The 55,772-nt window shown below is 57.0% G+C and carries 51 protein-coding genes and 3 tRNA genes (1 of these 54 only partly in view); 33 read left to right on the top strand and 21 right to left on the bottom strand.

Annotation, left to right across the window (positions count from 1 at the left end; translation table 11 throughout):
• The first annotated feature begins 13 nt into the window (after window positions 1–13).
• The 6 genes from ACR0FG_RS06615 (at window position 14) to ACR0FG_RS06590 (ending at window position 6,953) form a co-directional block, all read left to right on the top strand.
• The gene (locus ACR0FG_RS06615) at window positions 14–1,747 is read left to right on the top strand and encodes a sensor histidine kinase (protein WP_480891270.1); all 1,734 of its coding nucleotides are present in this window, start codon (window positions 14–16) and stop codon (window positions 1,745–1,747) included.
• Window positions 1,744–2,973 carry a sigma-54-dependent transcriptional regulator gene (locus tag ACR0FG_RS06610; protein WP_480891268.1) on the top strand — a complete coding sequence of 410 codons (1,230 nt, stop codon included), beginning with the start codon at window positions 1,744–1,746 and terminating at the stop codon, window positions 2,971–2,973. The genes ACR0FG_RS06615 and ACR0FG_RS06610 overlap by 4 nt, the downstream gene beginning before the upstream one ends.
• 342 nt (window positions 2,974–3,315) lie before the next feature.
• The gene (locus tag ACR0FG_RS06605; protein WP_170711389.1) at window positions 3,316–4,317 is read left to right on the top strand and encodes a DctP family TRAP transporter solute-binding subunit; all 1,002 of its coding nucleotides are present in this window, start codon (window positions 3,316–3,318) and stop codon (window positions 4,315–4,317) included.
• A 114-nt stretch (window positions 4,318–4,431) separates the two neighbouring features.
• Entirely contained in the window at window positions 4,432–5,109 is a 678-nt protein-coding gene (locus ACR0FG_RS06600) for a TRAP transporter small permease (RefSeq protein ID WP_170711390.1), read from the top strand.
• Window positions 5,109–6,485: a TRAP transporter large permease gene (locus ACR0FG_RS06595; protein WP_480891266.1), complete on the top strand. Its 1,377-nt coding sequence runs from the start codon at window positions 5,109–5,111 to the stop codon at window positions 6,483–6,485. Before ACR0FG_RS06600 ends, ACR0FG_RS06595 begins: the two co-directional genes overlap by 1 nt.
• Window positions 6,486–6,641: 156 nt before the next feature.
• A complete protein-coding gene (locus tag ACR0FG_RS06590; RefSeq protein ID WP_170711392.1) occupies window positions 6,642–6,953 on the top strand; it encodes a DMT family transporter in 312 nt (103 codons plus the stop codon).
• A gap of 7 nt (window positions 6,954–6,960) precedes the next feature.
• Here ACR0FG_RS06590 and tpiA read toward each other — a convergent pair whose 3' ends face one another.
• Both tpiA and ACR0FG_RS06580 read right to left on the bottom strand, forming a co-directional pair.
• Entirely contained in the window at window positions 6,961–7,710 is a 750-nt protein-coding gene (gene tpiA / locus ACR0FG_RS06585) for a triose-phosphate isomerase (RefSeq protein ID WP_480891263.1), read from the bottom strand.
• A gap of 226 nt (window positions 7,711–7,936) precedes the next feature.
• Window positions 7,937–8,296, bottom strand: coding sequence for a HesB/IscA family protein (locus ACR0FG_RS06580; RefSeq protein WP_170711394.1), 360 nt, complete (start codon window positions 8,294–8,296; stop codon window positions 7,937–7,939).
• 178 nt (window positions 8,297–8,474) lie between these two features.
• On the opposite strand from ACR0FG_RS06580, the gene ACR0FG_RS06575 reads away from it, so the two are divergent.
• Complete coding sequence (locus ACR0FG_RS06575) at window positions 8,475–8,810, top strand: hypothetical protein (RefSeq protein WP_480891260.1); 336 nt, start codon at window positions 8,475–8,477, stop codon at window positions 8,808–8,810.
• A 210-nt stretch (window positions 8,811–9,020) separates the two neighbouring features.
• On the opposite strand, the gene ACR0FG_RS06570 is transcribed toward ACR0FG_RS06575, so the two are convergent.
• The 3 genes from ACR0FG_RS06570 to ACR0FG_RS06560 all read right to left on the bottom strand — a co-directional run bounded on the left by ACR0FG_RS06570 (window position 9,021) and on the right by ACR0FG_RS06560 (window position 10,647).
• Window positions 9,021–9,383 (bottom strand): SUF system Fe-S cluster assembly protein, encoded by a 363-nt coding sequence (locus tag ACR0FG_RS06570; RefSeq protein WP_170711395.1) that lies wholly within the window; start codon window positions 9,381–9,383, stop codon window positions 9,021–9,023.
• Between the two features lie 95 nt (window positions 9,384–9,478).
• Window positions 9,479–9,757, bottom strand: coding sequence for an NfeD family protein (locus ACR0FG_RS06565; protein WP_170711396.1), 279 nt, complete (start codon window positions 9,755–9,757; stop codon window positions 9,479–9,481).
• Window positions 9,757–10,647, bottom strand: coding sequence for an SPFH domain-containing protein (locus ACR0FG_RS06560; RefSeq protein ID WP_170711397.1), 891 nt, complete (start codon window positions 10,645–10,647; stop codon window positions 9,757–9,759). The genes ACR0FG_RS06565 and ACR0FG_RS06560 overlap by 1 nt, the downstream gene beginning before the upstream one ends.
• A gap of 175 nt (window positions 10,648–10,822) precedes the next feature.
• Between ACR0FG_RS06560 and ACR0FG_RS06555 the strand changes: the two genes are divergently transcribed.
• From ACR0FG_RS06555 to lon, 3 genes are all read left to right on the top strand, one after another.
• Complete coding sequence (locus tag ACR0FG_RS06555; protein WP_480891256.1) at window positions 10,823–11,734, top strand: nucleoside hydrolase; 912 nt, start codon at window positions 10,823–10,825, stop codon at window positions 11,732–11,734.
• Window positions 11,735–11,799: 65 nt separating this feature from the next.
• Window positions 11,800–12,933, top strand: coding sequence for a tRNA guanosine(34) transglycosylase Tgt (tgt, locus tag ACR0FG_RS06550; protein WP_480891253.1), 1,134 nt, complete (start codon window positions 11,800–11,802; stop codon window positions 12,931–12,933).
• Window positions 12,934–13,133: 200 nt separating this feature from the next.
• Window positions 13,134–15,545: an endopeptidase La gene (gene lon, locus ACR0FG_RS06545; RefSeq protein WP_480891250.1), complete on the top strand. Its 2,412-nt coding sequence runs from the start codon at window positions 13,134–13,136 to the stop codon at window positions 15,543–15,545.
• 46 nt (window positions 15,546–15,591) lie between these two features.
• On the opposite strand, the gene ACR0FG_RS06540 is transcribed toward lon, so the two are convergent.
• Complete coding sequence (locus ACR0FG_RS06540; protein ID WP_480891249.1) at window positions 15,592–17,178, bottom strand: APC family permease; 1,587 nt, start codon at window positions 17,176–17,178, stop codon at window positions 15,592–15,594.
• 115 nt (window positions 17,179–17,293) lie between these two features.
• Window positions 17,294–17,368: transfer RNA gene (locus tag ACR0FG_RS06535), tRNA-Val, on the bottom strand.
• A gap of 204 nt (window positions 17,369–17,572) precedes the next feature.
• On the opposite strand from ACR0FG_RS06535, the gene ACR0FG_RS06530 reads away from it, so the two are divergent.
• From ACR0FG_RS06530 to uvrA, 3 genes are all read left to right on the top strand, one after another.
• A tRNA-Asp gene (locus ACR0FG_RS06530) sits at window positions 17,573–17,649 on the top strand.
• Between the two features lie 52 nt (window positions 17,650–17,701).
• A tRNA-Asp gene (locus ACR0FG_RS06525) sits at window positions 17,702–17,778 on the top strand.
• Between the two features lie 165 nt (window positions 17,779–17,943).
• On the top strand, window positions 17,944–20,802 hold the full coding sequence (gene uvrA, locus ACR0FG_RS06520) for an excinuclease ABC subunit UvrA (protein ID WP_480891248.1): 2,859 nt from the start codon (window positions 17,944–17,946) through the stop codon (window positions 20,800–20,802).
• A 110-nt stretch (window positions 20,803–20,912) separates the two neighbouring features.
• Here the strand turns inward: uvrA and mmsB are convergent, their stop codons facing one another.
• The 4 genes from mmsB to ACR0FG_RS06500 form a co-directional block, all read right to left on the bottom strand.
• Window positions 20,913–21,785, bottom strand: a complete 873-nt coding sequence (gene mmsB, locus ACR0FG_RS06515; protein WP_480891245.1) for a 3-hydroxyisobutyrate dehydrogenase — start codon at window positions 21,783–21,785, stop codon at window positions 20,913–20,915.
• A gap of 3 nt (window positions 21,786–21,788) precedes the next feature.
• Complete coding sequence (locus ACR0FG_RS06510) at window positions 21,789–22,829, bottom strand: enoyl-CoA hydratase/isomerase family protein (protein WP_480891244.1); 1,041 nt, start codon at window positions 22,827–22,829, stop codon at window positions 21,789–21,791.
• 7 nt (window positions 22,830–22,836) lie between these two features.
• On the bottom strand, window positions 22,837–23,979 hold the full coding sequence (locus tag ACR0FG_RS06505) for an acyl-CoA dehydrogenase family protein (RefSeq protein WP_480891242.1): 1,143 nt from the start codon (window positions 23,977–23,979) through the stop codon (window positions 22,837–22,839).
• Window positions 23,980–24,071: 92 nt separating this feature from the next.
• Window positions 24,072–25,187 carry a carboxylate-amine ligase gene (locus tag ACR0FG_RS06500; RefSeq protein ID WP_480891240.1) on the bottom strand — a complete coding sequence of 372 codons (1,116 nt, stop codon included), beginning with the start codon at window positions 25,185–25,187 and terminating at the stop codon, window positions 24,072–24,074.
• A 137-nt stretch (window positions 25,188–25,324) separates the two neighbouring features.
• Here ACR0FG_RS06500 and ACR0FG_RS06495 point away from each other — a divergent pair, with 137 nt between their 5' ends.
• Window positions 25,325–26,176 carry a class I SAM-dependent methyltransferase gene (locus tag ACR0FG_RS06495; protein ID WP_480891238.1) on the top strand — a complete coding sequence of 284 codons (852 nt, stop codon included), beginning with the start codon at window positions 25,325–25,327 and terminating at the stop codon, window positions 26,174–26,176.
• A gap of 71 nt (window positions 26,177–26,247) precedes the next feature.
• Entirely contained in the window at window positions 26,248–26,724 is a 477-nt protein-coding gene (locus ACR0FG_RS06490; RefSeq protein ID WP_480891236.1) for a fasciclin domain-containing protein, read from the top strand.
• 69 nt (window positions 26,725–26,793) lie between these two features.
• On the opposite strand, the gene ACR0FG_RS06485 is transcribed toward ACR0FG_RS06490, so the two are convergent.
• Window positions 26,794–27,393, bottom strand: coding sequence for a L,D-transpeptidase (locus tag ACR0FG_RS06485; protein WP_480891234.1), 600 nt, complete (start codon window positions 27,391–27,393; stop codon window positions 26,794–26,796).
• 189 nt (window positions 27,394–27,582) lie between these two features.
• Window positions 27,583–29,082: a CoA-acylating methylmalonate-semialdehyde dehydrogenase gene (locus ACR0FG_RS06480; RefSeq protein WP_170711409.1), complete on the bottom strand. Its 1,500-nt coding sequence runs from the start codon at window positions 29,080–29,082 to the stop codon at window positions 27,583–27,585.
• Window positions 29,083–29,185: 103 nt separating this feature from the next.
• Between ACR0FG_RS06480 and ACR0FG_RS06475 the strand changes: the two genes are divergently transcribed.
• The 3 genes from ACR0FG_RS06475 to coaD all read left to right on the top strand — a co-directional run bounded on the left by ACR0FG_RS06475 (window position 29,186) and on the right by coaD (window position 31,162).
• Window positions 29,186–30,088, top strand: coding sequence for a LysR family transcriptional regulator (locus ACR0FG_RS06475; RefSeq protein WP_170711410.1), 903 nt, complete (start codon window positions 29,186–29,188; stop codon window positions 30,086–30,088).
• Window positions 30,089–30,147: 59 nt separating this feature from the next.
• Window positions 30,148–30,585 (top strand): CBS domain-containing protein, encoded by a 438-nt coding sequence (locus ACR0FG_RS06470; RefSeq protein WP_480891231.1) that lies wholly within the window; start codon window positions 30,148–30,150, stop codon window positions 30,583–30,585.
• Window positions 30,586–30,670: 85 nt separating this feature from the next.
• The gene (gene coaD / locus ACR0FG_RS06465) at window positions 30,671–31,162 is read left to right on the top strand and encodes a pantetheine-phosphate adenylyltransferase (RefSeq protein ID WP_170711412.1); all 492 of its coding nucleotides are present in this window, start codon (window positions 30,671–30,673) and stop codon (window positions 31,160–31,162) included.
• Between the two features lie 4 nt (window positions 31,163–31,166).
• Here coaD and ACR0FG_RS06460 read toward each other — a convergent pair whose 3' ends face one another.
• Window positions 31,167–31,310, bottom strand: a complete 144-nt coding sequence (locus tag ACR0FG_RS06460) for a hypothetical protein (RefSeq protein ID WP_480891228.1) — start codon at window positions 31,308–31,310, stop codon at window positions 31,167–31,169.
• Between the two features lie 72 nt (window positions 31,311–31,382).
• On the bottom strand, window positions 31,383–32,384 hold the full coding sequence (gap, locus tag ACR0FG_RS06455) for a type I glyceraldehyde-3-phosphate dehydrogenase (protein ID WP_480891226.1): 1,002 nt from the start codon (window positions 32,382–32,384) through the stop codon (window positions 31,383–31,385).
• A 181-nt stretch (window positions 32,385–32,565) separates the two neighbouring features.
• Between gap and ACR0FG_RS06450 the strand changes: the two genes are divergently transcribed.
• Both ACR0FG_RS06450 and ACR0FG_RS06445 read left to right on the top strand, forming a co-directional pair.
• Window positions 32,566–33,525 carry a DUF808 domain-containing protein gene (locus ACR0FG_RS06450; RefSeq protein ID WP_170711414.1) on the top strand — a complete coding sequence of 320 codons (960 nt, stop codon included), beginning with the start codon at window positions 32,566–32,568 and terminating at the stop codon, window positions 33,523–33,525.
• 1 nt (window position 33,526) lies between these two features.
• Window positions 33,527–33,925: a hypothetical protein gene (locus ACR0FG_RS06445; RefSeq protein ID WP_480891224.1), complete on the top strand. Its 399-nt coding sequence runs from the start codon at window positions 33,527–33,529 to the stop codon at window positions 33,923–33,925.
• Window positions 33,926–33,970: 45 nt separating this feature from the next.
• Here ACR0FG_RS06445 and tkt read toward each other — a convergent pair whose 3' ends face one another.
• A complete protein-coding gene (tkt, locus tag ACR0FG_RS06440; protein ID WP_480891221.1) occupies window positions 33,971–35,995 on the bottom strand; it encodes a transketolase in 2,025 nt (674 codons plus the stop codon).
• Window positions 35,996–36,230: 235 nt separating this feature from the next.
• Between tkt and ACR0FG_RS06435 the strand changes: the two genes are divergently transcribed.
• Genes ACR0FG_RS06435 through ACR0FG_RS06425 form a run of 3 tightly spaced genes read left to right on the top strand, consistent with a single transcriptional unit; the run spans window position 36,231 to window position 37,830 of the window.
• On the top strand, window positions 36,231–37,088 hold the full coding sequence (locus tag ACR0FG_RS06435; protein ID WP_480891220.1) for a hypothetical protein: 858 nt from the start codon (window positions 36,231–36,233) through the stop codon (window positions 37,086–37,088).
• Window positions 37,088–37,483 (top strand): cell division protein ZapA, encoded by a 396-nt coding sequence (locus ACR0FG_RS06430; RefSeq protein ID WP_170711418.1) that lies wholly within the window; start codon window positions 37,088–37,090, stop codon window positions 37,481–37,483. The genes ACR0FG_RS06435 and ACR0FG_RS06430 overlap by 1 nt, the downstream gene beginning before the upstream one ends.
• Window positions 37,480–37,830 (top strand): MliC family protein, encoded by a 351-nt coding sequence (locus ACR0FG_RS06425; protein ID WP_170711419.1) that lies wholly within the window; start codon window positions 37,480–37,482, stop codon window positions 37,828–37,830. The genes ACR0FG_RS06430 and ACR0FG_RS06425 overlap by 4 nt, the downstream gene beginning before the upstream one ends.
• Before the next feature lie 10 nt (window positions 37,831–37,840).
• Here the strand turns inward: ACR0FG_RS06425 and grxD are convergent, their stop codons facing one another.
• The 5 genes from grxD to ACR0FG_RS06400 all read right to left on the bottom strand — a co-directional run bounded on the left by grxD (window position 37,841) and on the right by ACR0FG_RS06400 (window position 44,533).
• Window positions 37,841–38,203 carry a Grx4 family monothiol glutaredoxin gene (gene grxD / locus ACR0FG_RS06420; RefSeq protein WP_170711420.1) on the bottom strand — a complete coding sequence of 121 codons (363 nt, stop codon included), beginning with the start codon at window positions 38,201–38,203 and terminating at the stop codon, window positions 37,841–37,843.
• 182 nt (window positions 38,204–38,385) lie between these two features.
• The gene (locus ACR0FG_RS06415; RefSeq protein ID WP_170711422.1) at window positions 38,386–38,622 is read right to left on the bottom strand and encodes a BolA/IbaG family iron-sulfur metabolism protein; all 237 of its coding nucleotides are present in this window, start codon (window positions 38,620–38,622) and stop codon (window positions 38,386–38,388) included.
• 150 nt (window positions 38,623–38,772) lie between these two features.
• On the bottom strand, window positions 38,773–40,932 hold the full coding sequence (gene purL / locus ACR0FG_RS06410) for a phosphoribosylformylglycinamidine synthase subunit PurL (RefSeq protein ID WP_480891216.1): 2,160 nt from the start codon (window positions 40,930–40,932) through the stop codon (window positions 38,773–38,775).
• A gap of 154 nt (window positions 40,933–41,086) precedes the next feature.
• Entirely contained in the window at window positions 41,087–43,345 is a 2,259-nt protein-coding gene (locus tag ACR0FG_RS06405; RefSeq protein WP_480891214.1) for a mechanosensitive ion channel family protein, read from the bottom strand.
• A 279-nt stretch (window positions 43,346–43,624) separates the two neighbouring features.
• Window positions 43,625–44,533, bottom strand: a complete 909-nt coding sequence (locus ACR0FG_RS06400) for a LysR family transcriptional regulator (protein ID WP_170711425.1) — start codon at window positions 44,531–44,533, stop codon at window positions 43,625–43,627.
• Window positions 44,534–44,702: 169 nt separating this feature from the next.
• Between ACR0FG_RS06400 and ACR0FG_RS06395 the strand changes: the two genes are divergently transcribed.
• The 10 genes from ACR0FG_RS06395 to ACR0FG_RS06350 form a co-directional block, all read left to right on the top strand.
• Window positions 44,703–48,122 (top strand): indolepyruvate ferredoxin oxidoreductase family protein, encoded by a 3,420-nt coding sequence (locus ACR0FG_RS06395; protein WP_480891212.1) that lies wholly within the window; start codon window positions 44,703–44,705, stop codon window positions 48,120–48,122.
• 79 nt (window positions 48,123–48,201) lie between these two features.
• Complete coding sequence (locus tag ACR0FG_RS06390; protein WP_480891210.1) at window positions 48,202–49,080, top strand: lysophospholipid acyltransferase family protein; 879 nt, start codon at window positions 48,202–48,204, stop codon at window positions 49,078–49,080.
• 8 nt (window positions 49,081–49,088) lie between these two features.
• Window positions 49,089–49,898, top strand: a complete 810-nt coding sequence (locus ACR0FG_RS06385) for an aspartate/glutamate racemase family protein (protein WP_170711428.1) — start codon at window positions 49,089–49,091, stop codon at window positions 49,896–49,898.
• A 94-nt stretch (window positions 49,899–49,992) separates the two neighbouring features.
• Window positions 49,993–51,021, top strand: a complete 1,029-nt coding sequence (argC, locus tag ACR0FG_RS06380) for an N-acetyl-gamma-glutamyl-phosphate reductase (RefSeq protein WP_480891207.1) — start codon at window positions 49,993–49,995, stop codon at window positions 51,019–51,021.
• A 7-nt stretch (window positions 51,022–51,028) separates the two neighbouring features.
• A complete protein-coding gene (gene ccmE, locus ACR0FG_RS06375; RefSeq protein WP_170711430.1) occupies window positions 51,029–51,475 on the top strand; it encodes a cytochrome c maturation protein CcmE in 447 nt (148 codons plus the stop codon).
• A 149-nt stretch (window positions 51,476–51,624) separates the two neighbouring features.
• On the top strand, window positions 51,625–52,236 hold the full coding sequence (locus tag ACR0FG_RS06370; RefSeq protein WP_480891204.1) for a holin-associated N-acetylmuramidase: 612 nt from the start codon (window positions 51,625–51,627) through the stop codon (window positions 52,234–52,236).
• Window positions 52,227–52,799, top strand: a complete 573-nt coding sequence (locus tag ACR0FG_RS06365) for a holin family protein (RefSeq protein ID WP_480891203.1) — start codon at window positions 52,227–52,229, stop codon at window positions 52,797–52,799. Before ACR0FG_RS06370 ends, ACR0FG_RS06365 begins: the two co-directional genes overlap by 10 nt.
• A 74-nt stretch (window positions 52,800–52,873) precedes the next feature.
• Window positions 52,874–54,838 (top strand): heme lyase CcmF/NrfE family subunit, encoded by a 1,965-nt coding sequence (locus ACR0FG_RS06360; protein WP_480891201.1) that lies wholly within the window; start codon window positions 52,874–52,876, stop codon window positions 54,836–54,838.
• Entirely contained in the window at window positions 54,835–55,284 is a 450-nt protein-coding gene (locus ACR0FG_RS06355) for a cytochrome c-type biogenesis protein (RefSeq protein WP_170711434.1), read from the top strand. Before ACR0FG_RS06360 ends, ACR0FG_RS06355 begins: the two co-directional genes overlap by 4 nt.
• A 73-nt stretch (window positions 55,285–55,357) precedes the next feature.
• Window positions 55,358–55,772, top strand: the 5' portion of a protein-coding gene (locus ACR0FG_RS06350) for an enoyl-CoA hydratase-related protein (protein ID WP_480891198.1). It continues 362 nt past the right edge of the window; 415 of the gene's 777 nt are visible here — the first part of the coding sequence; the start codon lies at window positions 55,358–55,360; its stop codon lies off the right edge, out of view.

The following is a 55,772-nucleotide window of genomic DNA, read 5'->3' as shown; positions in this document are numbered from 1 at the left end:
AAGACCCTAGGATATGCAACGGATATTGGTCATCGTTGGTTTTCTCTGCGCGGTCGCGCTGTTGTCGGTCGGGGTCTGGACCTATGGATACCGACAGGCCCTGTCACCGCTTAGCGAAAAGGCCGAGGCTGATCTTGAACTGGCCGCTGACCGGTTGACCACGCAAATGCAGGTGTATCAGGAACTGGCGGTGCTGATGGCCGACCACCCGGTTTTGCAATCGCTTGATACCAGCGCGCAACGGCAGGCTGCGCAGTCGATGCTGCTGGACGTGGCGGATAAAACCGCTGCGGTCAACATAGTGTATCTGGATGCCAGCGGCCGCGTTCTGACCTCGGCGCAACCCACCGCACAGCAAAGCATGGCGGCACATCCCGCGTTTCGCCGGGCGATGCAGGGCGCTCTGGGCAGCGCGCGGGGCGTTGTAACAGACGGCGGCGACCGGACCTATTCCTACGCCGCTCCGGCCTTTGGCCCCACAGGCGAAATCCGGGGTGCGCTGATGGTGATTGCCGATGTGCAGGATGTGGAACAGACTTGGCGGGGCAGTACCGAGGCAGTATTCTTTGTCGATGCAGACGGGGTGGTCTTTATCTCGAACCGGTCCGACTTGCTGTTCTGGCACCGCGCGGACGGACAACTGGGCCTTACGCCTCCGTCAGGCGAGCCTGTAGATTTCGCGTCGGTCCGGGTCGGCGAACATGAGCTGTGGCAGTTGAACTGGGGGCGATATTTGCCGCGCCGCGCGCTGCATTTGACGCTTGACCTGCCAGTGATCGAAATGGTGGCCGAGGTTCTGGTGGATGTCGCCCCAGCCCGGCGTTTGGCGACTTTGCAGGCCGCCGCAGTAGCCGCGATCTGCCTGGCATTTGGCGCGTTTCTGTTTCTGGCGACCGAACGTCGACGGACTTTGGCTCAGGCCAACACGGTACTGGAAAGCCGCGTTGCACAACGTACGCGCGCTCTGACAGCGGCGAACTCGGCCCTGCGCCGCGAAGTGGCCGAGCGGCAAGAGGCCGAGGCTGCGCTGCGGCAAGCGCAAGCAGAGTTGGTTCAAGCGGGTAAGCTGAGCGCACTTGGGAAGATGTCTGCCGGCATCAGCCACGAACTGAATCAGCCACTGATGGCGATACGCCAGTTCGCCGATAACGGATCTGCGTTTCTGGAACGCGGAAATGGGGACAAGGCGGGGGAAAATCTGGGCCGGATTTCAGATATGGCGGCACGTATGGCCCGGATTATCAAGAACCTGCGCGCCTTTGCGCGAAACGAAAGTGAGCCCATGGGACGCGTGGACCTTGTTCAGGTGCTCAACACTGCGGCAGAACTCACGCAGACCCGCCTGAGTTCTGGGGGGGTAGCGCTGGACTGGACGCCGCCTGATACTGCGGTTTGGGTTTGGGGCGGTGAAGTTCGTCTGGTTCAGGTATTTGTCAATCTGATCAGCAATGCGGCGGATGCGATGGCGGGGCAACCTGATGCGCGCGTGACGATCCTGCTGGACGCCGAGGGGCGGCCCAAGGTGACAGTCCGCGACACAGGCCCGGGTATTGAAGATCCGGAAAAAGTGTTCGAGCCGTTCTACACCACGAAGACCGTCGGCAGCTCCGAAGGGATGGGGCTGGGCCTGTCAATTTCATATGGGCTGGTGCAAAGCTTTGGGGGTGATATTCGCGGGACAAACACGCCAGATGGTGCCGAGTTCACTGTCGAACTTGATCCCTATTCCAAGGAAAAGGCCGCATGATCTGCAAAGTGCTTTTGGTTGATGACGACGCGGCGGTTCGCGAGGCGTTGGCTCAGACGCTTGAACTTGCCGATTATGAACCCGTGACCGCTGGATCGTTTGTTGCGGCCAAGGATCACATCCGCCGCGATTTTGATGGTGTCGTCGTATCAGACATTCGGATGCCGGGCCGCGACGGATTTCACCTGTTGAACTACGCCTGCGAGATTGACCCTGAATTGCCCGTGATTTTGCTGACAGGTGAGGGTGACGTTCCAATGGCCGTTCAGGCAATGGGGCAGGGCGCTTTTGACTTTCTGGAAAAGCCCTGCGCGGCCGAAGATCTTTTGTTGGTCCTCGAAGCTGCTCAGACCGCGCGTGCCGAAGTACTGGCCACTCGCCGACAAAAGCGCGAGTTGGAGCGCGGGGATCCGGCGGCGCGATTGCTGTTTGGTCTGTCTCAAAAAGCGGATGATCTGCGCAATCGCGTACGCTCGGTCGCGCCCACCCGGGCCGAGGTTCTGGTGACTGGACCGGTTGGCAGCGGGATTTCCAAAGTGGCCGAGGTGGTTCACCTGATGTCGCCCGATGCGCAGGGGCCGTTTGTGAAGCGGCCTGCTGCAAGCCTATCGACAGATGACTTGGTTCAAAGTTGTGAAGACGCGTCAGGCGGATCGTTGTTTCTTGACGAGGTTTCAGCGATGCCCGATGCCACGCAATACGCGGCCTTGGATGTAATCGAAAAAGGGGCGCCGGCGCGAATCATTGCCGGTTCAACCGCAGATTTGGCGGCATTATCCCAAAGCGGGGCATTTAATGCTGATCTATTCTATCGGCTCGACGTCATGCGGGTACACATCCCGTCTCTGGCGGAGCGGCCCGAGGATATACCCGTGATCTTTCGTCACTATGTCGCGCAGGCCGCAGAACAGGCAGGGATCGCGACTCCTGAGATTACCCCGGACCATCTGGCTGCGCTGATGGCGCAGGACTGGCCGGGCAATGCCCGCTCTTTGATGTCGGCCGCAATGCGCTTTGTTCTTGGAATGCCCGAAGAGGCTGCAGCAACTGCCGAGCTTGGCCTGAGCGAGCAGATGGCCAGCGTTGAGCGAGCTTTGCTTATCGCGGCGCTGGGTCGGTATAGCGGCAAAGCGTCAGAAGCTGCCAAGGCTCTGAAACTGCCGCGAAAGACTTTCTACGACAAGCTGGCGCGCTATCATATCCGCCCAGAGGACTACCGGCGGTAAGCGCCTCTGCCAGCTCCATCGCATAGATATGCAGTGTGCCGTTGGGCCCTGCAGCCGGCCAAGGTGGGCGGAGGTTGCGATTCGGATTAGTGATTCGGCAAGTGTGCGGAATTTCGCACAAGAGCAAAACTTGCTGTGCGGATTTTCGCACGGGATATGCAAAGTCAGCGCCGGATTTCCCGCGAACGAAGTGTAACTATATATTTATAAAAAGGAAAATGCGGAACGAATTGTCCGGAAACAAATCGTTGAGCCGCGAGCGCCGATTCGGTTCACTGCGCTCAATGTTCGCTGCAACAGCGTTCTATTGCGAATTCACAGAAGTCTGGGAGGAGAAGACAAATGAAATTCCTGACAACAGCCGCTACTGCGTTGGCTCTGTCCGTCACGGCAACCGCAGGGTTTGCCGCGTGCGATGATGGCGAGATCGTCGTCAAGTTCGCGCATGTGACCAACACCGACAAACACCCCAAAGGCATCGCCGCCTCGCTGCTGGAACAGCGCGTCAATGACGAGATGCAGGGCGTGATGTGTGTCGAGGTCTATCCGAACTCAACGCTTTATAACGACGACAAAGTTCTTGAGGCGATGCTGCAAGGCGACGTGCAACTGGCCGCCCCATCGCTTTCGAAGTTCGAGAAGTTCACCAAGCAGTTCCGCCTGTTTGACCTGCCATTCATGTTCAAGAACATCGAAGCTGTGGATGCGTTCCAGGCCTCGGACGCTGGTCAGGCGATGAAAGACAGCATGCAGCGCCGCGGCCTTCAAGGTCTGGCTTTCTGGCACAACGGTATGAAGCAGATGTCGGCGAACAAACCTCTTGTCGATCCTTCCGATGCGGATGGTCTGAAGTTCCGTGTACAGTCCTCGGACGTGCTGGTTGCGCAGATGGAGGCCATTGGTGGCAGCCCACAGAAGATGGCGTTCTCGGAAGTCTACGGCGCGCTGCAGCAGGGTGTTGTGGACGGGCAGGAGAACACCTGGTCGAACATCTATGGCAAGAAGTTCTTTGAGGTGCAGGATGGTATCACCGAAACCAACCACGGCATCATCGACTATCTGGTCGTGACTTCCGTAGACTGGCTGGACAGCCTTGATCCGGAAGTGCGCGATCAGTTCCTGACGATCCTGTCCGAGGTAACCGAGACCCGGAACAAAGAAGCCTTTGCAGTGAACGAAGCGGCCAAAGCCTCGATCACCGATGCGGGCGGGATCATTCGTGACCTGAACCCTGAACAGCGTCAGGCTTGGGTTGATGCGATGAAACCCGTCTGGGACAAATTCGCCGACGACGTAGGTCAGGACAAGATCGACGCCGCACAGGCCATCAACGCCGGGTTCTGATTCCGGTCCAGGCCGCGCGTCGCGGGACTGGGGAGTTATCGACGCGCAGGCCGGCGGGCCGCTCTAAGGCCCGCCAACCCTTTACTCTCATCACAAAAATGCGGGGACAGAGAGATGTCTGGTGCGAAATCCGGCCAGGGCGGGCTGGTTGATCATATCGAAGAGACGATGATCGCGCTGCTGTTGGGGGTGATGACAGTTGTCACCTTTGCCAACGTGATTGCGCGGTTTGTCTTTAATTCCAACATCCTGTGGGCGCTAGAGTTGACGGTATTCACCTTTGGCTGGCTGGTGCTTCTGGGGGCCTCTTATGCGGTGAAGAAACACGCGCATCTGGGTGTGGATGCAATCCTGAATATGCTTGCCCCGGCACCGCGTCGTATTCTGGCGCTGATTGCTGTGGCGTGCTGTCTGGTATTCTCGTTGCTTCTGCTGAAAGGGTCCTATGACTATTGGGCCGTGTTTGCGGATCTGCCGCCCACCTCGGGTCGCTGGTTCCCAACCGGGTTCGATACCGGTGCGCGCAGCCAGAGTTTCTATGAGGTCGACGACATTCCCATGGTCGCGCCGCTGCGCTTTCTGGAAGACATGATCAACTATGGCGAGGGGTACGAAAAGTTGCCCAAAGTGGTGCCCTATCTAGTGCTGCCGGTGTCGATGGTGCTGCTGGTGATCCGCTTTTCGCAAGTTGCCGTTCAAATCTGGCGCGGCGAAACCGACCGCCTTGTCGCCAGCCACGAAGTCGAGGACGAGATCGAAGAAGTCCGCGCTCAGCAAGGGATGCATGACTGATGGACGTTGTACTTCTATTCTCGATGGTCATTGGCCTGCTGCTGATCGGTGTTCCGATTGCTGTAGCACTCGGCCTTAGCTCGACCCTGTTCCTGCTGATCTATTCCGACAGCTCTTTGGCCTCAGTCGCTGGCACCCTGTTCGAAGCGTTCGAGGGGCACTTTACCCTGCTGGCGATCCCGTTCTTCATTCTGGCCTCGTCCTTCATGACGACGGGCGGGGTGGCACGTCGGATCATCCGGTTCTCGATTGCCTGCGTGGGGCATCTGCCCGGCGGTCTGGCGATTGCGGGTGTGTTTGCCTGTATGCTGTTTGCCGCGCTGTCGGGGTCGTCTCCGGCCACTGTGGTTGCCATCGGTTCGATCGTCATCGCCGGGATGCGCCAGGTGGGCTACTCCAAGGAATTCGCCGCAGGTGTGATCTGTAACGCGGGTACGCTGGGCATCCTGATCCCGCCATCCATCGTGATGGTCGTCTACGCCGCCGCCGTTGAGGTCTCGGTCGGGCGTATGTTCCTTGCTGGGGTCATTCCCGGCCTGATGGCCGGTCTGATGCTGATGATAACGATCTACGTCATGGCCAAGGTCAAAAACCTGCCCAAAGGCGACTGGAAGGGTTGGGGCGAAATCTTCACCTCGGCGCGCGAAGCCGGTTGGGGTCTGTTCCTGATCGTCATCATTCTTGGTGGTATCTACGGAGGTATCTTCACCCCGACCGAGGCCGCCGCTGTGGCTGCCGTCTACGCCTTCCTGATCGCAAGCTTTGTCTACAAGGACATGGGGCCGCTCAGCACCGAAGAGGGTACACCGAACCTGCCGCTGATGAAGAAACCCTATGCGCTGGTCACGGCCTTCTTCCACCCGGACACCAAGCACACGCTGTTCGAGGCAGGCAAGCTGACCGTCACACTGCTGTTCGTGATCGCCAACGCGCTGATCCTGAAACACGTCCTTACGGACGAGCAGGTACCCCAGCACATCGCCAGCGCCATGCTCTCGGCGGGTCTGGGGCCGGTGACCTTCCTGATCGTGGTCAACGTGATCCTGCTGATCGGCGGTCAGTTCATGGAGCCCTCGGGCCTGCTGGTCATCGTTGCGCCGCTGGTGTTCCCGATTGCCATCGAGCTGGGCATCGATCCGATCCATCTGGGTATCATCATGGTGGTCAACATGGAGATCGGGATGATCACGCCTCCGGTCGGCCTGAACCTGTTCGTGACCTCGGGCGTTGCCGGTATGCCGATGATGGGCGTTGTTCGTGCAGCCCTGCCTTTCCTGGCCGTGCTGTTCGTCTTCCTGATCATGGTGACGTACATTCCATGGATTTCGACCTTCTTGCCCAATACGTTTATGGGGCCAGAGATCATAACCAACTAGAACAACTTATCGAGCATCAGGACCGGGCGGCGCAATCCGCCCGGTTTTTCTGTTTAGGCTTGTAATGCGCTAGATAGCGCTTACCTCAAGACCAGAGGACGACCTCGCCATCATGGTTGATCATTCGGGACGGCCCGACAGGTATGAGGGTCCTCAATGGCTTGGATTTTCCTTCTTTTTGCCGGTCTTCTTGAAATCATCTGGGCGGTCGCCATGAAACAATCCGCGGGGTTCACGCGTCTGTGGCCGACGGCGGTGATGGGTATTTCGATGGTCGGTTCTTTCGCGTTGCTTGCGCTGGCAATGCGGGATCTGCCCCTTGGCACCGCCTATGTCATCTGGACAGGTATCGGCGCGGTGGGGGCGTTTCTGGTCGGTATCACCTTTCTGGGCGAGGCCATGACTGCCACACGCGTCTTTGCGGCAGCCCTGATCGTTGCCGGACTGGTCACCATGAAACTGGCGTGATAACCGTTCAGGCGTTTTCGAGCGCCTGAACAATCCCCGAAAAATCAGCCGCCTTCAGGCTGGCACCGCCAACCAACGCGCCGTCTACGTTCGAAACAGCAAAGATTTCAGCCGCGTTGCTCGGTTTCACCGAACCCCCATACAGCAACCGGACCGAGCGGCCCACACCTTCGCCAAAGCGGCGTTCCAGACGGGCACGCATGAAATCGTGAACCTCTCCGATCTGGTCCAGCGTCGGTACCTTGCCGGTTCCGATGGCCCAGATCGGCTCGTAAGCCACCACAAGGTTTTCTCCGGTCGACTGATCGGGAATGGACCCGGACATCTGCCCGCCGATAATATCCAGCGTATTCGCGGCTTCGCGCTGTTCAAGGCTTTCACCAACACAGATGATCGCGGTCAAACCGGTATCCATTGCCGCACGAGCCTTGGCCCTGACATCTTCATCAAGCTCGCCATGATCCTGACGCCGCTCGGAATGCCCGAGGATAACGTATTCGGCCCCGGCATCTTTGAGCATTTCGGCACTCACGTCACCGGTATGCGCGCCCGTTGCCTGAGCGTGACAATCCTGGCCCCCGATGGAAAGGTCGGTGGCGTTGACCGTTTCGGCGGCCCTGTGTAGCAGCGTGGCTGGGGGGCAGATCAGCAGATCTATAGAAGGGTTGGGATGCGTGGCGGACAGTGCGCTCAATTCGCTCAGAGCAGCCCCGGTGCCGTTCATCTTCCAGTTGCCCGCTGCAAGTTTACGCCGCATCAAATATCCCTCCGCATTCCGTACTGTCTGAGGGTTCAGTTATCACCCCATTTGGATGCTTACAATTCCGCTTGCGCATATAAGAAAGACCGACAGATACAGGTCATAAGAAACGGCCGCCGCCGAGTGTGTGCATTAGCCTTTCGAAACCGTCCGGCGCCTACAAGGGTAAGGCCGGATTGCTGACGGTCAATTATAAGGGCCGGGCATACCTACGGCACTTGCCCTAGTGAGGGAGATTTTCGTCGAATTTGATCGACTCTCCGCAACCGCAGGCGTCAACCACGTTGGGATTGCGGAATTTGAAACCTGATTCCAGCAGCGACACTTCGTAGTCGATTTCCGTGCCGAACAGGAACATCTGCGCCATCGGAGCGATAATGACCCGCGCACCGTCCTGTTCAACCACCTCATCATTCGGTTCAGGTTGGTCGACATAATCCATTGTGTATTCCATGCCTGCGCAACCGCCCTTCTTGACGCCGATGCGCAGCCCTGCATGGCCGCCCGATTGCATCAAGCGAACGATCTGTTCGGCAGCTTTGGGTGTCATGGTCACGGCCTGTTTGCCGGGAATGCCAAACATAAACGACTCCGGATTTTTCACGCGTTGACTCTAATTTAGGGCCGATAGGGGGCAGGCTCAAGACGCAGCAGACACGCAGATATGACAAACGGGGCGTTTGGTCCGGCTTGCGTAAGCTCTGCATATGGATTTAGCTGCTCTCAGACCTGAAAAACTTTGAACGGAAAGGCGTCGCGAAATGAGCACATCTAGAGTTTCGAGCCCGGTCAAACTGTCATTGGCGTTGGTGATCGGATTGGCGTGTTTGGGTCAGGCACGGCCCACAGCGGCCGAGACCGAACGCCATCCCGTCAATTGCGCCACGGCCGAGGGTGATCTTCGCGCCATCGCTGCCGAGAAAAAACATGCGCAGGATCAACAGGTTGAAAGTGTTGTTTCAATCTTGCCTGCTGGTGCTCTTTTGGGATTGGTCACTGGAACCGAGAACAAGCGGCTTGAAATGCTATCAGGTGACTACGTCAAGCAATTGGACGAGCGCGCTGCGGAAATCAGATCGACCTGTAATGTGAAATAAATGTCCTGATGCCCGGACCGCCCTCGGGCAAGGGCGGACCGGATTGATCGAAACTTCCGGGGGACGGCAGTTCTGCGCGATAAGTTGCGCCAAATTTGCATTAGCGCGCGATGCATTTATCGCCTGCAGATATGACAAACCCGCAACAGTTTCGTAACGCACAGAATACCGTTTTATGACGAATATGTGAGTATGTTGGTGCCGCAGGGTCTACATGAAACCCAGCTCAAGGCGGGCTTCGTCAGACATCATTTCCATGCCCCACGGGGGCTCCCACGTCAGTTCCACGTCGACCTCTTTGATACCGGCCACAGGCTCGATCGCTTCGACAATCCAGCCCGGCATTTCGCCAGCCACAGGGCATCCGGGTGCTGTCAGTGTCATGATGACTTTGACGGCGTTTTCAGCCGTGATGTCGATCGTGTAGATCAGGCCAAGATCATAAATATTCACCGGAATTTCAGGGTCATAGACCGTCCGGCAGGCATCTACGACAGATTCGTACAAGGGATGCTCGATAGTTGACGGCGCGATCAACGGGCTGCCTTCAAGCTGTTCGCTGGGGTGGGTCATAGATGCCTCGGGTCTGTTACCTGACGAATTATATAGGGAAAGAGATGTGCAGCGTCCAGTAGGCGTGGCGCCCGATTACGGGCGCCAAAGCAGGGTCATTCGTTAATGTCGTGGTTGAATGTTTTCACCTGTCCGTGCGGCAAGGCAAACATCCGGCGCAGACATAACCACGCAATCAGTGAAAGCGCTGCGAAGATCAGCAGCAATACTGATACGGGCGGGGCCAATCCCGGGATCAACAATATGATCCCGGTAACGGCGGCCCCGATCGCGAAGCCCAGCAAGATAAACCCGGGCAGGACGGTCTCAAGAACGGCCAGCACCAAAGCCGCTGCCAGCCAGATCCACCATGTCAGCCAGAACGGGTCGGCCATTATTTGCTTCCTTTCAGCATGTTAAAGGCATTACCGAATGCTTCCAGCGCGTTTGCCGGCACCACGATGGTCTGCGATCCCGAGCCCGTGCCCAAGGCATTCAGCGACTCAACCTGTTTCAACGCTACCTGATACTGCGCAGCCTCAATGCCGTTGTCTTGAATGGCCGCCGCGACGACACCGGTGGCATATGCCTCGGCCTCTGCCTGAATCCGGCGGGCTTTAGCGGTTTGTTCGGCTGCGTACAGTTCGGCGTCAGCCGCCAGCTCAACGGCGCGCTTCTGACCTTCGGCTTCGGTCACTTGGGCACGGCGGGCACGCTCGGCGTTCAGCTGCTGCAGCATTGCGTCGCGCGTCGCCTGGTCGAGGTTCACGTCCAGAATCTCGGCACGGGTTACTTCGATGCCCCAGTCATCCACTGCAGTTTCAACACTTTCCTGAATGCGTTCAATTAGTTGAGCGCGGTTCGACTGTACTTCGTCCAGATCCATCTTGCCGATTTCTGCACGCACAATGCCAGCTACCGTGGTGGCAATAGCGCCATCGACGTCGCGGATACGATACACGGTCTTTTCCGGTTCCAGGATGCGGTAGAACACCGAGGTGTCGATTTGAACCAGCACGTTGTCCTTGGTGATAGCATCTTGTGTCGCATTAGGAAGCTGACGTTCAAGAATAGATATCTTGTGTCGCGCAACATCCAGAAAAGGAACGATAAAGTTGATGCCTGGGCCTAGCACCGAATGCAAGCGCCCGAACCGTTCAACCACGTATTTTTCTGACTGAGGAACTATCTTTATGCCTTTGAAAATAATGGCGATGATAAAGGCAGCCGCCAACAGGTAAATGATATTTGAAGTAAGCAGGCCGATAATCTGGTCTTCGGTCATTTCTGTCCTCTATTATTGTGTACGATGGTATACATATGGGGATTGAGTCGTCGCTTTTCAACTCTGGTATGGATTGAGCGGGCTGGGATGCAAATCTTTGAAATCGATTATATCAACGGTATTTTCTATGCTGTGGCCGCTTTGCATCCCGCTCCGAGTGCGGTATCGGGCTGGGATGAAGCTGATTATTGATACTGACCCCGGAATTGACGACGCAATGGCGATCGCCTACGCGGCAGCCGCACCCGAGATGGACCTGATTGGCCTGACCACTGTGTTTGGCAACACGCTGATCCATCAATCCAGTCGCAACGCCCGGTTTCTGTTGAACAAGTTGAGCCACTCGGTGCCGGTTGCGCAAGGTGCGAACTGGGCTTGGGGCAGGGACGGCCATGACCCCTCGATCCATGTTCATGGCCCGGAAGGGTTTGGCGATGTGACCGAAATCTCGGACCTTGGACAGAACCATCATCAGCCCGCTGCCGAGTTTCTGGTGGATATGGCGCGTCAACACAAAGACGAGTTGGTTGTCTGCGCCGTCGGCCCCTTAACAAACATCGCGAATGCCATTCGCCTGGATCCTGAGTTTTCCTCAAATCTGGGTCGATTGGTGATTATGGGTGGGGCCGTTTTCTGCAAAGGCAACATCACCGAATACGCCGAGGCCAACATTCACCATGATCCGCTGGCTGCTCAAGCGGTGTTTGAAAACCCGCCTGAAACGGTTTTGGTTGGTCTGGATGTCACCTTGCAGACCTTGTACCGGGCCGCGGATTTTGATGCGTTGTCTCGCCGCTCACCCCGGATCGGAGGGTTCTTGCGCGATATTTCGGAGTTCTATCTGCGGTTCTATCAAGAAGTCGCAGGCGAAGATGGCTGCGGTTTGCACGATTCCACTGCGGTGATCGCGTGCAGCCATGAGCACATGTTCGACACCGTCGAAACCGGTTTGCGCGTTGTTCTGGACGGGCCAAAGGCAGGCCAGACCGTCCCTGACGCTCAGCTTCCGCCAATCCGGGTGTGCCGCGATGTCGATGGGGCAGGCGTCGTCGATCTGTTTACTCAACGTGTCATGACCTTGCCCTGACGGGTTGCAAAGCAGGGTCAGATCAGGCAAATGCTGCCCGTTTCCGCGACCCGAGGCGCCACACTATGACTGACCGTTTCTCGTTTGACCTGAAAGCCACTGACGGCAAAGCGCGTACTGGCGTGATCCAGACGCCAAGGGGCGAGGTTCGTACACCCGCCTTTATGCCTGTGGGCACGGCGGCCACGGTCAAAGCGATGATGCCAGAAAGCGTGCGCGCCACCGGGGCGGATATCCTTTTGGGCAACACCTATCACCTGATGCTGCGTCCCACCGCCGAACGGATCGACCGGCTGGGCGGACTGCATAAATTCATGAACTGGGAACGCCCGATCCTGACGGATTCTGGTGGATTTCAGGTCATGTCGCTCGCGGGGCTGCGCAAGCTGACTGAAAGAGGCGTGACCTTCAAGTCTCATATCGATGGGTCCAAACACGAATTGACACCGGAGCGGTCAATGGAAATCCAGCGCCTTCTGGGCTCGGATATCGTGATGTGTTTCGACGAATGTCCTGCACTTCCCGCTGACCGGGACCGAATTGCCAGTTCCATGCGTCTGTCGATGCGGTGGGCTGAGCGTTCTCGCGACGCGTTTGGCGACCGGCCTGGCCATGCCTTGTTTGGCATCATGCAGGGCGGGCTGGAAAAAGACCTGCGCGAAGAAAGCGCCGAGGCCTTAAAAGCCATCGGTTTTGAAGGCTATGCCGTCGGCGGTCTCGCCGTGGGCGAGGGACAGGAAGCCATGTTCGATTGCCTCAACTATGCCCCGGACCTTCTGCCAGCGGACAAGCCGCGTTATCTGATGGGGGTCGGCAAGCCCGATGATATCGTGGGCGCTGTGGCGCGCGGCATAGACATGATGGACTGCGTTTTGCCGTCACGGTCAGGCAGGACCGGGCAGGTGTTTACCCGTCACGGGGTGGTGAACATCAAAAACGCGCGTCACGCAGATGATCCGCGCCCGTTGGATGAGAAATGCAATTGCCCGGCCTGTTCGAATTATTCACGCGCCTATCTGCACCATGTGTTCCGCGCGAACGAGATGATCTCGGGAATGCTGCTGACCTGGCACAACCTGCACTACTTTCAGGACATCATGCAGGGTATGCGCGAAGCGATCACCGCTGGTACGTTCGATGCATGGCAGGCAGATTTTCATGCGCAGCGGGCGCAGGGCGATATTGAGCCCTTGTCTTAGGACTTTTTTCGAAAATCGGTGGATATGTTTGCGGGACGCCTTGCAGTCGGTCAGACGTCGGGTCATTCTAACTCACGACGTATGATGGTGAGGTTGAAAAGCGGTGCAGACCGCCCCACCTTAACCGTCCAAGACAGGAGACGGCCGGGGGTTGCCTTGATGAGGGACCAGAGCCGTCTTGCCAATGATAAGGATTGAGCATGCAAGAGCCTCTGAATTCCTCATACCCCGTCCTGCCGCTGCGCGATATTGTGGTGTTTCCGCATATGATCGTGCCGCTGTTCGTAGGCCGTGACAAATCGGTCCGCGCGCTGGAAGAGGTGATGCAGGATGACAAGCAAATTCTGTTGTCCAGCCAGATTGACCCCGGCGTCGATGATCCGGAAATCGACGGTATCTACCGCTCGGGCGTACTGGCCAATGTTCTGCAACTGCTGAAACTGCCTGACGGTACTGTTAAAGTGCTTGTTGAAGGACAGGCGCGGGTGCAGATCACGGAATTCCTTGAAAACGAAGATTTCTTTGAAGCGCGCGCCGAGTATCTGACCGAGATCCCTGGTGACGTGACCACGACCGAAGCGCTGTTGCGCACCGTCGCGGATGAGTTCGAACGCTATGCCAAAGTGCGCAAGAACATTCCCGAAGAAGCGCTGACTGCTGTTGATGAAACCACCGAACCGGCAAAGCTGGCCGATCTGGTTTCAGGGCATCTGGGCATCGAGGTCGAGCAAAAGCAGGAACTGCTTGAGACGCTTTCAGTCAGTGAGCGGCTTGAGAAGGTCTATGGTCTGATGCAGGGCGAAATGTCAGTCCTGCAGGTCGAAAAAAAGATCAAGACCCGTGTCAAAACCCAGATGGAGAAGACCCAGCGCGAGTATTATCTGAATGAGCAGATGAAGGCCATTCAGAAGGAACTTGGTGATGGCGAAGACGGCAGCAACGAAGTTGCCGAATTGGAAGCCAAGATCAACGAGACCAAGCTGTCAAAAGAGGCGCGTGAAAAGGCGGAAGGCGAGCTGAAGAAGCTCAAGAACATGTCGCCCATGTCGGCTGAGGCCACGGTTGTGCGCAACTATCTGGATTGGATTCTGGCGCTGCCTTGGGGCACGAAATCCCGTGTCAAAAAGGATCTGGGCCGGGCGCAGGACATTCTGGATGCGGATCATTATGGGCTTGAGAAAGTCAAGGAACGCATTGTTGAATATCTGGCGGTTCAGCAACGCTCGAAAAAGCTGAAAGGCCCGATCTTGTGCCTTGTTGGCCCTCCGGGTGTTGGTAAAACTTCGTTGGGTAAGTCGGTTGCTAAAGCCACGGGGCGCGAATTCATTCGCATTTCGCTTGGTGGTGTGCGCGACGAATCCGAGATCAGGGGCCACCGTCGGACCTATATCGGTTCGATGCCTGGCAAGATCATTCAGGCGCTGAAAAAGGCAAAAACCACGAATCCGCTCATCCTGCTCGATGAAATCGACAAGATGGGGCAGGATTTCCGTGGCGATCCGGCTTCGGCGATGCTTGAGGTGTTGGACCCGGAGCAGAACAACACGTTCATGGATCACTATCTTGAGGTCGAATATGACCTTTCGAACGTGATGTTCCTGACCACATCTAACAGCTACAACATGCCCGGGCCTCTGCTGGACCGGATGGAAATCATTCCGCTGGCCGGTTACACCGAAGAGGAAAAGAGCGAGATTGCCAAGCAGCACCTGATCGGCAAGCAGATCAAGAACCATGGCCTGAAAGCCAAGGAATTTGAACTGGCCGATGAAGCACTGCAAAAGATCATCCGCACTTATACCCGCGAGGCGGGCGTGCGGAACCTTGAGCGTGAGATTGCAAAGGTGGCGCGGAAGTCGCTAACCAAGATTATCAAGAAAGAGGCGGAAACCGTTGAAGTTACGCCAGAAAATCTTGATGAATTCCTGGGCGTTCCGAAGTTCCGCTATGGTCTGGCTGAACAGGATGATCAGGTTGGTGTCGTCACCGGGCTCGCCTGGACGTCAGTGGGTGGCGATCTGCTGCATATCGAGGCGCTGAAACTGCCGGGCAAAGGTCGGATGAAGACCACCGGTAAGCTGGGCGATGTGATGAAAGAATCCATCGATGCGGCGTCGTCTTATGTTCGGTCAATTTCCCCGAAGATCGGGGTGAAGCCACCGCAGTTTGACAAGATCGACATCCACGTGCACGTGCCAGACGGTGCGACGCCCAAGGACGGCCCAAGTGCCGGTTTGGCGATGGTGACGTCGATTGTTTCGGTCCTGACAGGCATTCCGGTACGCAAGGATATCGCCATGACAGGCGAGGTGTCTTTGCGCGGGAACGCAATGCCGATTGGCGGGCTGAAAGAAAAGCTGCTGGCGGCGCTGCGCGGCGGTATCAAAACAGTGCTGATCCCGGAAGAGAATGAAAAGGATCTGGCAGATATCCCGGACAACGTGAAGGACGGGCTTGAGATCATTGCGGTCAAGCATGTCTCGGAAGTTCTGGAACAAGCACTGGTCCGTAAGCCTGAGCCGATTGAATGGGATGAAGCCGCGGAAGAGGCAGCCGCCGCAGCTGCAGCTGCGTCCTCGGACGCAGCGGGGCGTTCAGCCACCGCACACTGATTTTGCGTAATGAAAACAGCGAAGGCGGGGCTAGACCCCGCCTTTTTTATATCCCGATGATTGGCTTTTTGGGATCAAGAACTTCTTCTTCCGATATGTATCTATTGAACTTTCTTGCAGGTAAAGCCGAGCGCACGGCCAGTACAAATATCACCGCTGAAAACACAACACAGACAAGAATGTCCCAGCCGAAGGGTATCTGTTTCAGCGCACCTTCGCCGAATTGACCCAGCAGCGAGATCAGCCCGATGCCGACAAAGTAAGGCATCAGCCACAACGCCTCGGTCACATCCATCTCGTCCAGCCTTCCGCGAAAGCGGATCAGCAATAACGCTTTGCCGACAAGCAGCGCGATCCCCAGACGCCAGACTGTGTCCCAACCGCTCCAGTACACAACCAGCGTGGCGATGGCGAAGGCGGTCCAGGCGACCAGCCGAACGGCGGGGATGCGAATGGATCGAGGATGATCCGGCAGCAGATCGCGCAGGCAGACCACAGAAATTGGGCCAACAGCAAAGGACATAACAATGGCGGCACCATTCAGGGCGATTACCGTTGTGAAAGGCACGGTCAGCAGGAACAGTGTGCCGATCAGGAAATTCAGCCCCAGCGCCCAAAGCGGAACTCCGAAGGATGAAAGGGTCTGCAATCGCTTGGGTAGAAATCCATTCTGAGACAGTGCAAGGCCGATCCGAGCGTTCGAGCCGGTGGCGACAAGACCATTACCAAACGGTCCGATGATCGAGCCGACATTCAGAAGGCTGATGAACCACAGCAATCCGACCGACATGATCACCGCGTCCAGAGGGCCTTCGCCGCCAAAGCTCAGATTGGCCCATCCGTTCGTCAATACCGAAGGGTCTAACGCTCCGATAAATGCGATCTGCAGTCCAAGGTAAATGGCGGCACAGAGGATGATGGACAACACCAGAGCGGCAGGGATCGCGAATTTGGGATTGCGGACTTCTCCGGCCATATCAACCACATGACGGAAACCTATGAAGGAAAAGATCACCCCTCCGGTCGAAACTGCAGCCAGGATGCCGTGCAATCCGTAAGGTGCAAAGCCACCAGGTTCCGAAAAGTTCTGGGCATTAAATCGCGTTGCGATCAGCAATATCGAAAGAACGATGGGTATGGCGATTTTGGCCCAGGTGAGCACTGCATTGACCTGCGCAAAGAACTTGACCCCCATCGCATTGATCGCGACGAACAGCAGCATGAGGATCAGGGCGACAAGAATGCCTGCTCCTGTCAAATCTCCAGTTTCGGCGGTATGTAACCATGGGGCATAGGGCGCGAGGTATTTGAGCATGGCCTCAACCTCAATTGGCGCGGTGGTGTTGTACCCGATCCAGGCGGTCCACCCCATTGCCATCGAAACGATGTTTCCGTGAGAAAACTGTGGTACGCGCGCGATACCACCGGGGATGGGGAGCATCGCAGATATTTCAGCGAAAGTGATCGCGAGAATGAACATCGCGATGGCACCGATCAACCATGACAAAATCGCAGCAGGGCCCGCGTGCTGAACAGCCAGCATCGGCCCAAACAACCAGCCGGATCCGATTATGCCGCCAACGGAAATAAAGGTAAGCCCGACAAGGCCAATATCTCGCTTTAACCTTGCCATGACGCCCTCGGAACTTGGGTTGGGCCGGAACTACGACCAATGGGTCCACGATAGTCGCTGAATTCACGATGTGGCAAGCGCGCCGAAGTCTAGGTCGTTGGTTTGAAAGGGGGAATGGTGGGTGATAACAGATTCGAACTGCTGACATCTTCGATGTGAACGAAGCGCTCTACCACTGAGCTAATCACCCGGCAGGCGGCGTCATACTATCTATGTCGGATTGCTGCAAGAGGAATGGCGTTAGATGCCCGTTGCCTTGGCCACGTGGATGCGTTCGATAAAAGTTGTGGCGAGGGGAAAAATTCGAAAACGGGAAAAAACTTCAAAACGCCGCTTGACGATGCGGGGGCGTGGCCATAATACACCCCAACGTTCAGCAATGAACGGGCAGCGGGCGGTTGTAGCTCAGTTGGTTAGAGTACCGGCCTGTCACGCCGGGGGTCGCGGGTTCGAGCCCCGTCAACCGCGCCATCGCTGTCAGCCTTTGATCCGGGTCATTGGATCGCACATAGACCTTAAATGCGCGGTTGTAGCTCAGTTGGTTAGAGTACCGGCCTGTCACGCCGGGGGTCGCGGGTTCGAGCCCCGTCAACCGCGCCATTTCCTCAGTTCCCTGCCAACCTGCACCCGCGCTCAGGCCGTCGTTCGTACGTTGTCAGGAGATGTCGGCAATAATCCGGCAGTTCACCCTTTGTTCTAACTTTTTTGTTGGAGACTCAGCATGGCTCGCCTATTTCTAGGACACTTGTGTGTTGGGGGCCAAGAATGGCTGAGCTGAAGAATATCGAGGTGCGCGGCGCGCGCGAACATAACCTCAAAAGCATTGATGTGGATATTCCGCGCGATCAGTTGGTCGTGATCACGGGGCTATCAGGCTCGGGCAAGTCTTCTCTGGCTTTTGATACCATCTATGCCGAAGGTCAGCGCCGCTATGTCGAAAGCCTGTCGGCTTATGCACGGCAGTTTCTGGACATGATGGAAAAGCCTGATGTGGATCACATCAGCGGTCTCTCTCCGGCGATTTCCATCGAGCAGAAGACAACATCGAAGAACCCGCGTTCGACCGTTGGGACCGTGACCGAGATCTACGACTATCTGCGCCTTTTGTTCGCGCGCGCAGGCACGCCGTATAGCCCCGCGACAGGCCTGCCGATTGAAGCGCAGCAAGTGCAGGACATGGTCGATCGGATCATGACGATGGAAGAGGGGACGCGCGGCTATCTTCTGGCGCCGATCGTGCGGGATCGGAAAGGCGAATACCGCAAAGAGTTTCTGGAACTGCGCAAGCAGGGATTCCAGCGCGTCAAGGTGGATGGCGAATTCTACGAACTGGACGAACCACCCACGCTGGACAAGAAGTTCCGCCATGACATCGATGTTGTTGTCGACCGGCTTGTGGTTCGCGAGGGGATGGAAACCCGTTTGGCGGATAGTCTGCGTACCGCGCTGGATCTGGCCGACGGGATTGCGATCCTTGAAACCGCGCCAAAAGAAGGCGACCCTGAGCGGATTACGTTCAGCGAGAATTTTGCGTGTCCTGTCAGTGGTTTCACGATTCCTGAGATCGAGCCGCGCCTGTTCTCGTTTAACGCGCCATTTGGGGCATGCCCGGATTGCGATGGGCTTGGGGTCGAGCTGTTTTTCGATGAGCGGCTGGTCGTTCCGGACCAGACGCTAAGGCTATATGACGGCGCGCTGGCACCGTGGCGCAAGGGCAAGTCGCCGTATTTTCTTCAGACAATCGAAGCCATCGCGCGTCATTATGAATTCGACAAGAATACGCCGTGGAAAGATCTGCCCAAGAAGGTGCAGCAGGTGTTCCTGCGCGGTTCGGGCGATGAAGAAATCCAGTTCCGCTATGATGAAGGCGGGCGGGTTTATCAGGTGACTCGCAGCTTTGAAGGCGTGATCCCAAACATGGAACGGCGCTATCGTGAAACCGACAGCGCATGGATCCGGGAAGAGTTCGAGCGTTATCAGAATAACCGCCCATGCGGCACTTGTGAGGGGTATCGTCTGCGGGCCGAAGCCCTGGCCGTTAAGATCGCGGGTCTGCATGTGGGGCAGGTGGTCGAGATGTCGATCCGCGAGGCCCTTGCATGGGTCGAGGACGCACCAAACCAATTGACTGCGCAAAAGAACGAGATTGCACGGGCAATTCTAAAGGAAATTCGCGAGCGCCTTGGGTTCCTGAATAACGTTGGTTTAGAGTATCTTACACTTTCACGCTCAAGTGGAACTCTGTCTGGTGGCGAAAGTCAGCGTATCCGTCTGGCTAGTCAGATCGGCTCGGGGTTAACGGGCGTTTTGTATGTGCTGGACGAACCCTCGATCGGGCTGCATCAACGTGACAATGACCGCTTGTTGGGTACGCTCAAGAACCTGCGGGATCAGGGTAACACGGTGATTGTGGTTGAGCATGACGAAGAGGCCATTCGCGAGGCGGACTATGTCTTTGATATAGGTCCGGGTGCGGGTGTCCACGGTGGGCAGGTGGTCAGTCACGGCACACCCGAGCATATCGCAAGTGATACGGCGTCAATTACAGGCCAGTACCTTTCAGGAACGCGCGAGATTGCTGTCCCGGCTGAGCGACGCAAGGGCAAGAAACAGAAAGTGACGGTGGTCAAGGCGACCGGCAACAATCTCAAGAATGTCACGGCTGAATTTCCACTGGGCAAATTTGTCTGTGTCACGGGCGTTTCGGGTGGGGGTAAGTCCACTCTGACGATTGAGACGCTGTTTAAAACCGCGTCGATGCGCCTGAACGGCGCGCGGCAAACTCCGGCACCTTGTGAAACCATCAAAGGGCTCGAGCATCTGGACAAGGTCATCGACATCGATCAGCGGCCTATCGGGCGAACTCCACGTTCGAATCCAGCCACTTACACCGGGGCTTTCACCCCGATCCGCGACTGGTTTGCAGGTCTGCCCGAGGCCAAGGCGCGCGGCTACAAGCCGGGGCGATTCAGCTTCAACGTCAAGGGTGGTCGGTGTGAGGCCTGCCAAGGTGACGGTGTCATAAAGATCGAAATGCATTTTTTGCCTGACGTCTATGTGACCTGCGAAACCTGTAAGGGCGCGCGCTATAATCGTGAGACGTTGGAGATTAAGTTCAAGGGCAAATCAATCGCGGATGTCCTTGATATGACAGTCGAAGATGCGCAGGAGTTTTTTAAGGCCGTACCATCGATCCGGGACAAAATGGATGCGCTGGCTCGGGTTGGGCTTGGCTATATCAAGGTCGGACAGCAGGCGACAACCTTGTCTGGGGGCGAAGCTCAGCGGGTGAAGTTGTCCAAGGAACTCAGTAAGCGCTCGACGGGCCGAACGCTATATATTTTGGATGAGCCTACGACGGGGCTGCATTTCGAGGATGTGCGCAAGCTGTTGGAAGTGCTGCATGAACTGGTGGATCAGGGGAATACGGTCGTTGTGATCGAGCACAATCTGGATGTCGTGAAAACCGCAGACTGGATCATTGATATCGGCCCAGAAGGCGGCGACGGTGGCGGCCAGATCGTGGCGAAAGGAACGCCCGAAGATGTGGCTGAATGCGAAGGCAGTCATACGGGGCGGTACCTCAAACCGATGCTGAACCCGGAGCGCGTTGCGGCGGAGTGATCGGTTTGGTTCAGGGTGAGAAAATTCTGCGAATTTTCTGAGTCTTGCGAGGCTCTGCCTCGCGCTCCGGGATATTTGTGGACAGATGAAGGGCGGATCCGGTTTTTTACTTAACCGCGTCCGCGTTTTTCGAACCGGGGCAGCATGGCGCTGAAATCCATACCCAAGCCGTTTTCGTTTTCCACGAATTGGGCATACAGGTCGGTCGCAACGCGCCCCATGGGTGTGTCTGCATCGGCGCTATCAGCGGCCTGTTGGCTAAGGCGCAAATCCTTGAGCATCAGCTCTGCCGCAAATCCCGGTCGATAGTCGTTGTCAGCAGGGCTTTCCGGGCCGACGCGGGGCGCGGGGCAATAAGCGTTCATGGTCCAACTGTAGCCTGACGACGTGCTGACCACGTCGAACATTTTTTGCCGGTCCAGACCCAGTTTGTCGGCCAGCGCAAAGGCCTCGCAGGTGGCGATCATGGTGACACCCAGGATCATGTTGTTGCAAATCTTGGCGGCTTGACCAGCGCCGGAATCCCCGCAATGAACAGCCTTTTGGCCCATGATCTCGAACAGCGAGGCGGCTTTGGCAAACGCGGCGTCCGAACCTCCGGCCATGAAGGTCAGCGTACCTGCCGCTGCACCGCCGATCCCGCCCGAAACCGGAGCGTCAACGGGCAGCAAATCCGCCGCCAATGCCTGTTTGGCGACGGCGCGTGCACTGTCCACATCGACGGTTGAGCAATCGATAAAGGCTGCGCCATCTTGCATTACCGGAATGATCTCATCAGCCACAGCGCGCAGGATCTGGCCGTTGGGAAGCATAGTGATAACCACGTCCGCACCGGATGCAGCCTCTGCCCCTGAACCGGCGAGAGTGACACCTTCGACGGTTACGTTGGCCATGTCAAAGCCACTAACCTGATGCCCGGCTTTTGCAAGATTGGCCGCCATCGGCGCACCCATATTTCCCAGCCCAATGAACCCGATTTTCATCGCTTACTCCTTTGGAAAAGTCAGTGCATCCGATCCCAGCGGTTGCAGCATGTTCGAGACCGCAGCATCGGGGGCGCCTGTGTCAGCGTACTGCCAATGGGGATTGCGATCTTTGTCGATAATCTGGGCGCGGATGCCTTCAAGAAGGTCGCCCTGTTCCATCGCCCGGTAGGTAAACCTGTATTCCAGATCCAGCGCCTTGCGCAGGGTTGGTTCAGATGCGCGCAGGCGGCGTAAAATTTCAATCGTGCAGGCCATTGATAGCGGCGAATTGCGGTCCAGCTTGCGTATCACATCTGCCGAGAACTCTGAGTCAGCATTTTGCAGGCTGCTTCGCATGTCGGCGAAGGTTTCGCAGCCAAAGCACAGATCGATCTCTGCTTTTCGTTTGGTGAGTGACCCGGTTGGTGGTGTCTGTGCGTGTCGCACTAAGATTTCGGCCCGTCCCGAGGCTTCGAGTTGTTCGATCAGGTCAGGCCATTCCGCCTGCGGGATGTAATGGTCTGCGAACCCAGCCAAAATGGCGTCTGCCGGTCCCATACGATGCCCCGTGGTGCCGAGGTATTCGCCCAAATGGCCAGGCGCCCGCGCCAGCATGTACGATCCGCCGACATCCGGCACCAAACCAATCGAGCATTCAGGCATCGCAATCTGCGAAGTTTCCCCGACAATGCGATGACTGCCGTGGCACCCGATGCCGACACCGCCGCCCATGGTGAAGCCTTGCAGAAAGCTGATCACCGGTTTGGGATATTCGAAAATCATCGCGTTCATGCGGTATTCGTCGCGCCAGAACCTGCGGCCATAGGCATAGTCGCCTTTGGTGCCTGTCTCATAAAGCTCGGCGATATCGCCCCCCGAACAAAATGCCCTGTCGCCCTCGGCATCCAGAATGATCAGGTCAACCTCGTCATCTTCGCGCCAGTTGCGCAACGCGGTGTCGATACCCAGGCACATGTCATAGCTGAGCGCATTCAGGGCTTTGGGGCGCGTCAGGGTGATGCGTCCGGCGCGACCGGTGATGCGGATGTCAATATCTGGCATGGGGTCCTCAGCGCTGGGTCAGCATCTGCCGCGCTACGATCACGCGCATGATCTCATTCGTGCCTTCCAATATCTGATGCACCCGCAAGTCTCGCACAAGCTTTTCGATGCCGTAATCTGCAAGATAGCCGTAACCGCCATGCAATTGCAGGCATTGGTCCACAATCTTTGATCCGGTTTCGGTCACGAATTTCTTTGCCATGGCGCAGAACTTGGTGGCGTCCGGTGCGCCCTGATCCAGCTTCCACGCCGCCTGCCGCAGAAAGGTGCGGGCCGCCTGAAGTTCGATCTCCATATCCGCAATGCGGAATTGCAGCGCCTGAAACTGATCGATCGACTGACCAAAGGCTTTGCGTTCGGACATGTATTGCAGGGTCATGTCCAGCCCGTTTTGCGCAGCCCCCAAGGAACAGGAGGCGATGTTCAGGCGGCCGCCGTCCAGACCCATCATTGCATATTTGAACCCGTCGCCTTCGATCCCTACCAGATTGTCAGAAGGTATCTTGCAATCGTCAAACTGAACCTGCGCTGTCGGTTGGCTTTTCCAGCCCATTTTCTGTTCCAGCGCACCAAAGCTAAGGCCCGGTGTGCCGTCTTCGACATATACGGTCGAGATACCTTTGGGGCCATCCTGGCCCGTGCGGACCATGCAGACATAGGCATCAGAATACCCGCCGCCCGAGATGAACGCCTTAGTTCCGTTCAGCGTATATCCTTCGTTGGTCCGTTCCGCGCGCGTTTTCAGCGCTGCGGCGTCAGAGCCGGAACCAGGTTCAGTCAGGCAATAGCTGAGAATAGTGTTGAGGCTCAGAACATCCGGCATGATCCGGGATTTCAGTTCATCGCTGGCAAAGCTGTCCAGCATCTTGGCGCACATGTTGTGGATCGACAGAAACGCCGCGACCGAGGGGCAGGCCATCGAAAGCGCCTCGAACACCAGTGTTGCGTCCAGACGTGTCAAACCAGAACCGCCGGCCTGTTCCGAAACATATAGGCCGCCGAACCCCAGTTCACCGATTTGGGGCCACAGGTCTTTAGGAATGGTTCCTTCGGCCTCCCACTGGCGGGCGAAAGGGGCGATGTGCTCCTGTCCAAAGGCGTGCGCCATATCGAATATGGCTGTCTGTTCCTCGGTCAGCGTGAAATCCATGGCTGGTGGTTCCTGTTTTCTACAGAATTGAACAAGCGTTTTATTCTTCAATCCTTACAGAAATTTTTCAGCTGTCGCAAATACTGACACCCTCAGAGGTCGGAGTGAAATTCCTCGATCAGGTGTTCAACGACCGCTTTGCCTGGATCGCGTCCGCTGGCAATAGCTTCGGCATGGACGCGGCGTTGGCGCGTGGCCGAAGTGCCGGTTTCCGCGATCTGACGTAATCGGGCGAGTTCTGTCATCGTACCCAGTGCCTCGGCATCTTCGGCCAGCATCCCCATCAATTCACCAATCAGTTCGGCCATCGGCTTGATCGAACGATCACCGAAATCAATGAGACCTTCGCCAACCCCATACCGTTGGGCGCGCCAGCGGTTTTCATCAATCAGGAAACGGTCATATTGCCGCCAACGCAGATTGCGCGCCTTCAGGCGGCACAGCATACGTGTCAGCGCCTGCGTGAGCGCGGCGAGCGACAGAGTATGTTCCAGCCTTGGCTGAACATCCATGATCCGAGTTTCCAGTGTTGGAAATCGATGGGATGGTCGCAGGTCCCACCAGATTTTCGTCGTGTCTTCGATCACGCCAAGCTCGACCAGCGCACCGGTGGTCCGCTCATATTCAGACCAGCCTGTAAAGACGGGTGGCAATCCGGTGCGGGGCAGGTTGTCAAAGACGGTCAGGCGATACGACGACAATCCGGTGTCCTCTCCGTTCCAATAGGGGGATGAGGTCGAGAGCGCCAGCAGGTGAGGCAGAAAATAGGATAGTTGCGGCATCAGATCGGCCCGCAGCGCCTGATCCTCGACCCCCACATGCACATGCATCCCGCAGATCAGCATACGGCGCGCCACGCCGCCTAGTGCGTGTTGCAGCGCGTCATAGCGTTCCTTGCGGGTGTGGTGTTGGTCTTTCCAGTTGGCGAAGGGGTGGCAGGACACGGCGATGGGTGCCAGATTGTAGTCTGCCGCGCGCTTGGCGACGCAGGATCGCAGGCGTTTCAGGTCTTCGCGGGCGCTTTTGATTGTCGCATGGGGGCGTGTGCCGACTTCAATCTGACATTGCAGAAATTCCGGGCTGACCTGACCCTGAAAGTCTGCCTGACAGGCGTCCATTAACGCTTCGGGCGCTTCGGCGAGTTGAAGACTGTCGCGATCGACCAGCAAGTACTCTTCTTCGATGCCCAGCGTAAATTCCTGCTGCATGGCGTCCCTCGTCATTCCAATTCAATCAGTGAATACGGAAATTTACGTTTTGCCAAGCGTTTGGCTCCGATCCGCTTGCGAAGGAAGGCCAAGCAGCGGTAAGGAACGCCAACGCAGATCAATTCGGAGCTTGCCGCGTGAAACCCAGAAAATTCCCACGGATCAACGCTGCCCTCGACCGGTTTGGCGTAAAACTGATCGATAAAGTGACCGAGCGGGATGAGCGTGCGAGGCTGGAAGCCTTTGAACAGGCCGGAGGGTTGGAGCGTACGGCTTATGCCCTGTCTCCGGGGATGGCCAAGTTCGATATCGGCGACTTGGTTCGGGAGTATAACGAACACCGCGACGCTCTGGAGGCATTGAAAGATCCCGAACGAAATCAAACCGGCTATCGGATTGGCAATGGATACTACGACAGCCCGGACGCAGACGCGCTATACCTGATGATCCGACGGTTTCGGCCAAAGCGGGTGATCGAAGTCGGGTGCGGCAATTCCACCCGCGTCACACGGCAGGCGATCATCGATGGGGGTCTTGAGACGCAGATAACCGCGATCGATCCATATCCGCGTGCCGATATCGCGCATGTGGTGGATAAGTTCGAACAAAAGCGTCTGGAAGACGTTGACCCGGCCTTGTTCGATCAGCTTGAGGCCGGTGATGTTCTGTTTATCGATTCAAGCCATGTTGTTCGGATGAGCAATGACGTCGCTCATCTGTTTTGCCGGATCATTCCGGCTCTGAAACCGGGCGTGGTGATCCATGTGCATGACGTTTTCTTGCCCTACGAGTACCCCAAGCGGTTCTTCTATGACTGCCCTGGTTGGGGAGAGCAGTACATGCTGCACGCTTTATTGCAATCCGGTGGGTTTTCAATGCTTTGGCCGGGGTATTTCCTGCAGCGTGCTCGTCCGGATGCGGTCCAGGCATTGCCATTTCTCAACGAAGGTCGGGCGCAAAGCATTTGGGTGCAGATCAAACAAGATTGATCAAAATGTGATCCGCTGCCGCCCCAATGGCGTACCCCTTTCCATAACAAGCTGGAGAGGAGTAGACAGCCATGTTTCGCCGTACATTTTTGGGTGCCGCCGCCGCGTTAGCCTTTGCGATGCCGCTCAAGGCTCAGGCCGCGGATATTGTTGACACCGCCGTGTCCGCCGGATCGTTCAACACTCTGGTCGCGGCTGTGCAGGCCGCCGATCTGGTGGATACCTTGAAAGGTGATGGGCCGTTTACGGTTTTCGCGCCCACGGATGAGGCGTTCGCCGCATTGCCGGAAGGCACCGTCGAGAGCCTTCTGTTGCCCGAGAACAAGGATCAACTGGTGTCGATCCTGACTTACCACGTAGTGCCAGCCAAGCTGATGTCAGGCGACATTGCGGGTAAACGCGCCAAGGTTTTGACTGTTCAGGGCGACCGCCTTTCGGTTAACGCCAAGAACGGTGTCAAGGTGAACGACGCCAAAGTCGTGCAAGCCGATATCGAGGCAAGCAACGGTGTGATCCACGTGGTCGACACGGTTATCCTGCCTGAATAATTCCCGAACCCCCTCAGAACAAAGCCCCGGTCAATCTGGCCGGGGCTTTTGATTCGAAACCAGATCGTATCAGACCAGACGCACCTGCGTTCCGACCTGAACCAGAGGATACAGTTCCTCGACATGCTGATTGTAGAGGCCGATACACCCGGACGAGCTTTGCCGCCCGATTTTCCGCGTATCGTGGGTGCCATGCACAAGATAAGCGGGCCAGCCCAGATACATCGCGCGCGTGCCCAACGGATTGCCGGGATCACCGCCTTCCATCCGAACGGGCAGCGATGGGTCGCGCTCCCGCATCGAGGCCGTGGGGGTCCAGCTTGGATATTCGGTTTTACGCACCACTTTGGTATAGCCGCGCTTGGTCAGTTCTTCGCTCATCGGCACCGAACTTGGGTACAATTTATAGGTGCCGTCAGGCCCCCAGTAATGCACCGCGCGGCTGGTGATATCGGCCAGCAAACAGCCAACGCCCAACTCGTCGAAGTGATCCTGCCAGTTCTGTTGCGAGAAGGACGACACGTTGCGTCGTACCGGCAGCTGTGTGCTTATCGCTTCTTCGTCCTGGGGAAAGGCATCTACGCTTTGTGCCCGCACAAGGGCAGGGGTGGCCAGCAGAGACGCGGCCCCCAATAGGGCTGAGCGGCGGGTAATACGGGATTGGGACAAGGGTGCCTCCGGGGTGAAGTGAACTGCTCGGGCTGTTGATTGGCCGGTAAAATATGGGTGAATGCCCGATTTTTCCAGAGGGGTGCTGGTGAATTTCTTGTGAGATGGGGTCTGACGGCCATAATCACCCGACAGAAAAACCCGACCCTGTGAGGGGCCGGGCTTTCTTTGACGATGTGGGCTGAAAGATCAGTCCATCGCTTTGAAGTTGAACTCGCCACCTTCCTTGATGCCCGACGGCCAGCGAGAGGTGACAGTTTTGGTTCGCGTGTAAAATTTGAAACTGTCGGGGCCGTGCTGGTTCAGATCGCCGAACATGGATTTCTTCCAGCCGCCAAAGGTGTGATAGGCCAGTGGCACAGGGATCGGCACGTTAATACCGACCATGCCAATATTGATCCGGCTTGCGAAGTCGCGCGCGGTATCTCCGTCGCGGGTGAAAATCGCGGTGCCGTTGCCGTATTCGTGGTCCATCGCCAGCTTCAGCGCCTCTTCGTACGATCCGGCGCGGACGGTGGACAGGACAGGGCCAAAGATCTCTTGTTTATAGATATCCATATCCGGGGTCACGTGATCGAACAGGTGTGGGCCGACAAAGAAGCCGTCCTCATAGCCTTGCAGGCTGAAATCGCGGTTGTCGACGACCAGCTTCGCGCCTTGTTCCACGCCCGAATTGATCAGGCCCAGAATACGCTCTTTCGATGCTGCGGTTACGACCGGCCCCATGTCCACATCATCGCCGGCAGTGTAGGGGCCGACTTTCAGCTTTTCGACGCGAGGGATCAGCTTTTCTATTAGGGCGTCGGCGGTTTCCTCGCCAACTGGCACCGCGACCGAGATCGCCATGCAGCGTTCGCCAGCCGCGCCAAAACCTGCACCGACCAGCGCATCCGCAGCCTGATCCATATCGGCATCCGGCATCACGATCATATGGTTCTTGGCTCCGCCAAAACACTGGGCACGTTTACCATTCGCGGTTGCACGCGAATAGATGTATTGCGCGATAGGGGTCGAGCCGACAAACGACACGCCCTGAATGATCTCGCTGTCCAGCAGGGTATCCACGGCCTCTTTGTCGCCATTTACCACCTGGAAAACACCTTTGGGCAGACCGGCTTCGACAAACAACTCGGCCAGCATCAGCGGAACCGACGGATCGCGTTCAGAGGGTTTTAGAACCACCGCATTGCCGCAGGCAAGTGCCGGACCAACGTGCCAAAGCGGCATCATGGCTGGAAAGTTGAACGGCATGATCGACGCGACAACACCCAGCGGCTGACGCATGGAATACATGTCGATGCCAGGACCGGCGCTGTCGGTGAATTCGCCTTTCAGCATTTGCGGCGCTCCGATGCAGTATTCGATAACTTCCAGACCGCGCTGCAAATCCCCCTTGGCGTCGGGGATTGTCTTGCCGTGTTCGCGGCTCAGCGCCTCGGCCAGCTTGTCCATGTCGCGGTTGATCAGGCCAACCATCGCCATCATGACACGCGCACGTTTTTGTGGGTTAGTTGCGCCCCATGCGACCTGAGCCTCGGCGGCTTGCTCAATGGCGGCCGTGGTTTCGTCGGCACTGGCCATTGGGCATTTGTACTGAACTTCGCCCGTTGCCGGGTTAAAAACATCGTCAAAGCGACCGGACGTTCCAGCCACCATTGCGCCGTTTATAAAGTGGGTCAGGTCATTCATGGCAAACTCCTTGGATGGATTCGAGCGCAGAATAGACTTGCAAAAATCCCGCGAACAGAGGCAATGTTTCAAAAGAGCTTTGCAAAAATGCAAAGAGGGTAAGATGACTCCGAACTGGGATGATATGCGAGTGTTCCTTGCGATTGCGCGCGAGGAAAGTCTTTCAGCGGCGGGGCGGGTATTGAAAATCGATCCTGCTACAGTGGGCCGCCGGATTGCCAGACTTGAGGCATCGCTGGACGCGGTGTTGTTTACTAAATCGCAGCAGGGCTATGTGCTGACCGCCGCCGGTGAGCGCTTGATGGATCACGGTCTGCAAGCAGAGGAAGCCATGCGTTCGGCGGCGGGTGCTGTCACCGGGTCTACCAAATCTCTGAGCGGGCAGATCAGGATTGGCGCACCTGATGGTTCTGCGAACTATCTGTTGCCGCAGGTTTGCGCACGCATCAGCGATACCAACCCTGATCTGGATATCCAGATCCTGGCCTTGCCCCGGGTCATCAACCTATCGCGGCGCGAGGCTGACATGGCCGTTACGGTCAGCGCGCCGACTGCAGGCAGGTTGTTGGTTCAGAAAATCTCGGACTATCGTTTGCACCTTGTCGCCGCGCAGGATTACCTTGACCGAAATACGCCGATCCGTTCGATCGATGATCTGAAAGAACATCGCATGATCGGATATATCCCTGATATGATCTTTGACCGGGAACTGGATTACCTGAGCGACATTGGCATTGACCGTGTCGCGCTTGCATCGAATTCGGTGTCGGTTCAATTGCGGCAGGTATCCTTAGGTACGGGCGTCTGCGTGGCCCATGACTTTACCTTACCGTTTCACCCTCAATTGCGGAAAATCCTGCCGGATCAGGTCAGTTTGACCCGCAGTTTCTATCTCGTGCGTCATCAGGGGGACCAGCGAAACGAGCGCCTGAACCGCTTTGCCGAGGCGCTGACCCTGGGTATGCGTGAAGAGGTCGCACGGCTTGAAGCGTGCAGTGCATCTTGACAGGTTCAAATATTCCGGCAACGCTTTGAAAAACAGTACGTTCTTTCGGAGGTTTTTATATGCTTGTTCAGGCCATTCTAAAGTCCAAGACCGATGGCACTGTGATGACGGTAGAACCAACGGCAACCGTTTCCGACGCAGCCAAGATACTCGGCGAAAAGCGGATCGGTACAGTCATCGTCTCTGACGACGGGGGGCAGACAGCATTGGGCATTCTATCGGAACGTGACATTGTCCGCGAACTTGCTCAAAGCGGAAGTGGCTGTCTTTCGAAGCCTGTCAGCACCTACATGACCCGCGATCTGGTCACTGCCACCCGTCAGGATTCGGTCGAGGCGGTTCTGTCGCAGATGACCGAAGGGCGGTTTCGCCACATGCCGATTGTGGAAGATGGCAAGCTGGTTGGCATCGTGACTTTGGGCGATGTGGTAAAGGCGCAGCTAACAGAACTGGCGATGGAAAAAGACGCGCTGGAAGGCATGATTATGGGCCACTAAGGGTCGGGCACGACCGAACCGCCTCTTGCGCCTGCAGCGAAGTTATGTTTGCTTGCGCAGAAATTTTGTTGCGCAGGAGCCTCATATGCGCGTTGGATTATATCCCGGAACTTTCGACCCGATCACGCTGGGTCATATCGATATTATCCGCCGGGCCTCGGCTTTGGTGGACAAGCTGGTAATCGGTGTTGCGATCAACCGGGACAAAGGGCCTTTGTTTTCGCTTGAAGAGCGCGTGGCCATGATCGAGGCCGAATGCGCACATCTGACCGAACAGACCGGTACCGAGATCGTGGCCCATCCGTTCGAAAACCTTCTGATCGATTGTGCCCGCGACGTGGGTGCTCAGATCATTGTGCGTGGTTTGCGCGCGGTTGCGGATTTTGAATATGAATTCCAGATGGTTGGTATGAACCGCGCGCTGGACAATTCGATCGAGACTGTCTTTCTGATGGCCGAGGCGCGACATCAGGCAATTGCGTCGAAACTGGTCAAGGAAATCGCACGCCTCAACGGGGATGTGTCGAAATTTGTCACGTCACGCGTCGATACGGCGCTGCGCGAAAGACTGGGTTAGCAGCTTAGCGCCAGAAGGCCAGCCAATCGAGGAAATCGTAGAGTTTCTTTCCCAGAAACAACAAATGTTCGGTGCCGACCAATGCGACGTCCAGCATCACACCCCCGAGGATGAGAATCCCAAGCCATATGGCGATTTTATTGGTCATCGGTTGCCCTGAACGAAAATGCCCGCCCAGATAACCTGAGCGGGCATGAGTGTACAAGCGGTGTGCGAAGGCTCAGTTAAGACGACCCATCGCAACGGCAACATCGGCCATGCGGACCGAGAAACCCCATTCATTATCGTACCATGCCAGAACACGAACCATGCGGTTGTCAACAACACGGGTCTGGTCAGGCGCGAAGATCGAGCTTTCTTCGGTGTGGTTGAAATCGGTGGACACCAGCGGTGCAGGCTCATAGCCAAGAACGCGCTGCAGCGGTCCTTTGGCGGCCTCTTCAACGATGGCGTTCACTTCTTCGACGGTTACATCGCGCGATGCGCGGAACGACAGATCTACGGCCGATACATTCGGGGTCGGCACGCGGATGGCGGACCCGTCCAGACGGCCTTTGAGGTTCGGCAGCACTTCGCCCAACGCGGCAGCGGCCCCGGTCGAGGTCGGGATCATCGACATGGCAGCAGCACGGGCGCGGTACAGATCGCTGTGACGGCGGTCCAGCGTCGGCTGGTCGCCGGTATAGGCGTGGATCGTGGTCATGATGCCGTGTTCGATGCCGACACCTTCGTCCAGAACTTTGGCAAGCGGAGCCAGGCAGTTCGTGGTGCAGGAGCCGTTTGAGACCATGTTGTCATTGGCGGTCAGGGTGTTGTGGTTGACACCAAAGACGATGGTTTTGTCGACGTTCTTGCCGGGGGCTGACAGCAGAACCTTTCCTGCACCACGCTCAAGATGAGTTTTCGCTTTGAGGCCATCGTTGAACTTGCCGGTGCATTCCAGAACGACGTCGCAACCGTCCCAATCCAACTCGTTCATGTCGTAGGTCGAAAACATCTCCATCGGGCCGCGGCCGAGATCCATGGTGTTGCCATTGATCGAGATATCGCGCGGGAAACGTCCGTGGATGCTGTCATATTTCAGCAGATGCGCCGAAGTCTCAAGCGGTCCGGTCGCGTTGACCTTTATCACTTCGATGTCGTTGCGGGCCGAGGCCGCGATGTGCGACAGGGTACAGCGGCCAATACGGCCAAAACCATTGATACCGACCTTGATGGTCATATGACGTCTCCAAATCCGCTTGCGTTGCAGGCCATATAGCCGCGAATGTGGAATCTCAAAAGGGCAAAAACGGCATATTTTTAAGGTGTTAGCGCAAACCTGATCCGGTTGCGCTAACGCTTGCGCTAGCCGTTGGATCAGTTAGGGTCCAGTTGCGGCGAATGAAACGAAAGGAAGCGCGATGAGCGGTCTATTGGCCCTGTTGGACGATGTAGCGGGGATCGCCAAGGTTGCAGCCTCATCTGTCGATGACGTCGTCGCCGCCGCAGGAAAAGCAGGGGCCAAGACCGCAGGCGTCATAATTGATGATGCAGCTGTGACGCCTAAATACGTGCAAGGTTTTGCACCGGCACGTGAATTGCCAATCATTTGGCGTATCGCGCGAGGCTCGATCTTCAACAAGATCATCCTGCTATTGCCCGTTGCTCTTTTGCTTGCAAATTTCGCGCCATGGCTGATCACGCCGCTGCTGATGCTGGGCGGTTCGTATCTGTGTTTCGAGGGGGCAGAAAAGATATTTCACGTGCTGTTTCCGCACGGTAGCCACGCAATTGATGAAGATATGAAGATCCGGGATCCTGGGCACCTGGAAGAACAGAAGGTCAAGGGTGCGATCAAAACTGATTTCATCCTGTCGGCTGAGATCATGACGATCGCTCTGGCGGCGATTGAAGCTCCGAATCTGTGGATGCAGGCTGCGACACTTGCTGTTGTCGGGATCGGGGTGACAGTCGCTGTTTACGGCTCGGTAGCTCTGATCGTGAAGATGGATGATGTGGGGCTTTATCTGGCAAAAAATGCACCGACACCAGTGGGACGCGGACTGGGCAGGGGGCTTGTTCGGGCGATGCCGGTTGTGATGAAAGTGCTGTCGATCGTGGGCACGGCTGCGATGCTATGGGTCGGAGGGTCGATCATTATTCACGGATTGGAAGTTCTGGGCTTCGGCTGGTTGGGGCATCACATCCATGATTGGGCCTATGCGCTTGGGCATATGGTTTCGGCGCAATGGGTTGGTGTGGTGGAGTGGATATCCAAAGCCACGATGGATGGGATCTTTGGTCTGATCTGGGGTTTGGTTTTGATTCCGGTTGCTACAAAGGTGATTGGGCCGATCTTCAACAAAGGTCAAAGCCACTAGAATGCAGAATTTCCGCCTTGAAACCGTGATCGATGGACCGCTCATTCGCAAAACTGGATCGCGGGTATCGACCACGGTTTTTTCAGCATTAAGTATCGCTGCAGACGAAGTGCCATTTGATCCACGGCAACTTTTGGGTTTTCTGCATTTTCGCCTCGACACAGCGATGAAGGCGCAAAAGCGAAGTGCTTGGGTCGGAGGGCGCCTTTATAATGCTTTGACAGGTCAGTCGGCGACGTACATCCCCCTTTCCGGTAGCCATCTGCGTCAGGTTCTTTCGAGTATCGGGCTGCAAGCGCCTGAACGGGTTGCTGTGCAGGGTCGGTATGAGTTGCGACTGGATTACGCTTTAAAAGCCTATCGAGCGCTGAATTCGAAGGTTGAAGCCTTATCCAAATGAAAAGGGCGGCCGAAGCCGCCCATTGCTCGATCAGCCGGGTCTGTATTACAGCCCCAGCAGTTCTTTGACCTTGGCGACTGTCGCCTCGGCGGTGATGCCGAAATGTTTGTAGAGTTCGCCAGCTGGGGCCGAGGCACCAAAGCTCGACATTCCGATGAAACCGGCTTTGGCTTCGCGGCCGCGCTCGCCCAGCAACCAGCGGTCCCAACCGCCGTCACGAACTGCGGCTTCGATACCGACGCGAACAGGGCCGCCCGGCAGAACGCGCTTGCGATAGGCTTCGTCTTGCTCCGCGAACAGCTCCATGCAGGGCATTGAGACGACGCGCGTACCGATTCCGTCGGTTTCGAGCATTGCCTTGGCTTCCATGGCCAAAGAAACTTCGGAACCTGTGGCGATCAGGATAGCCTGCCGTTTGCCTTCGGCTTCGGCCAGAACATACGCGCCTTGAGCGACTAGGTTCTTGGCCTTGTGCTCGGTCCGCACAGTCGGCACGCCCTGGCGGGTCAGCGACAGGACCGAGGGGCTGTCTTTGAAAGTCAGCACCAGCTCCCATGCTTCTGCGGTTTCAACAGTATCGGCGGGGCGGAACACATAAGTGTTCGGCGTCGCACGACTGATCGCCAGATGTTCGACCGGCTGGTGGGTCGGGCCATCTTCACCCAGACCGATCGAGTCGTGGGTCATCACGAAGACCGGCGGGATTTTCATCAGCGCGGCCAGACGCATCGACGGGCGCGCATAGTCGGTGAAGGCCATGAACGTACCGCCATAGGGGCGGATGCCACCATGCAGCGCCATGCCGTTCATCGCGGCGGCCATGCCGTGTTCGCGAATGCCGTAGTGAATGTAGCGCCCTTTGCGGTTTTCCGGCAGGAACACACCCATATCGGCAGATTTGGTGTTGTTTGACCCGGTCAGGTCGGCCGAGCCGCCAACGGTCTCGGTCATGATCGGGTTAACGACGTTCAAAACCTTTTCCGACGACGCGCGAGTGGCCAGCTTGGGCTGATCCTCGGACATCTGTTTCTTGAACGCGCGAATGGCACCGCCCAGACGCTTGGGGGCTTCAAACGCGTAGGCCCGGTTGAACTCTGCCTGCTTACGCTCGGACAGGGTGGTAAAACGTTCTTCCCACGCGGCACGTTCGGCAGCGCCACGCGAACCGATGGCTTCCCAAGCTGACTTGACATCCGCCGGAATGACAAACGCGTCATGCGGCCAGCCGTAACTTTCTTTGGCCGCCTTCAATTGATCCTGATCGGTCAGTGCGCCGTGCCCTTTGGAGGTGTCCTGCGCCGCATGTCCCAATGCGATGTGGCTTTCACAGGCAATCATGGTCGGCTTTTTCGACGACTTTGCCTTGGTAATCGCTGCATCAATGGCCTCGGGGTCGTGACCGTCGATATCTATCACCTGCCAACCCGAAGCGGCAAAGCGTTTCACCTGATCGGTGCGATCAGCCATATCAACTGTGCCGTCAATGGTGATGTTGTTGTTGTCCCAGAACACGATCAGTTTGCCAAGCTCATGGCGGCCGGCCAGCGTGATCGCCTCTTGGCTGACGCCTTCCATAAGGCAACCGTCGCCCGCGATTACATAGGTATAGTGATCGACGACTTTCTTGCCGTAATGCGCGCGCTGGATTTCTTCGGCCATGGCAAAGCCCACAGCGTTCGAAATACCTTGCCCCAATGGGCCAGTGGTGGTTTCGAGCCCATCAACCAGGAAATTTTCCGGGTGACCAGCCGTTTTCGCACCCAACTGGCGGAAGTTCTTGATCTCTTCAAGGGTCACGTCGCCGTGGCCGGTCAGATAAAGCAGCGAATAGATCAGCATCGAACCGTGGCCTGCCGATAGGATGAACCGGTCGCGGTCGGGCCAATTGGGGGCCGAGGCGTCAAACTTCAGGTGCTTTTCGAACAGTACGGTCGCAACATCGGCCATGCCCATGGGCATACCGGAATGGCCGGAATTTGCGGCAGCGACGGCGTCGAGGGTCAGGGTGCGGATGGCCGCAGCTTTGTCCCAGTGTTCGGGGTTTGCAGTGCGCAGCGCAGTCAGGTCCACGGGCGTTGTTCCTTTGGATTACAAGCAGATTGCGGGCTCAATACCATCCACCCCTCAAAGTGCAAGCGGAACTGGAAGAAACGCGCTTGGACAGCATCAAGAGTGCGGTCCAAGTCGTTGAAAGCAAACAGTGGGTATTTTCCACCACATTCCGTTAGACTAAGGCTGAGAGCCGTCGTCTGTGATTCGGTCAGGCGCGCAACTAGACGAACCTTGGTTAAGAGGTGACAGGGGCATGAGCCAAATCGAGGAATTGCAGCGTCGTATCATGGCGGCGATGGAACGGATCGGGTCCAGTGTTGAGTTACTGGGAAACGCGGCGCAACCGGATGGCGCAGGGGATCAAGGCCTGCGCGCCGAACTGGCTGAAGAGCGTTTGGCCAATGCGCAGTTGGAAGAGCGTTTAAAATCACTCAAGGATCGTCATGATCAGGATATTGACGCCATGCGCGCCGAGCTTGATGCGTTGCGGTCCCAGCCATCGCCAGATGGCGAGGCCGACCAGTTGCGTGCGCAGCTGGCCGAGGCCGCAACCAAGCTTGCTGCTGTCGAAGCCGCTCGCGCCGATCTGGTCGAGGCCAAAGCGGCGCTTGAGAACAACAGTGAAATCGATGAACTGAAGGCCGAAATCGAGAGGCTGCGTGGATATCAGGAAACAGCTGCCGAGGCCGAGTCTCTGCGTATTGAGGTCGATCAGCTAACACCAATGGCAGATCGGGTCGACGAGTTGGAAAGCGAGCTTGCCGAATTGCGAGCCGAGATGGCAGACACCGAACGTTTGGGCGATCTGAATGCAGAACTTGAGATGCTGCGGGCCGAGCGTGCAAGCCATGGCGCTGCAATGACAAGGCTGGATGACGATCTGCAACGTTTGCGAAAGGCGAATGAAGAATTGCGCGGCGCGGTAGACGAGTTGCGCGCTGCTGCCGAGGATGGTCTGCCTGACGCGGCTATGTTGAATCGCGCCACCGCAGCAGAACTTGAAGCAACACGGGCTGTGCGCGCGTCAGATGCGGCTGAGGCGCGCGCTGTTTTGGCCCGGCTTGAGCCGCTGCTGACACAAGCCAACCTGGCGGAAGGAGAGGTGGAGTAATGCCCGAGGTGACTATTCATATCGGCGGCCGTGGCTTTGACGTGTCCTGCCGCGATGGGGAAGAACCATTTTTGCAAGCTGCCGCCAAACTTCTGGACGACGAGGCGCAGGTGCTTTCGGATCAATTGGGGCGTATGCCCGAAGCGCGGATGCTGTTGATGGCGGGCTTGATGTTGGCAGACAAAGCCGCTGGTCAGGAAGACCGGGTACAGGCTGCCGAGGCCAAATTGGCCGCTGTCGAAGCTGAACTGAACCTGCTGCGCAATGCACCTCAGCCCGAGCCCGAGCGGATCGAGGTTGCTGTCGTGCCACCGTCGGTTACGGACACTCTGGCTGAAATGGCGGCGCGAGCCGAGGCGATGGCCGCAGTTATCGAAGAGAAGGCAAGGGGATGACTCTGGTGCGAGCGATCATGGGCAGCGTGGCTTTTGCGGCGATCGGAACTGTCGCCTTGGCCGAGATCGACATACTGTCGGTGACGTTCACCTGCGATGGCGGCACTCAGGTGCCGGTTTCCTATTTCAATGCCACAGATGGGGCCGGTGCGGCGGCGATGATGATTGATGGTCAGCTTGTCGCGATGCGGCAGGTCCCCAGTGGATCCGGTATCCGATATGAATCCGAAGGCTCAGAGGGCACCTATACTCTGCGGTCAAAAGGGTGGGACGCAAGCATTTCCTATCAGGGTACTGGCAGTACAGCCCCTGAACAACTTGTGTACGGGGACTGCACCAGCAAATAGTCGATGTTGATCAGGCGTTCGCTTCGCGGATCTTGTCGGCGGCGTCCTTGTTGTAGCCGACGCCGTTGTCATCAAACAGCGTATCCAGCTCGCCCGACAGGGTCATTTCAGTAATGATGTCACAGCCGCCGACAAACTCACCCTTGACGTATAGTTGCGGGACGGTCGGCCAGTCTGAATAGTCCTTGATGCCCTGACGGATTTCTTCGTCCGCAAGAACATTCACGTCGGCATAGTCGACGCCCATATAGTTCAGCACACCAGCCACGCGGCTGGAAAACCCGCATTGAGGCATCTCCTTGGTGCCTTTCATATACAGCACCACATCATTGGCTTTGACGGTCTCGTCGATCTGGGTTTTCACGTCGGTCATTTCGCATTTCCTTTAGAGATCACGTCTATGGCGGTCATTAATCCCTTGCCGCCAGGCGTTTTCGTCGTTTGTTTTTTTCACCAAATTTAGGTCAGTTGCTTCCATTCCCAATGGTGGTTTTTCATCAGGATCGGGTGGTGTCCATCCGCCCGCTGATTTCAGAACTTCCCAAAGAAATTTTATCATTCCGGCACTTTCGTTGTCAGCGCCAGCGCATGTAATTCCCCATCTGGTCCATCCATCTTGCCTTTCAAGGCCGCATAGACAGCGCGTTGCTGTTGCACCCGGTTTTTCCCGCGAAAGCTTTCATCCACGACCATGGCGGACATATGCACGCCGTCATGCCCGCCGACCTGAATTTCCGCATCGGGAAAGGCGTCGCGTAGCAGGTGTTCGATTTCGTGGGCGCTCATCGGCATGTAGGTAACTCCTGAAAGTCTTTCCCAAGATGTAGAGCGATGTGGGAGAGGGTGCAAGATGGGTCGGGTGCGCCAAATGGCAGAACCCGCACCTGTAAAGGGAGCGGGTTTTGCCACATTGAGAACGAGATTAAGCGCGGACGCGCGCCTTTAGGCTACTGCCGCGGCAAAGCTGGTGCGGAAGCTTTCTGCAAGTTCGGTCAAAGGTGCCTCGGACCCGCCGATTTTCACAGTGTCGCCGGTAAAACGACCGACGGATACCAGCGGAACGCCGATCTGGCCTGCAGCGATCATCAGCGCCTCGGCCTGGTCAAAGTTGCAGGCGACCAGATACCGGGCCTGATCTTCGCCAAACAGGAACTCTGTCGGTGCTTCGTCTAGGCAAACGCCGACGCCTGCGGATTCGGCCAGTTCAAAGGCAGCCAGCGCAAGGCCGCCGTCGCCCAGATCTGTACAGGCTTTTATCATCTCGCGGTTGGCGCGGATGAAATCGCCGTTGCGCTTTTCAGCCTCCAAATCGACGTATGGGGCATCGCCCTCTTCGCGATTGAAGACCTCGGCCAGCAAGGCGGATTGGCCCAGATGCCCCTTGGTTTCACCTATGACCAGCGCCACGTGGCCTTCGCGCACCTCGTTTCCTATGATCTCATCTGTGTGGTTCAGTAACCCAACCGCGCCGATGGTGGGGGTCGGCAGGATTGCTTGCCCGTCAGTTTCATTGTAGAGCGAGACGTTTCCGGACACGATGGGCATGTCCAGCGCGCCAACGGCAGCCCCGATGCCCTGAATCGCGCCCACAAACTGGCCCATAATTTCGGGCTTTTCAGGGTTGCCGAAATTCAGGTTATCGGTGGTGGCCAGCGGGGTGGCCCCCACGGCGGTCAGGTTGCGATAGGCCTCGGCCACCGCCTGTTTGCCGCCCTCAACCGGATTGGCGCGGACATAACGGGGCGTGACATCGCTGGTGAAGGCCAGCACCTTATCGGTGCCGTGCACACGAACCATACCAGCACCCAGACCTGGTGTGCGGGCGCTGTCAGCCATGACCATGGTGTCGTATTGCTCATACACCCACTGCTTGCCGGCGTAATTGGGCGAAGAGAGCAGGGCGCGCAGGCCGTCGATTGGGTCGATCTGCGGCACCTCGGTCAGCGCGTCCGCGTCGGGCGTCGCCACCCACGGGCGGTCATATTCCGGGGCGGTCGAGGACAGCTTTGACAGGACCAGATCGGCTTTGACCTCGCCGTTATGCATGATCAGGAAACGGTCTTCGGCGATTGTCTCGCCAACAATGGCGAAATCGAGATCCCATTTCTCGAACACGGCGCGGGCTTCAGCTTCAAGCTCGGGCTTGAGGACCATCAGCATCCGCTCCTGAGATTCAGACAGCATCATCTCGTAGGCCGTCATGTTCTCTTCGCGCTGAGGGACGTTCTCCAGATCAAGGCGCACGCCGAGGCCACCTTTGTCGCCCATTTCAACAGCGGAACAGGTCAGGCCCGCCGCGCCCATGTCCTGAATCGAGATAACTGCGCCGGTCTGCATCAGCTCTAACGTTGCTTCCATCAGGCGCTTTTCGGTGAAGGGGTCACCGACCTGAACGGTGGGGCGCTTTTCTTCGATCGTATCGTCAAATTCGGCCGAGGCCATTGTTGCACCGCCGACGCCGTCACGGCCGGTTTTTGCACCCAGATAGACCACCGGCATCCCAACGCCCGATGCGGCCGAGTAGAAAATCTTGTCGCTGTCGGCCAGACCGGCGGCAAATGCGTTCACAAGGCAGTTGCCGTTATAGGCGGGATGGAACCGGACCTCACCGCCGACGCAGGGGACGCCGAAACAGTTGCCATAGCCGCCGATGCCTTCGACCACGCCGTTCACTAACTGACGGGTTTTGTGGTGGCCGGGTTCGCCAAAAGACAGCGCGTTCATCGACGCGATGGGTCGCGCGCCCATAGTAAAGACATCGCGCAGAATGCCGCCCACACCGGTCGCCGCACCCTGATAAGGTTCGATATACGAGGGATGGTTGTGGCTTTCCATCTTGAAGACCACCGCTTGACCATCGCCAATATCGACCACACCCGCATTCTCGCCCGGTCCACAGATGACCTGAGGGCCGGACGTTGGCAGCGTGCGCAGCCATTTCTTGGAGGATTTATAGGAACAATGTTCGTTCCACATTGCCGAGAAGATGCCTAGTTCAGTGAATGTCGGCTCGCGCCCGATGATCTCGAGGATCATATCGTATTCGTCAGGCTTGAGCCCGTGTGCGGCGATCAGATCGGGGGTGATGGCGGGCTCTTGCATCTTCTGTCCTGTGTCCAAGTGGGCCGAGATTGCGCGCCTTTTAGGGCAAGGGGCCGTCTGTGGAAAGGGTCAAGTGACCGCAGGGTGGTTTGGGCAAAGAAAAACGGGCCCGGCACCAAAGCCGGACCCCTTGTATCAGCGCATCAAATAGGGGTCAGGCCGGAGCCGGACCTTTGTTGGCCGCATCGGCGGCGGCTGCACCTGCTGCTGCGGCTTTTTGTTCATCGGTCAGATGATCGGCGTCCTCGAGCCCTGGAATGGCCACGCGGACCTCGCGGCGGGCAAAGTCGATGCCGTTTTCCTTGAACGAAGCTTTCACCCGATTGAAGATTTCCTTGCGCAGGGTGAACTGCTTGCCTGGTTTGGCCATGAACTTGCCCCGGATGATCATGCCGACATCGTCAAAGTCGAACACACCCTGAGATTTGAAAGGCTGCAGGAAGCCATCCTTGTGAAGCTCGTCCTCCATCATCTCGGCCCCGATCTTCTTGAAGATCTTCTTGACCTTGTTGGGGTCGGTATCAAACGGCACGGTGAATTTGAGCTTCATGATGACCCAGTCGCGGCTGTAGTTGGTCAGCTTCTGAATCTCGCCGTAGGGGATGGTGTGCACCGGCCCGCGATGGTGGCGCAGCTGCATCGAACGGATTGAGATTTTCTCGACCGTGCCGGTGGTGCCACCCACGTCGACATATTCGCCCACGCGGAACGCATCGTCGATCAGGAAGAAGATACCGCCCACGATGTCCGAGACCAGTTTCTGCGCACCAAAACCGATGGCCAGACCCAAAACACCGGCACCCGCCAACAACGGGGCGATGTTGATGCCCAAGGCTCCAAGGGCCAGCAGGCCAAAGATCACCGCAATGGTGACCTGAGCGGTCACGCGCAGCAGCGGCAGAACCGTCGTCAGGCGCGACCCGCCTGCACCGCCACCTTCTCCAGCTTCTTCATCGGGGCTTTGCTCGGCCCCGGTCTGTTCCTTGGCCAGACGCTGGTTGATCCACAACGAAACGATTTCGTTGATGATATAGCCGATCGCGGCAATGATGAAGAACTGGATCAGCTTGCTGCCGGATTCCGCTCCACCACCGGCGATCTCCTGAAGATCAAGGTCCCAGGCGCGGGCGATCATCAGGATCACCAGAATGCCAGCGATGACCCGGCCAATGCGGATATAGCTACGCTTGGTTGACTTGTACGCGCGCTCGGCTACCGGACCGACACCTTGCATCGGCGGCTGCAGATGGCGTACCAGGCCACGGATCAACGTGTCCAGCGCAGGCGCGATCAGCAGCCAGAACATGGTGGTGAAATGCGCCCCCTGAACCAGCAGTCGCAGGGTCGAGGGATTGCGTTGCGCCACCAGAAACTCGACCAGCAGCCATATCACAGCCGACACGCCGATGGCGAAATAGGGGTAATATTGCGCCACTTCCTCGTCGAATTTGGTGTGATCCGGATCTGTGCCCAGCATCATCTGGGACAGGCCTTCACGTGCTTTCCAAGCGATGACGCCGATATAGATGTGGATGCCAGCATTCAGCCAGAACCCGATACGTGTTTCGCCGCCGGTAATGCCGTTCAACCGGTTAAAATGCAGCAGGAACAGGGTGAAGCCGATCAGGATCAGCAGACCGATCAGGTTGCGATGTAGATACTTGGCCCAGTGGTCATCAACATTGACCAGACGATAATGGGGCTTGTTAGGCGCCAGTACAAAGCGCGAGGCAGCGGCACCAAGGCGCGGAATCCAGATCAGATAGAACACAAAAGGCGCGGCGTAAGTGATTTGCTCGGTCGTCAGCAGGCCGCGTCCGACCGCACGAATGACGACATAAAAGACAACAAGCCCGGCGATTTCGCGGCAGAAACGACCGAACAGATAGCGGACTGCGCCCCAAAGATCGTTTTCGTCTTCAGCTTCTTTTTGGACATGCCAGCGGCGGGTCAGCAACTCGAACAGCTTTTCGGCGATGAAACCGACGACCAGAACGCTTAGGACCAGACCCATCAGGGCAAATGCCCCGTTGGTTCCGAACTTTCCAGTGAAGCTTTTGAACGCATCCACCTGCGCGTGGAAGATATTGGGCAAGGTCATTATGACCTCTGTCCAGGACGCCACCATTTCGGCCCAGATTTCATTGATTTCCGTGATCGGGTCTTCGCGTTCTTCCGCCTCAGCCGCGTTTTTCTTAGCAACCGCATCCAGACGTTCAAGCAGAATCGAACGGACCTGATCGTCCGACATCCGCGCGACCAGATCGTCAACCTGTTCGGGCGTCAGATCCTCGGGGATGCTAATGGAGGCTGGCGCTGCTGAACCTGAGGTTCCGGTGACTTGTGCGGTCAGCGGCCCTGAAAGAAGCAACACCGATAGCAATGCCAGCAACAGGCGTAATGGGTGGAACATGGATTTCGTCCTCGATCACGAAAAATTTGATTGTTTTCCGGGATCATAGGCTTGGCTAACACGATTTCCCAGAGCTTTTACAACCCTAGGCGGCTGAAATTGGGAAAAATCCAAAAAAAAGGCCGAGCACTAAGCTCGGCCGTAGTCCAACAGGGAGGTATGAAGATGATGAGCGTTTCAGCATCACCGCCTTCGAGTGCTGATTTAGGGATCACTTTGTTAACGATCAAGAGGTTTTCTTAAAGATTACATCATGTCCGCTATGCCTGTTGTGCATAGCTATAGTTTTCCCATTTGTCTCAACTGCTTACGATGCGCGATGATCTCATCCTGAACAAAGTCGCGGAAGGCAGAAATGCGTTTCGAGTGCCGCAACTCTTCCGGGTAGGCCAAGTATACCGGTACTTCGTTGCTTTGAAAGTCGGCAGGAACAGCGACAAGATCGGGGAAATCCTCGGTCACATAGTCTGGCAGTACTCCGATCCCCAGATCATGCAGGACACCCTGAAGAACCCCGAAATAGTTGTTCACGGTCAACAAAGAGCCGGGGTTATGGGTCATCAACTGGCGTACCATGCTGGCGCTGGCCCCGACCTGCGGTGCCGCAGGGGTCTGACAGATCAGCCTGTGCTTGGCGATATCTTCCAATGTTTCTGGCGGGCCGCCATGCGCGTCCAGATAGCGCCGCGTCGCATAGAGCTGCATTTGAACTGTCATCAGGCGCTTTCGTATCAGATCAGCCTGGCTTGGTTCCTTCATGCGAATGGCCACGTCGGCCTCGCGCATCGGCAGGTCCAATACGCGCTCTTCCAGCATCAGGTCGATGTTCAGATCGGGATATTGCTCGTACAGTTTAGGTAGACGCGGGGCCAGCCACAAGGTGCCAAATCCAAAAGTGGTAGTGACACGTAGAACACCAAAGACTTCATCCTCGCTGTCGCGGATACGGGCGGCGGTTGCGTCCAGTCGCTTGGACATGGCCGAAGTCGCATCGAACAGAAGTTCACCCTGTTCGGTGAGAATCAGACCGCGCGCGTGACGGTGAAACAGCGTTGCATCCAGCGATTCTTCCAATGCGCGGATCTGACGGCTCACGGCGGATTGAGACAAATTGAGCTTGTCGCCCGCATGTGTGAGGCTGCCGGCATCCGCCACGGCATGAAATATTCTAAGCTTGTCCCAATCCATCGGCGCAACTTTCGTTATCCAATCGCAGCCCTATATGAAAGACGTAACAATTTCCACATTCAAACCTGGGAAATCGTTACAGGTACGGGAAAAACCCTATGCAGGTCAGCAATTATGACCTAATATAATGAATAATGAAGCACACTAATCCGACGAGGGGAGACGTCAGATGAGTCAGCCGAAAATTTCCCTGAATGACAGGCTCGACCTGTCTAAAAGCCCGGTTCTGATGAACGGGACTCAGGCGCTTGTGCGTTTGATGCTGATGCAGAAAGCGCGTGACAAAGCTGCTGGTCTGAACACCGCCGGATTGGTCACGGGCTATCGAGGCTCACCTTTGGGTGCGGTGGATCAGCAGATGACCCGCGCGCAGAAGCAGTTGGTCGAAGCCGACGTGACCTTTCAATACGGGTTGAACGAAGATTTGGCTGCTACGGCCCTTTGGGGCAGCCAGCAGGCCGGGTTACGTGGTGACGGCAGATATGACGGGGTTTTTGGCCTGTGGTACGGCAAGGGGCCGGGCGTTGACCGATCCGGAGATGTCATGCGCCATGCCAACATGGCGGGTACGGCCAAGCACGGCGGTGTGCTTATGGCGATGGGTGATGACCATACCGGCGAAAGTTCGACCGTGCTGCATCAGTCCGAATGGTCCTTGGTGGATATGTATATGCCTGTCGTCAGCCCGGCGGGCGTGCAGGAGATCCTCGACTACGGCATCTACGGGTTCGCCCTCAGCCGGTTTGCAGGAGTCTGGGTTGGGCTGAAGACCATGAAAGACACCATCGAGGTAACGTCCGTGGTCGACGGCTCGGTCGATCGAGTGCAATTGGCGACGCCCGAGTTTGATATGCCAGATGGCGGTTTGAACATCCGGTTGGGGGACACGCCGCATCTGCAAGAGGCGCGCGTGATCGATTACAAGCGGTTTGCGGCGGAAACATTTTCGCACGCCAACAAGCTGGACAAACGGGTCTGGGGCAAGGCCGGGGCCAAGATTGGGATTGTTGCGGCAGGCAAGAACTGGCTGGATCTGGTTCATGCAATGTCGCTTTTGAATATCGACGCGAATGAGGCCGAACATCTGGGAATTACGACCTACAAGGTCGGTCAGACTTTTCCTCTGGATATGAAGGGGTTCCACGACTGGGCCGAAGGGCTCGACCTGATCATCATCGTCGAGGAAAAGCGCAAGCTGATTGAGGTTCAGGTCAAGGAGGCCATTTTTGACGATCGCCGCGGGCGTCGCGTCTATGGCTGGTACAAAGGGGGTGCCGGAACGCTGCACCGCGAAGAACTGTTCCCGACCCGCGATGCGCTTGATCCGATCATGATCGCGGAAAAACTGGGTGAAATCCTGATCGAAGAAGGACGGGATACCGATGGTGTCCGTGCCGGTCTGGCCAAATTGTCCGAGGCGCGCCGAGCGGATAATGCACAGGAAATCGCGGCTCGATTGCCGTATTTCTGCTCGGGCTGTCCGCATAACAGTTCTACCAAACTGCCGGATGGTAGCCGAGCATATGCTGGTATTGGTTGTCACTACATGGTGCAGTGGATGGATCGGGAAACGACCGGCTTCACCCAGATGGGCGGCGAGGGGGCCAACTGGATCGGCGAGGCGCCGTTTTCGACAACTAGCCATGTATTTCAGAACCTTGGCGACGGCACCTATAACCATTCAGGCGTGCAGGCGATCCGGGCAGCACTTGCGGCTGGCACCACGATTACGTTCAAAATTCTGTTCAATGACGCTGTGGCCATGACCGGTGGTCAGGGGAACGAAGGCGGGCTGAGCGCCGAACGTATCGTTTCTGAGGTCAAAGCGATGGGCGTCGAACATGTTGCTGTCGTCTATGACGAGAAAGAAGATGTGAACGTCAACGCGCTTCCGTCAGGTGTTGAAACGCATGAACGGGCCGAACTGATGCGCGTCCAGGAAAAATTTCGCGAAATAGATGGCGTATCGGTTATCGTCTACATCCAGACCTGCGCCGCTGAAAAACGCAGACGCCGCAAGCGCGGGTCTTTTCCCGACCCTGATAAGCGTGTGTTCATTAACGCCGATATTTGCGAAGGGTGCGGTGATTGCGGGGTGCAATCGAACTGCGTGTCCATTGTTCCAAAGGAAACCGAACTGGGTCGTAAGCGCGCAATAGATCAGTCCAGTTGCAACAAGGATTTCTCGTGCCTGAGCGGGTTCTGCCCATCTTTTGTGACGCTGGAAGGTGCGAAGATCCGGAAAGAGGCAACCACCGATATCGATCTGCCGGACCTTCCCGATCCAGTGCTGCCTAATATCGATGGTACGCATAACGTTGTAATAACCGGTGTCGGTGGAACCGGTGTCGTGACCATCGGTGCGGTCTTGGCACAGGCCGCTCAGATTGATGGGAAGGGTGCGGGGATGATGGAGATGGCCGGGCTCGCCCAGAAAGGCGGCGCCGTGCATATCCACTGCCGTTTGGCAAATACCCCCGACGACATCAGCGCGATCCGCGTCGCCACCGGCGAGGCACATGCGCTGATCGGGGGCGATCTGGTTGTTTCGGCCGGGGCCAAGACCTTGGGGCTTACCCAGACGGGCCAGACAGGCGCGGTGGTCAATTCTCATGAGATCGTGACCGGCGATTTCACCCGCGATACCGAGTTTCAGATCCCCAGTGATCAGTTGGAACTTGCCCTGCAAGCGCGTCTGAAAGATCGCGTTGATCTGTTTGACGCCAGCGATTTGGCACGCGCGGTGATGGGAGATTCCATATACTCTAACATGATGATCTTCGGGGCCGCATGGCAACGTGGTCTGATCCCCGTGCGCCACAAAGCGATCTTTGAGGCGATAGAGCTGAACGGTACGGCAATCGAGCGCAACAAGCGGGCTTTTGAGGTGGGTCGCTGGGCCGTTTTATATCCTGATGAGGTTTCGGGACTCCTCCGCCCGAAAGTTACCGAGCTGCCGCGAACGATTGATCAGATCATCGCCTTTCGCGCTGATCATCTGACCGACTATCAAGGAACGGGTCTGGCAAAACGGTATCGCAAGCTGGTTGATCCTATTGAGGACGAAACGGTTCGCGAGGCGGTGGCGAGGGGCTATCATAAGCTGTTGTCCTACAAGGATGAATATGAGGTTGCCCGCCTGCTGTTGAGAACCCGCGAAAAGGCCGCTGCAGAGTTTGACGGTGATTTCCGGATGACATTCCATCTGGCGCCACCGGCCCTTGGCGGCAAAGAGGTGAACGGCAGACCGCCCAAGCGTCAATTCGGGGAATGGTTCCTTGGTCCGCTCAAGCTTTTGGCGCGGCTGAAATCCCTGCGCGGAACGTCACTGGACCCGTTTGGTTACAGTGCAGAGCGCAAGATGGAGCGAGCACTGATCCGTCAGTATGAACAGGATATGAACGCCGTTTTGCCGAAACTGAATCCGGATACGCGGGAAGCGATCGTCGCTTTGGCGCGATTGCCCCTGGACATCCGCGGATTTGGACCCGTTCTGAAAGAGAATGAGGCCAAAGCCGCGAAACGGCGCGAAGAACTGCTGGCTTCGATCCGCGATGGTGGTCCGGAACTGCGCAGCGCTGCAGAGTGAAACGTCACAAGCGTGTCATGTTAACTTGGCAAAATTGCTGCCTGACATTAGGTGTCAGGCAGTAAATCCGGAGTTCACGATGCCCTCGCGCCGTCACGTCGCCCGTGACATATCCTATGCACATTCGGCCACCACAAAGGGTGGTCAGATGGTCATCAGGCTTATGGAAAACACCACTGGTCGACTGCGTCTGATCCGGCGTGCCGATGGGTACGAGCAGGACGTGCTGGGTGGGCGCGACTTCTGGGACGTTATGGTGGACCGTTATGGTCTGACTCTGGATGTGGTGGGCGGTGCGCTTTCCAACATCCCAAATGAGGGGCCGCTGATCCTGATAGCCAACCATCCCTATGGGATACTGGATGGTTTGATGATGGGGCACATCCTGTCTCAGACGCGCGGCGATTTTCGCATCCTGGCCCATCGTGTGTTCCGCAAGGCCGAGGATATCAACAGGGTCATCCTGCCCATCTCGTTTGACGATACGAAAGAGGCGATGAAGCTGAACCTCGAAACCCGTAAGACAGCGCTAGGCTATCTTGAGGATGGAGGTGCAATCGGGATTTTCCCCGGCGGTACGGTCAGCACTGCCGCTAGGCCGTTTTCGCACCCGATGGACCCGGGCTGGCGCGGGTTCACGGCGCGAATGGTTGCCAAGTCGAACGCTACGGTAGTACCGGTGTTCTTCGACGGGCACACCTCGCGCCTGTTCCAGATTGCCAGTCATCTGCACAATACGCTGCGCATGGGTTTGTTGATCAAAGAGTTCAAGCAACGTGTCGATACGCCTGTCAGAGTGGTGATCGGAGAGCCGATCGAGCGTGATGTTCTGGACCCGCTTAGCAAAGATACGCGCAAGATGATGGATTTCCTGCGCAAAGCCACGTATGAGCTGTCTCCGAAGCCGCTAAAGTCTTATGACTACGGCTATGAGTTTGAGGAACGGCATCGCGCCTGAAGGGGCAAATGGCAGTAGGTATCTTTGATTCCGGATTGGGCGGACTGACCGTCCTGAACGCCGCGCAGAAACGTCTGCCCGACGTTGATTTTCTGTATTTTGCGGACAGTGCGAATGCGCCCTATGGCGTTCGCGATGCCGACGACATCTATCAACTGACGCGCCGTGCTGTGAACGATCTGTGGGCGCGGGGATGCAATCTGGTGATTCTAGCCTGCAACACCGCCAGCGCGGCGGCGCTGCGCCGGATGCAGGAAGAAGGTGTGCCCGAGGGCAAGCGGGTTCTGGGTGTTTTTGTCCCATTGATCGAAGCCCTGACCGAGCGGCAATGGGGTGATAATTCTCCGCCACGCGAAGTCGAGGTTCAGCATGTTGCGCTGTTTGCGACACCCGCGACAGTGTCCAGCCGTGCATTCCAGCGCGAACTGGCTTTTCGTGCCATCGGCGTGGACGTCGAGGCACAGGCTTGTGGAGGCGTCGTTGACGCCATCGAAGACGGTGACATGATCCTGGCCGAGGCATTGGTTCGCTCGCACGTGGATGCACTGAAACGCAAGATGCCCGAGCCTCAGGCCGCCATTCTGGGCTGCACCCATTACCCGCTGATGGCCGAGACCTTTCAGCAGGCGCTTGGCCCGCAGGTCAAGGTCTATAGCCAGGGTGATCTGGTTGCGGAAAGTCTGAAAGACTACCTTGCACGCCATCCTGATATGCTGGGTGATGGCGAAGGTGGGTATCTGACAACCGGCAAATCGGATGTTGTCAGTGACCGGGCAACGCAGTTTCTGCGACGACAAATCTCGTTTGCGGCCGCCTGACCTAAGTCAAAGACGGCCCCGTTCCAATTTCCTAAATCCATGACCGTCGCATCGGCGGTCTTGAAATGTGACACATCGTTGAAAGAGGTCTGACATGACCCATAAAATCGCAATTCTGGGCGCATCCGGCTATACCGGAGCTGAATTGGTGCGGCTGATCGCCGAGCATCCGAACATGGATATCGTTGCCCTGTCAGCCGAGCGTAAGGCAGGTCAGTCCATGGCGCAGGTATTCCCTCATCTGCGGCACATGGATTTACCGGAGCTGTGCAAAATCTCGGAAATTGATTCCTCACAGGTTGATCTGTGTTTTTGTGCCTTGCCGCATAAAACCAGTCAGGAAGTTATTCGTGACCTGCCCAACACACTGAAGATCATTGATCTGTCTGCCGATTTCCGGCTGAGCGATCCCCAGGAGTATGAAAAGTGGTACGGTAACCCGCATTCTGCGCTCGCGCATCAGGACGAAGCGGTTTACGGGCTGACTGAGTTCTACCGGGATGAAATCCGTGGCGCGCGGCTGGTTGCTGGCACGGGATGCAACGCGGCGACCGGGCAATATGTGCTGCGGCCTCTGATCGCCGCTGGTGTGATCGATCTGGACGATATCATTCTGGACCTGAAATGCGCGGTGTCCGGAGCCGGGCGGTCGCTCAAGGAAAACCTGCTTCATGCAGAACTTAGCGAAGGTGCGAACGCTTATGCGGTTGGCGGCACCCACCGGCATTTGGGTGAGTTCGATCAGGAGTTCTCAAAACTCGCAGGACGTACGGTGCATGTGCAGTTTACACCTCATCTGATCCCCGCAAACCGGGGGATTCTGGCCACGTCCTATGTGAAGGGTGATCCGCAGAGCGTTTATGAAACGCTTGTATCGGCTTACGAAGCCGAACCCTTTATCGAAGTTTTACCCTTTGGCGAAACGCCGTCTACCCATCATGTGCGGGGGTCGAATTTCTGCCATATCGGCGTTGCCGGAGATCGGATCGAGCGCCGCGCTATTGTTGTGGCCGCCCTGGATAACCTGACAAAAGGTAGCAGCGGACAAGCCTTGCAGAACGCCAACCTGATGTTAGGTGAACCTGAAACCACTGGCCTGATGATGGCCCCATTGTTCCCGTGAGGACGCGATGAAAACGCTCAAGAAACGCCGTCGTATTCAAGTAATAGCCCTTGCTGTCGTTGCGTTGGTGCTTTCGACGGTTTTGATCGGGTATGCCATGAAGGACGGCATCAACTTTTTCCGCTCACCCAGTCAGGTGATTGCCGAGCCACCGAAACCATCCGAAGTGTTCCGTATAGGCGGGCTGGTCGAAGAGGGTTCTATCGTACGCGGACAGGGCGAGACGGTGCGATTTGTTGTCACGGATGGCGGCGAGAGTGTCGCGGTGTCATTCAAGGGTGTGCTGCCGGATCTGTTCGCTGAAAACCAGGGTATGGTCGGCACTGGCAGCTATGTGAATGGTGTGTTTGAAGCCACTGAAATTCTGGCGAAGCATGACGAGACCTATATGCCGAAAGAGGTCGTGGACGCGCTCAAGGAACAAGGCGTTTACCAGGAACCGGGTGAGGGCTGAACGCAGCTGCGCTGCGTGCCTCCGGCGGAGGTATTTTTAAACAAAAGAATCGAGGGTGTTGCGCTGTTGCGGCAGGCAGCGCCCTTTTTGTTTGCGTCAATTTAATGGGTTTTCCCGACGGTTCCGGTGGTTGAGCTATGGGGAATGCGATGAAGACGGTACAGCAGATTGCACGAGAAATAGTGGCGCGCGAAGGAGGGTTTGTGGATGATCCCGATGATCCGGGTGGAGCGACTAAGTTTGGCGTTACAATTCACACAATGCGCCGATTGGGTCTGGATCTGACCGGGGATGGCGTGGTGGATCGGGCTGATGTCAATGCATTGAGCAGGTCTCAGGCGGTCAGGATTTTCGTGACCCATTATTATGAAAAACCGGGGATAGGCAGGGTGCCCAAGGTTTTGCAGCCGTCGCTGTTTGACATGTACGTCAATGCGGGGGCGCAGGCGGTGAAAACGCTTCAGCGTCTGCTGCGCGAGATGGGGTTCGACATAGCGGTTGACGGTGCGATTGGTCCCAAGACCGAGACAGCAGCGCATGACGCGGCTAGGCCAGAGCCCATGTTGCTTAGGGATGCCTATGGGATCGCGCGACGTAACTATTATTTCGCGCTGGCTGACAGGCGGGAACCGCTGCGGAAATTTGCGCGGACGCGGGCAGGTGGCAAAGGCGGCTGGATACGGCGCGCGGAAGAGTTTCTTTCGCCTAAATACCATCTGAATACGGCAGAATTTGATATGAGAGTCGCGTCATGGGGCTGATATCGGGGCTTTTTGAGATGTTGTTCGGCGGTGGTCGCAATGTTGTCCGCGAAACGGCTGAGGTATTTCGCGAAAACGCCGATAAGGCAGCTGAGCGGGAGGTAACGTTGCGGGACCAGGCGATGACGCAGTATGCCGCCGAATTTCGGTCACCCCGCAAAGGCGTGTTTGATCGATTTGTAGACGGGTTAAACCGTCTGCCGCGCCCGGCGCTTGCCCTGGGAACGCTGGCATTGTTTGTGGCGGCGATGATCGACCCGTTGTGGTTTGCCGCGCGGATGCAAGGAATCGCTCTGGTACCCGAACCGTTATGGTGGTTGCTGGGTGTGATTGTGTCTTTCTATTTCGGCGCACGGCATCAGGCCAAGGCGCAGGATTTTCAGCGTGAAATCGGTTCGACTTTACTGCATGTGCCTGCAGTTCATTCCAACCTTGAGGCGCTTGCGCAATTGCGGGGCAACAGTCCGCGCGTCGCTGACGCTACTCAGACGAGTGACGCGGTTGAAGGAGATGTGGATATGAACCCTGCATTGGAAGACTGGAAGCGTTTACGCCGCGCCTGACCGCGACACTATGTTCGCGGCGCGCGGGCGAATGTGAATGGCGCTGGTCAGGCGTGGGCGGTATATTCCGGAACATGATAACAGAGCTCGGCCATTTCGCACTGATCCTAGCGTTTCTTGTTGCCATCGTTCAAAGCGTGGTGCCCCTTATCGGGGCGGCCAGACGTTGGACTGGATGGATGGCATTTGCGGAACCCGCTGCAATCGCGCAGTTCCTGCTGACGGCGTTTTCCTTTGGCGCACTCATGTGGGCCTTTGCATCCTCGGATTTCTCGCTGCGGATCGTGGTCGAGAATAGCCACTCGCTGAAACCGATGATCTACAAGATCAGCGGAACTTGGGGCAATCACGAGGGGTCCATGCTGTTGTGGGTTCTGATCGTGACTATATTCGGGGCCATGGCAGCGGCCTTTGGTAGCGGTCTGCCTCCAACGCTCAAGGCGCGGGTGTTGGCCGTTCAGGGGGCGATTGGTGTCGCTTTCTTTGCCTTCATCCTGTTTACTTCCAACCCGTTTGATCGTCTGGCCGTTCCGCCCTTTGACGGGCGCGATCTGAATCCATTGCTGCAAGACCCGGGCCTCGCGTTTCATCCACCGTTTCTGTATCTGGGCTATGTTGGGCTGAGCATGGCATTCAGCTTTGCCGTAGCCGCGCTGATCGAGGGGCGCGTGGATGCGGCATGGGGGCGCTGGGTGCGGCCCTGGACGCTGGCAGCCTGGATTTTCCTGACAATCGGTATCGCACTGGGATCATGGTGGGCGTATTACGAGCTTGGCTGGGGTGGGTTCTGGTTCTGGGATCCGGTCGAAAATGCCTCGTTCATGCCATGGCTATTGTCAGCGGCCCTTTTGCATTCGGCCATTGTCGTTGAAAAGCGAGAAGCGCTGAAAAGCTGGACCATCCTGTTGGCGATCATCGCATTCGGGTTCTCACTGATCGGGACATTCATAGTACGCTCTGGTCTGCTGACGTCGGTTCATGCTTTTGCCAATGATCCCGAGAGGGGCGTGTTCATCCTGATAATTCTGGTGATTTTCATTGGCGGTGCGCTGACTTTGTTTGCTGCGCGGGCACAGGTGATGGAGGCGAAGGGGGTGTTTGGCGTTGTCAGCCGCGAAAGCGGGCTGATCCTGAACAATATCCTGTTAGCCGTCAGCTGTCTGGTGGTGTTCTTCGGAACCATGTGGCCCATGGTGGCCGAGATGATGCTGGAACGGAAACTGTCGGTTGGTCCTCCGTTCTTTAACCTGGCCTTTACGCCATTCATGATCGCACTGGGTTTGATGCTACCTGTCGGGGCAATGCTGCCATGGAAACGTGGCAAGCTGGGCCGTATCACGTGGTCGCTGCGCTATGCCTTCGTGCTGGCGGTTGCGCTGGCGGTTCTGGTCTGGGTTCTTCAAACCGGGCGCAGTGCCCTTGGGCCAGTTGGCCTGTTTCTTGGGGCCTGGATCACATTTGGTGCCATCGTTGATTTGTGGAGCCGCACAGGTCGGTCCAGAAACCTTGCCCGTTTGTTCCGCTTGCCCGGGGCAGACTGGGGCAAGGCGGTCGCTCATGCCGGTCTTGGTGTCACCATGTTCGCCATCGCCGGTCTTACCGCGTGGGAGGTTGAGGATATTCGCGTCGCCCAACCCGGGCAGCCATTCCAGGTTGGTCAGTTCACTCTGACCCTGCAGGATGTGCGCCGGGTGCAGGGCCCGAACTATTTCTCGACCACCGCAGATGTAAGTGTCGAGGAAGGCGGACGACAGATCACGACCTTGCATCCGGAAAAACGCGACTATCCAGTGGCGCGGATGCCCACAACCGAGGCTGCAATCGACTATCGATTTCTGCGTGATCTTTACGTCGTGATCGGAGATCAACAGGCCGACGGCGGGTGGGTGATGCGGACGTATATCAAACCTCTGGCGAATTGGATTTGGGGCGGGTGCATTCTGATGGCATTGGGTGGTGCACTCAGCTTGTCTGACCGGCGGTTCCGGGTTGCCGCCGGTGCACGCAAATCTCCAAAAAGCGGGGTGCCTGCGGAATGAAGCGCATCACCCTGATCCTGTTTCTGCTTGCCACTCAGGCATTTGCGGTTCAGCCGGACGAGATTCTGGACGACCCTGAGCTTGAGGCGCGAGCGCGGGACATCAGCGCCGGTCTGCGTTGTCTGGTCTGCCGCAACGAAAGCATCGATGAAAGCAATGCGGAACTTGCCCGTGATCTGCGTATCCTGCTGCGTGAAAGGCTGGTGGCCGGGGATACTGACAAAGAAGCAGTGGATTTCATCGTCGACCGCTATGGCGAATATGTATTGCTAAAACCGACCAGTTCGGGGGCTAACATCGTGCTTTGGCTGGCAGGTCCGCTCATGTTGCTGCTTGCCGGGGCGGTTGGGTTCAGCTTTGTTCGCGACCGCTCTGGGGCACAGGCCCAGCCAGACAAGCTAACCCGGGAAGAACAAGACCGTCTGAAGGAAATCCTGAAAGACTGACGCCCAGTTACGCTTTCCGTTCCGTTGATAATGCGTCAGGGTATCTCAAAGCTCTGTGCAGGCGAGGTTTTTCATGGAATACGAAGCGGTCCATCTCGATATTGCCGATGGTTTGGCGGTCCTGACTTTGAACCGGGCGGACAAGATGAACGCGCTGACCACTCAGATGCGGGCCGAAATCACCCATGCGATGAAAGAGGCAGCGCAAAATGCGCGAGCCGTGGTTCTGACCGGCGCGGGAAATGCGTTCTGTTCCGGTCAGGATTTGGGGGATGCATCCAGCACCGGCAATATCGATCTTGGGCGGGCGTTGCGGGATGAGTATGAACCGATGTTGGAATCGGTTTATGCCTGCCCGGTTCCCATCATTGCCGCGGTCAATGGACCCGCTGCGGGGGCAGGGGCTAACCTAGCCTTGTGTGCTGATGTGGTGATCGCCACTGAAAGCGCGTATTTCCTACAGGCTTTCGCCCGGATCGGCCTGATCC

The organism is Ruegeria sp. E1 (assembly GCF_056534225.1).
The sequence above is the reverse complement of the archived record's forward strand: the minus strand, read 5'-3'. Positions and strand labels throughout refer to the sequence as shown.

What these genes read in the sequence shown, in the direction of transcription:
- grxD (WP_170711420.1), bottom strand. Translation starts at nt 38,203, where the DNA reads ATGACCGACGTGAAAACCCAGATCGACGAGACCGTCAAAGCCAATGAT.
- mmsB (WP_480891245.1), bottom strand. Translation starts at nt 21,785, where the DNA reads ATGAAAATCGGGTTCATTGGGCTGGGAAATATGGGTGCGCCGATGGCG.
- ACR0FG_RS06475 (WP_170711410.1), top strand. Translation starts at nt 29,186, where the DNA reads ATGACTCCGAACTGGGATGATATGCGAGTGTTCCTTGCGATTGCGCGC.
- ACR0FG_RS06590 (WP_170711392.1), top strand. Translation starts at nt 6,642, where the DNA reads ATGGCTTGGATTTTCCTTCTTTTTGCCGGTCTTCTTGAAATCATCTGG.
- ACR0FG_RS06450 (WP_170711414.1), top strand. Translation starts at nt 32,566, where the DNA reads ATGAGCGGTCTATTGGCCCTGTTGGACGATGTAGCGGGGATCGCCAAG.
- ACR0FG_RS06540 (WP_480891249.1), bottom strand. Translation starts at nt 17,178, where the DNA reads ATGGCAAGGTTAAAGCGAGATATTGGCCTTGTCGGGCTTACCTTTATT.
- purL (WP_480891216.1), bottom strand. Translation starts at nt 40,932, where the DNA reads ATGCAAGAGCCCGCCATCACCCCCGATCTGATCGCCGCACACGGGCTC.
- ACR0FG_RS06505 (WP_480891242.1), bottom strand. Translation starts at nt 23,979, where the DNA reads ATGGATTTCACGCTGACCGAGGAACAGACAGCCATATTCGATATGGCG.
- ACR0FG_RS06370 (WP_480891204.1), top strand. Translation starts at nt 51,625, where the DNA reads ATGAAGACGGTACAGCAGATTGCACGAGAAATAGTGGCGCGCGAAGGA.
- ACR0FG_RS06600 (WP_170711390.1), top strand. Translation starts at nt 4,432, where the DNA reads ATGTCTGGTGCGAAATCCGGCCAGGGCGGGCTGGTTGATCATATCGAA.
- ACR0FG_RS06560 (WP_170711397.1), bottom strand. Translation starts at nt 10,647, where the DNA reads ATGACCGAAGACCAGATTATCGGCCTGCTTACTTCAAATATCATTTAC.
- coaD (WP_170711412.1), top strand. Translation starts at nt 30,671, where the DNA reads ATGCGCGTTGGATTATATCCCGGAACTTTCGACCCGATCACGCTGGGT.
- ACR0FG_RS06490 (WP_480891236.1), top strand. Translation starts at nt 26,248, where the DNA reads ATGTTTCGCCGTACATTTTTGGGTGCCGCCGCCGCGTTAGCCTTTGCG.
- ACR0FG_RS06610 (WP_480891268.1), top strand. Translation starts at nt 1,744, where the DNA reads ATGATCTGCAAAGTGCTTTTGGTTGATGACGACGCGGCGGTTCGCGAG.
- ccmE (WP_170711430.1), top strand. Translation starts at nt 51,029, where the DNA reads ATGAAAACGCTCAAGAAACGCCGTCGTATTCAAGTAATAGCCCTTGCT.
- uvrA (WP_480891248.1), top strand. Translation starts at nt 17,944, where the DNA reads ATGGCTGAGCTGAAGAATATCGAGGTGCGCGGCGCGCGCGAACATAAC.
- ACR0FG_RS06355 (WP_170711434.1), top strand. Translation starts at nt 54,835, where the DNA reads ATGAAGCGCATCACCCTGATCCTGTTTCTGCTTGCCACTCAGGCATTT.
- ACR0FG_RS06400 (WP_170711425.1), bottom strand. Translation starts at nt 44,533, where the DNA reads ATGGATTGGGACAAGCTTAGAATATTTCATGCCGTGGCGGATGCCGGC.
- ACR0FG_RS06615 (WP_480891270.1), top strand. Translation starts at nt 14, where the DNA reads ATGCAACGGATATTGGTCATCGTTGGTTTTCTCTGCGCGGTCGCGCTG.
- lon (WP_480891250.1), top strand. Translation starts at nt 13,134, where the DNA reads ATGCAAGAGCCTCTGAATTCCTCATACCCCGTCCTGCCGCTGCGCGAT.
- ACR0FG_RS06395 (WP_480891212.1), top strand. Translation starts at nt 44,703, where the DNA reads ATGAGTCAGCCGAAAATTTCCCTGAATGACAGGCTCGACCTGTCTAAA.
- tpiA (WP_480891263.1), bottom strand. Translation starts at nt 7,710, where the DNA reads ATGCGGCGTAAACTTGCAGCGGGCAACTGGAAGATGAACGGCACCGGG.
- ACR0FG_RS06435 (WP_480891220.1), top strand. Translation starts at nt 36,231, where the DNA reads ATGAGCCAAATCGAGGAATTGCAGCGTCGTATCATGGCGGCGATGGAA.
- ACR0FG_RS06605 (WP_170711389.1), top strand. Translation starts at nt 3,316, where the DNA reads ATGAAATTCCTGACAACAGCCGCTACTGCGTTGGCTCTGTCCGTCACG.
- ACR0FG_RS06415 (WP_170711422.1), bottom strand. Translation starts at nt 38,622, where the DNA reads ATGCCGATGAGCGCCCACGAAATCGAACACCTGCTACGCGACGCCTTT.
- ACR0FG_RS06445 (WP_480891224.1), top strand. Translation starts at nt 33,527, where the DNA reads ATGCAGAATTTCCGCCTTGAAACCGTGATCGATGGACCGCTCATTCGC.
- ACR0FG_RS06575 (WP_480891260.1), top strand. Translation starts at nt 8,475, where the DNA reads ATGAGCACATCTAGAGTTTCGAGCCCGGTCAAACTGTCATTGGCGTTG.
- ACR0FG_RS06425 (WP_170711419.1), top strand. Translation starts at nt 37,480, where the DNA reads ATGACTCTGGTGCGAGCGATCATGGGCAGCGTGGCTTTTGCGGCGATC.
- ACR0FG_RS06480 (WP_170711409.1), bottom strand. Translation starts at nt 29,082, where the DNA reads ATGAATGACCTGACCCACTTTATAAACGGCGCAATGGTGGCTGGAACG.
- ACR0FG_RS06390 (WP_480891210.1), top strand. Translation starts at nt 48,202, where the DNA reads ATGCCCTCGCGCCGTCACGTCGCCCGTGACATATCCTATGCACATTCG.
- ACR0FG_RS06500 (WP_480891240.1), bottom strand. Translation starts at nt 25,187, where the DNA reads ATGCAGCAGGAATTTACGCTGGGCATCGAAGAAGAGTACTTGCTGGTC.
- gap (WP_480891226.1), bottom strand. Translation starts at nt 32,384, where the DNA reads ATGACCATCAAGGTCGGTATCAATGGTTTTGGCCGTATTGGCCGCTGT.
- ACR0FG_RS06595 (WP_480891266.1), top strand. Translation starts at nt 5,109, where the DNA reads ATGGACGTTGTACTTCTATTCTCGATGGTCATTGGCCTGCTGCTGATC.
- ACR0FG_RS06365 (WP_480891203.1), top strand. Translation starts at nt 52,227, where the DNA reads ATGGGGCTGATATCGGGGCTTTTTGAGATGTTGTTCGGCGGTGGTCGC.
- argC (WP_480891207.1), top strand. Translation starts at nt 49,993, where the DNA reads ATGACCCATAAAATCGCAATTCTGGGCGCATCCGGCTATACCGGAGCT.
- ACR0FG_RS06405 (WP_480891214.1), bottom strand. Translation starts at nt 43,345, where the DNA reads ATGTTCCACCCATTACGCCTGTTGCTGGCATTGCTATCGGTGTTGCTT.
- ACR0FG_RS06460 (WP_480891228.1), bottom strand. Translation starts at nt 31,310, where the DNA reads ATGACCAATAAAATCGCCATATGGCTTGGGATTCTCATCCTCGGGGGT.
- tgt (WP_480891253.1), top strand. Translation starts at nt 11,800, where the DNA reads ATGACTGACCGTTTCTCGTTTGACCTGAAAGCCACTGACGGCAAAGCG.
- ACR0FG_RS06555 (WP_480891256.1), top strand. Translation starts at nt 10,823, where the DNA reads ATGAAGCTGATTATTGATACTGACCCCGGAATTGACGACGCAATGGCG.
- ACR0FG_RS06430 (WP_170711418.1), top strand. Translation starts at nt 37,088, where the DNA reads ATGCCCGAGGTGACTATTCATATCGGCGGCCGTGGCTTTGACGTGTCC.
- ACR0FG_RS06565 (WP_170711396.1), bottom strand. Translation starts at nt 9,757, where the DNA reads ATGGCCGACCCGTTCTGGCTGACATGGTGGATCTGGCTGGCAGCGGCT.
- ACR0FG_RS06570 (WP_170711395.1), bottom strand. Translation starts at nt 9,383, where the DNA reads ATGACCCACCCCAGCGAACAGCTTGAAGGCAGCCCGTTGATCGCGCCG.
- ACR0FG_RS06360 (WP_480891201.1), top strand. Translation starts at nt 52,874, where the DNA reads ATGATAACAGAGCTCGGCCATTTCGCACTGATCCTAGCGTTTCTTGTT.
- ACR0FG_RS06580 (WP_170711394.1), bottom strand. Translation starts at nt 8,296, where the DNA reads ATGTTTGGCATTCCCGGCAAACAGGCCGTGACCATGACACCCAAAGCT.
- ACR0FG_RS06470 (WP_480891231.1), top strand. Translation starts at nt 30,148, where the DNA reads ATGCTTGTTCAGGCCATTCTAAAGTCCAAGACCGATGGCACTGTGATG.
- ACR0FG_RS06385 (WP_170711428.1), top strand. Translation starts at nt 49,089, where the DNA reads ATGGCAGTAGGTATCTTTGATTCCGGATTGGGCGGACTGACCGTCCTG.
- ACR0FG_RS06510 (WP_480891244.1), bottom strand. Translation starts at nt 22,829, where the DNA reads ATGCCAGATATTGACATCCGCATCACCGGTCGCGCCGGACGCATCACC.